Source organism: uncultured Phyllobacterium sp. (assembly GCF_902479695.1).
GTDB classification, from domain to species: Bacteria; Pseudomonadota; Alphaproteobacteria; order Rhizobiales; family Rhizobiaceae; genus Phyllobacterium; species Phyllobacterium calauticae.
Map to the genome: position 1 here is coordinate 57672 of NZ_CABSQF010000009.1, position 55797 is coordinate 113468.

The following is a 55797-nucleotide window of genomic DNA, read 5'->3' on the forward strand; positions in this document are numbered from 1 at the left end:
CCGGTCTGGCGGCGGGTCAGTTCACGCTGGAGCAGGCCTCCCTCGATGATCTCTACACGCCTGACGACCATGAACCGCTGATGGGCACAGCCAAGATCGTCGCTTCGATCAACGCAACCGGCACCTCCATCGCCGACATGATGGCGTCGGTTGCCGGTTCGGGCGTTGTTTCCGTGGATGATCTGGCCATCGATACCATCAATCCCGGCGCGCTCAAGCCCATCCTGGACGATGCCGACGGGCTGTCGGGCCCGATCACCGCTGCCAGCGTGAATGGCGTGATCGGCAAATATCTGCATGCCGGGCCGTTCAATGCGGGTGCGGCGGAGTTTGCCTTTACCATTGCCGGCGGCACGGCGCGGACATCGACATTCCAGCTGAAAAGCCCCGGTGCGTCGCTGAATGCCGATCTGCGGCTGAATTTTCCCGACATGACCATGGCCTCGCAGGGGCGCTACGCGTTCGATCCGGGCAAGCTGGTGGTTGCCGGTGCCGAGCCGGTTGTCGAGTTCAAGGGAGAGGGGCCGTGGCGCGCGCCGAAATGGACGCTGAACCGCCAGCCGCTGGAGCAGTTCCTGACGCAGCGCACGCTGGAGCGCGAGCAGCAGCGTGTCGAAACCATGCAGGCATCGCTGGTTGAAAAGCAGCGGCTGCGCCGCGAAGCCCTGCTGTTCCAGAGCAAGGCCACGGAACGCCAGAGGCTTGCCGAAGAGGCCAGGCTGAAGGCGGAACAGGAAGCGGCGGCCAAGGCCGAGGCGGAGCGGCAGGCGGCTGAAAGGGCTGCGGCCGAGAAAGCCGCTGCCGAGAAAGCCGCCGCTGAAAAGGGTGCCGCCGAGAAGCAGGCTGCGGAAGATGCGGCCCGGAAGACCCGCGAGCAGCCGTCGCCTCCCAGTGGCGGGGCGCAGGTGCCGCCCCAGCAGGGAAGCGGTACCCTCAACAAACAGTCCGTGGATGATTTTCTGAAGACGCTCGGGCCAACGGTTCAGTAGAGCTGGCAAAACTATTGTGCGTGGTTCGACAAGCTCACCATGAGGAAAGTTGCAATCTGCAGAGCGCTGGATTCCCTCATGGTGAGCTTGTCGAACCACGCATGACGGCGATGCAGAATACCGGGTGACTATAACACCACGAATCAAATCAGCTTCTTAAGAAGCGGTGTTCATCCTGTTCATCACCCAGTCGAGCACGTAGATGCGCAGGGCCGAAGACAGGTTGGAGTCGCGGTCGCGGCCCTCGTCGATCTCGGCAATCAGGCGGGCGAGCGTGATCTTGCGGTCGTCCGCGATGGACGTGATGATCGCGTAGAAGGGGTCTTCAAGGGAAAAACTGGTGCGGTGCCCGCGGATTGTCACGGACCGTTTGCGGACAAGGCTCAAGGCTTGTCCTTGCCGGCTGGTGGTACGCGACCCTCAAGCCGATTGCTGTCGAGAAACAGCTCGGTCTTGCGGCTGGCGTTCTTTTCAAACTGCTTCTCGGCCCCGGTGCGGCCAAACACAATCCGGTTCTCGGCCGCATTCTGCTCCTTCGCGTCCTTCGCCTTGCGCTTTTTGAACTGTCGCAGGTTGACGATGTCGGCCATGGGCGCGCGTTACTTCTTCTTCCGGAATGAATCCAGGGAAACGACCGATGCGGATGCCTTCTCGCCCGTTTCTTCGCGCGGAGCATCGGCTTTCTCGCCGCCTGCCTTGGCCGGCTTCTTGGCCGGTTTGGCTGCGGGTTTGGGCTTGGCGCCGGACGTTGCCGTCTTCGGCTTTTCGGCGGGCTGTACCGGCGCAATGCTGGTAACGCCCTGATCGTTGTCGCCGACGGTTTCTTCCACCTCGACGTCGAACTCCAGTTCGAAGTTGACGGAGGGGTCGTAGAAGCCGCGAATGGCGGAGAACGGCACGACCAGACGTTCCGGCACATCGCCGAAGGACAGGCCGACCTCAAACAGCGTATCCGTGACCTGCAAGTCCCAGAACTGGTGCTGCAGGACGATGGTCATCTGCTCGGGATATTTTTCGTGCAGACGCGTCGAAATGCGCACGCCCGCCGCACCGGTCAGGAACGTGACGAAAAAATGATGGTTGCCAGGAAGACCAGCCTTGGCAACTTCACCAAGGACTTTGCGGATAACGCCGCGCAGCGCTTCCTGGGCCAGTATATCGTAACGGATCATATCTTGTGGCATGCACTCTTATCCCATGGATTCGCCCCTCTCTGTCAAGCAGAGATGACAAACAGGTTTGAGCCATTATGGCGCATGGATAAAGGAATTGCGACTGGTTGTAAGCTCCAAGCTTAAATTAAGCTTGCGGTGCCCGCTGGGGGCCGTTGTCCGCACCTATTGCCGGATTGCCTGCGGGGGCGGAATAGGCCCGCAGGAAGGTGCGCACGGCGTTGCGCGCGGCATTGTCCAGCTGTTCCCCGGTCGGCGATTCGCCGAAGAGCGTAATCATCTGCAGATCGGCATTGACCAGGGCCAGGAACTGCCGGGCGGCGAGATCGAAATCATCCATCTGCAGGCCGCCGCCATGGGAGAGGCGGGCAAATAGCGCGGCGAGGGCGGTTCCGATCTTTCCGGGGCCGTGCCTGCGCCAGCCCTCGAACAGCTGCGGATAGCGCTCGCCCTCGGACTGCACCAGCTTGCGCAGGAACTTTCCGTCCTGGTTGCACAGGCAATTCTGGGCGAGCCGCACCGCAAATGCGCTCAGATCGTCTTCCAGATTGTCGGGTTTGTCAGGAAATGTCGCCAATATCGAGAAGAGGCTGGCATTGGTGCGGTTCATCACATCTTCGACCACGGCGGTGAAGAGTGTTTCCTTTTCCCGATAGTGGTTGTATATAGTCTGGCGCGAAACGCCCGCTTCCACAGCGATTTCGTCAATACTCGCTCCGGCAAAGCCTTCCCGGCAAAATACCTCGGCCGCTGCATCCAATATCGATAGACGTTTTGAACATTGACCACGTTGAGTATGGCCGGTCGCCTTGTGCGCTGCTTCTTTTGGATTTGTCATGAACCGAAGATAATGCGCATTGACGTTTTAGACAATAGTGTCTAATTTGACAGTTGTGTCTAAAAACATTGACACACTGTTTTGTGATGGAGAGAGCGTCCTCCCAAGCCGCGCCGCTCCATCGCAGGTGAAAAATTCTGAACCTCTCCTGAGAGCAATGCGGCGCAGAAGCCGATGAGCTTCGCGCTGCCGTTTTCTGAAAGATGAACACCATGACGACCTCTTTCTTTCGTACGGCCCTCATTCTTGGTCTCCTGTCGGCCATCGGACCATTTGCGATCGACATGTATCTCCCGGCGCTACCGTCCATCGGCAAGGATCTCAGCGCCGAAAACAATGTCGTGCAGATGAGCCTTCTGGCGTTCTTTATTTCCTTCGCCATCTTCCAGCTGATCTATGGGCCGCTTTCCGACATGTGGGGCCGCAAGGCGCCGCTCTATATGGGCATCGGCCTGTTTGCCGTGGCCAGCGTCGGCTGCGCGCTGTCGAATGACATCGAAACGCTGATTGCCTTCCGCTTCCTGCAGGGCATCGGCGGCGCGGCGGGCATGGTCATTCCGCGCGCCATCGTTCGCGACATGCACACGGGTGTCCAGGCGGCGCGTCTGATGTCGCTGCTGATGCTGGTCTTCAGCATTTCGCCGATCCTTGCGCCGCTCACCGGCAGTGCCGTCATCAGCTTCTATGGCTGGCGCGGCGTGTTCTGGGCGGTGACGATTGCCGCCTTCATCGGGCTGATCCTCCTGTCGACACAGCTGAAGGAAACCCGCCCCAAGGCCGCACGCGTGGAGAGCAGCCTTGGCAGCGCCATGGCCGCCTATCGCCTGCTGCTCAGCGACCGCAACTTCCTGACGCTGACCTTCATCGGCGGGCTGGGTATTTCGAGCTTTCTCGTTTACCTCGCCAACTCGCCCTTCGTGCTGATCGACCATTACGGCCTGACGCCGACACAGTACAGCATCGCCTTCTCGATCAATGCGGTGTCGTTCTTTACGGTATCGCAGCTGACCGGCTGGCTCGGCGACCGTTTCGGTCTGGTGCGTGTGATGCGCATGGCCTTGACCGCCTTCTCGTTCACCATGGCGGCCATGGTTGTCGTCATGGCGCTGGGCTTCAACCAGCTGCCGGTCTTGGCGACATTCCTGTTCATCGGTTACGGCTTCCTCGGTCTGGTCATTCCGACGACCGCGGTGCTTGCCCTTGAAGATCATGGCGAGATTGCCGGTACGGCGTCAGCCCTGATGGGAACGCTGCACTTCGTGACGGCAGCTGTCGCAATGGTAATCGCCGGTCTGTTCTTCAACGGCACGGCACTGCCGATGGCGGCGGGTATCGGCCTGTGCGCCGTGGCGGCCTTCATTCTGACGCAGCTGACAATCGCGCGCCGCCGCGTTGTCGAAGCGGAAGCCGCTGCGGAGTAACCAGCCTCGCTCATCCACTCAGGCGAAGGCCCGGAACCACAGTTCCGGGCCTTCTGCATTTCTGCAGCGCAGGACGATTGACGCAACAGGGTGCGCAAAGCCTGAAGACGGCTTGCGGCGTGGCGGATTTTCAAAAAGGGGGAAAGGTGGAGGTTTCTGTTGCCAGGTACCTCCGAACCCCGCCTAGAAGTGCGAACCCCTAGGACTTAATTTGAAGCGATCACACCGCAATTAAGCAGCGAGACGTGCTTCCGCATAGTTGTCGTTTGCAACTACTGAGTTAGCCCGATAACGGTGGTACTATGCCGGGCAAAAGAGCGATTTTTACACCCTTGTCGATCCTATTTCGCCCCCGCCACAATGCAGTCCTGCAACTGCACTCTGGTGGAGGCGCCGGGTACCGCCCCCGGGTCCAATAGGCTTATTGTATCGTCCGTTTATCACCATAGCTGGCCGAAGCCAGCAAGACCTATATAGGTGGTGTCGCGGCGAAATGAAAGAGCGGCATTGACAGGTTCCTGTAGCTGGGGAATGTTTCCTGTGTCTAACGAGTCATCGCCTTATGCAGCTGCCGGTTGTGCGGTGTCTTTTGTGTCAGGGAGGGTTTCAGTGCCTGGGCATTGAAACCAACAATCAGGGGATTTTTTCATGAGTGACTATCTAGCAGATGTACGTCATTACGATGCGGGTGCGGACGAGGCGATTGTCACAAAAATCGTCAAACATCTCGGAATTGCCCTGCGCAACCGGGATTCTTCGCTGGTTTCCTGCTCGGATCCGGAAGAATTGGCCCGTGTTCGTACCAGTTGGGTTGGCAAGAAGCTCGGCGTTACCGATGCTGCCAAGGCCGATGCTGCCATTCACGCCGTCTGCGAAAAGATGAAAGATCACCGTTCCAAGGGCCGGGTCACCTTCTATTATCTGACGGCAAAAGAGCTCGGACTGCTCGGCAGCCTCTGAGCGTTGGGTGGACCGAAATGGATCCCCGGTGATTCGCCGGGGATTTTTGCCGCCTGTGCTTGTGGATCACACAGAAGTTTTACTGCTTCGTGAAACGAATCTGCTAAAGAGAAGCCATGCGCGCTTATCTTGATCTTCTCCAGCATGTGCTCGATACCGGCGTCGACCGCGGCGACCGTACCGGGACAGGCACACGTTCCGTTTTCGGCTACCAGATGCGATTCGATCTGTCGGCGGGTTTTCCCGCCCTGACGACCAAGAAACTGCATCTCAAATCCATCATCCACGAGCTGCTATGGTTCCTGAAAGGCGAAACGAACATCGCCTATCTCAAGGAAAACGGCGTGACGATCTGGGACGAATGGGCCGACGAGAACGGCGATCTCGGGCCGGTCTATGGCTATCAGTGGCGCTCCTGGCCTGCGCCCGACGGCCGGCATATCGACCAGATTGCGAATCTTGTCAGTGCGATAAAGCAAAATCCCTATTCGCGGCGTCTGATCGTTTCCGCATGGAATCCGGCGCTGGTCGATGAAATGGCGCTGCCGCCCTGCCACTGCCTGTTCCAGTTCTATGTGGCCGACGGAAAGCTTTCCTGCCAGCTCTACCAGCGCTCCGCCGATATTTTCCTCGGCGTGCCGTTCAATATTGCATCCTATGCCCTGCTGACCCTCATGGTGGCGCAGGTCACGGGTCTGCAGCCGGGTGATTTCGTCCACACGCTGGGCGATGCGCATCTCTATGCCAACCATTTCGAGCAGGCGCGGCTGCAATTGAGCCGTACGCCGGGTCCTTTGCCGGTCATGCGCCTTAATCCCGACGTGAAAGACCTCTTTGCTTTCACATTCGACGATTTCAGTCTTGAGAACTATGTGGCCGAAGCGAGCATCAAGGCGCCGATCGCCGTCTAGGGTCAAGACCCGTTGATCTGGTCGAATTGCTCGCGCTCTTTGGTTCACGCTGTCTGCTTTCCCGGAAGGAATAGGTCCAATGATCAGTTTTGTTGTTGCCGTCGCGCAGAACGGGGTTATCGGCCGTGACAATGGCCTGCCGTGGCGCCTTTCCTCCGACCTGAAGCGGTTCAAGGCGGTCACTATGGGCAAACCCATCATCATGGGGCGCAAGACCTGGGATACGCTCGGCAAGCCGCTGCCGGGACGCACCAACATCGTCATCACCCGCGATCCCGCCTTTGCCGTGGACGGTGTCATTGCGGTCCGTTCCGTGGATGAGGCGCTGATGATTGCCGGCAGCCATGCGGCGGCGGACAAGGTGGATGAAATCTGCGTTATCGGCGGCGGCGAGATTTATCGCCAGCTCCTGGACCGGGCGCACCGTCTTCACATCACCTGGGTTCTGGCCAATATCGAGGGCGACGCGTTTTTCCCTCCCATCGATCCGAAGAACTGGAACGAAGTGTTTCAGGAAGAATTCCCGGCGGGTGAAAAAGACAATTATCCGACCCGCTACACGATTTACGAACGACGCTAGAATTTGCCGCTTATCCGGCAATCAATATGAAAATTTCGTGATAAGCGGTCATAATCGTTCGACTTTTTACCAAATTAGCATGAAAAACCGCGCTGCGCGTTGAAAGCGCGCCTTGCGATCCCTATAAACGGGATATCGGGTTAGCGGGACGTTGCCATGGGGTGGCGAATCTCGTTCCAAAACATGAGGTAGGAATGCCCTGGAGTAATCAGAACGGTGGCGGCGGCCCTTGGGGTGGCGGCGGTAACAACAATGGCGGCGGCGGCGGTCCATGGGGCCAGAAGCCGCAAGGCGGAGGTCCCGGAGGTAATCCGCCCGACCTTGAAGATATTATCCGCCGTGGCCAGGACCGTCTGCGCCAGGCACTTCCCGGCGGCACCGGCAGCAGTTCGACGATCTTCGGATTGGCGGCGCTTGCCCTGGTTGCCTTCTGGCTTTTCCAGTCGATCTACACGGTCCAGCCGGATGAACGCGCTGTCGAACTGCGCTTCGGCAAGCCGAAGGCGGATATTTCCGAGCCCGGCCTGCACTTCCATCTCTGGCCCATCGAGACCTATGAAAAGGTCCAGATCGTCGAGAAGCAGAAGAACATCGGCGGGCAGGGCGTATCGGGCGCCAAGGAAGGCCTGATGCTGACCGGCGACCAGAACATCGTGAACGTTCAGTTCTCCATTCTTTACCGCGTTTCCGACCCGGTTGCTTACCTCTTCCATGTGCAGAGTCCGGAAAACATGGTCCAGCAGGTCTCCGAGAGCGCCATGCGTGAAATCGTTGGCCGCAGCCCGGCGCAGGACATTTTCCGCGACAATCGTGCGGGCATCGCCAATGACGTGCGCGGCATCATCCAGAAGACACTGGATGATTACGGCGCCGGTGTTCAGGTCAATGCCGTCTCCATCGAGGATGCGTCGCCGCCGCGTGAAGTGGCCGATGCCTTCGATGAAGTGCAGCGTGCCGAACAGGACGAAGACCGCTTCGTCGAGGAGTCGAACCAGTATTCCAACCAGAAACTCGGTCAGGCCCGCGGTGAAGGTGCGCAGATCCGCGAAGATGCGGCCGCCTACAAGAACCGCATCGTGCAGGAAGCACAGGGTGAGGCCCAGCGCTTCACATCGGTCTATGACCAGTATGTGAAGGCGCCGGAAGTGACCCGCAAGCGTCTTTTCCTCGAAACGATGGAACGTGTGCTGAAGGACTCGAACAAGGTGATTGTCGACCAGAAGAACGGTCAGGGGGTCGTGCCCTATCTGCCGTTGTCGGAGATCACAAAGCAGCAGCGCCCGACTGAGGGGACAAAGTAATGAGCCAGAATCGTCTTCCTCTTATTGCGGGTCTCATCGCATTCATCGCCCTTTTGGTTTATTCCTCGGTTTTCGTCGTCAATGAACGTCAGCAGGCCATTGTCCTGCGCTTCGGCCAGATCGTCGATGTGAAGACCCAGCCCGGTATCTATTTCAAGCTGCCGTTCGGCTTTCTTGAAGCCGACAATGTCCAGATGATCGAAGATCGTCTGCTGAGCTTTGAACTCGACAATATCCGCGTTCAGGTTTCGGGCGGCAAGTTCTACGAAGTCGATGCCTTCCTGGTCTACCGAATCACCGATCCGCGCAAGTTCCGCCAGACCGTGTCGGGCGACGTGGAATTCGCACAGGCCCGTTTGCGCACGCGTCTCGATGCATCCTTGCGTAGCGTTTACGGTCTGCGTGGATTTGAAGCCGCGCTTTCCGACGAGCGTGCGGGCATGATGCGTGAAGTGCGCGAACAGCTGCGTCCGGATGCGGAATCGCTGGGTCTCGAGATTGCGGACGTGCGCGTTCGCCGGACCGACCTGACCCAGGAAGTGTCGCAGCAGACGTTCGAGCGCATGAAGGCCGAGCGTCTTGCCCAGGCTGAATTCCTGCGGGCCCGCGGCCGTGAAGCTGCCCAGCGCATCAAGGCGATTGCCGATCGCCAGGTGGTCGAGATCATTGCGGAAGCCCGCAAGGAATCGGAAATCGCCCGCGGTGAGGGTGAAGGCGAGCGCAGCCGGATCTTTGCCGATGCCTTCTCCAAGGATCCGGATTTCTTCGCGTTCTACCGGTCCATGGCTGCCTATGGCACGGCGCTGGATAATACGGGGACAACGATGGTGCTTTCGCCCAATTCCGAGTTCTTCCGGTATTTCCAGGATGCCAATGGTGGCGCTGTTCCGCCGGCGCCGGCCGCTGCAAAACCTGCCCCGCAATAGGGGCAGGCCAGGCATGATCGACTTTCTGGATGCCGTAGGGCTGTTCCTCGTCTTCGAGGGGCTGCTCTACGGCTGTTTCCCGCTGATCGCAAAGCGCGTCGCGCGGGATGTCAGCGGACAGCCGGATGGCTTTCTGCGCATGGCCGGTGTCGCGTCGGTTGCCATCGGCGTGGTTATCGTCTGGCTCGCACGGGGGTAAGGGCGGGCCCCGCCATTACCTAACTTGATCAGACTTGCAGTCTGACGGCCATATTTTCGTCTACTCTCGCGGCTCTGTTGTAATTCATCGCTATTTATTTTTTAATCCGAGTACACTGACAAAGGCCCGAACGCATGGTTTTCACTCCTGGTCGCCCGATTTTCCGTTCTGCCACTGCGGCAATCGCGCTGATTGCCCTGTCCGCCACGAGCGTGACGCCCGCCTTTGTGACCATCGCGGCAGCACAATCGGCGCAGCCGAAAGCCCAGGGCCCGGCATCCGTCGCCGATCTCGCCGAGGGTCTGCTGGATGCGGTGGTCAATATTTCGACGTCGCAGACCGTCAAGGGGCAGGATGGCGATTCCGGACCGGTTCCCATGCCGAAAGTCCCCGAGGGATCGCCGTTCCAGGAGTTCTTCGACGAGTATTTCGGCAAGCAGAAGCCGGGTGAGAACAATCCGTCCCGCAAGGTTCAGTCATTGGGCTCCGGCTTTGTCATCGATGCGGAGCAGGGCATCGTCGTGACCAACAATCATGTGATCGCCGATGCGGATGATATCGAGGTGAATTTCACCGATGGGTCGAAGCTGAAGGCGGAACTGGTCGGCAAGGACACCAAGACCGATCTGGCGGTGCTCAAGGTCGACCCGAAAAGGCACAAGCTGGTCGCGGTCAAGTTCGGCGATTCCTCTAAGGCCCGTATCGGCGATTGGGTCATGGCCATCGGCAACCCATTCGGTCTTGGCGGCACCGTGACGGTGGGTATCGTTTCCGCCCGCAACCGCGACATCAATTCCGGCCCCTATGACAATTTCATCCAGACGGATGCGGCGATCAACCGGGGCAATTCCGGCGGCCCGCTGTTCGACATGTACGGACAGGTGATCGGGATCAACACGGCGATCATTTCGCCGACCGGCGGATCGATCGGCATCGGCTTTGCCATTCCGGCGGACCTCGCATCCGGTGTGATCCAGCAATTGCGCGACCATGGCGAAGTGCAGCGCGGCTGGCTTGGCGTGCGCATCCAGCCGGTCACCGACGATATCGCCGAAAGCCTGGGGATGACCTCAAGCAAGGGTGCGCTGGTTGCCGGTATCATTGATGGCGGTCCCGTGGCCAACGGCTCCATCCTGCCCGGTGATGTCATCACCAGGTTCGACGGCAAGCCGGTGAACAATGTAAAGGACCTGCCGCGCGCCGTGGCGGAAAGCCCTGTCGGCAAGGAAGTCGATGTCGTCGTGGTGCGCAAGGGCAAGGAACAGACGGTCAAGGTCACGCTCGGCCGGCTGGAAGATACAACCGACGCCAAGACCAAGGAGAAATCCCAGTCGCAGACCGATCAGGATGAAGACGCCGCGCAGGATGTGGATGTCCTCGGCATGACGCTCGGCGTGCTCGACGATGACAGCAGAAAGACATTCGGCATTGCCAAGGAGGTCGAGGGCGTTCTGATCACCGAAGTGCAGGCCCAATCGATTGCCGCGAACAAGCGGATCGAAGCGGGCGACGTGATCGTCGATATTGCCCAGGAAGCCGTCAAGACGCCGGAAGACGTGGCTGCCCGCATCGAGAAGCTGCGCGATGAAGGCCGCAAGAATGCCCTTTTGATGCTGGCATCCAAGACGGGCGAATTGCGCTTCGTGACTTTGCAGATGAACTGACGTCTCAACGACCTCAGCAAAAAGGCGGCCAATGGCCGCCTTTTTTGTTTCCGGCGCTGTCAGATGACAAAGTCGGTCTTGCGATAGCCCTGGATGTAGAGCAGCGCGGTGAGATCGCCATGATCCACCCGGACCTTTGCCTGTGCCGCGACCGACGGCTTGGCGTGGAGTGCGACACCTGTGCCGGCAAGCTGCAGCATGCCGAGGTCATTGGCGCCGTCGCCGACGGCAAGAGCCTCGTCCGGTGACAGGTTGAAGCGTTCGCAGATGGCGTTGAGTGCGGCGACCTTGGCCTCGCGGCCGAGGATGGGTTCGGTGACTTCGCCGGTGAGCGTTTCACCATTGTCGATGAGCGTATTGGCGCTGTTCTCGTGAAAGCCGATCATGGCGGCGATGCGCTGGGTGAAGACGGTAAAGCCGCCCGAAACGAGCGCCGTATAGGCCCCATGTTTGCGCATGGTGCGAACAAGCTCGGGTCCGCCGGGCATGAGGGTGATACGGCTGGCGATGACCTTGTCGATGACGGAATAGGGCAGGCCCTTGAGCAGTGCCACCCGTTCACGCAGGGCGGGCTCGAAGGCGATCTCGCCGTTCATGGCGCGGGCGGTGATGGCCGCCACCTTGTCGCGCAGGCCGGCCTCTTCGGCCAGTTCGTCGATGCATTCCTGCTGGATCATGGTGGAATCCATGTCGGCGATCAGGATTTTCTTGCGCCGTGTATCCTGTTCCTGCACGACGATATCGATGGGCTCGCCATCGACGATCCGCGCCAGTTCCGCATGGGCCTCCACCGGGTCAGAGCCTGTGCGCAGGGCGAGATCGCAGGCAATTCCGTCGGCCAGCCAGTAAAGTCCTGTTGCATTGAGTGCCGCTGAGGCTTTAATCCCGAGCGATGCGCTGAGACGGGGTGAAGCCGGATTGGCGATAAGCGTGGCCATCAAGGGCATGAGCATTTCCCGATTGGACGATTGGTGTGACAAGAAGACAGACAATCCTGATAGCCGGACCGACGGCAAGCGGCAAGTCGGCATTGGCGCTGCGCTATGCCGAGGAAACCGGCGGCTGGATCGTCAATACCGATTCCATGCAGGTCTACGGCGTGCTCGATGTGCTCACCGCACGGCCGGGGCCGGATGATCTTCGGCAAGCGCCGCATTGCCTCTATGGCCATGTCCCGCCGTCCGAAGCCTATTCCACCGGCCGCTGGTTCGCCGATGTCGAACACCTGCTGAAAACCGAAGCTGCGGGTGACCGCCCGCTGATCTTTGTCGGCGGCACCGGGCTTTATTTCCGGGCGCTGCTCGGCGGCCTCTCGGCCATGCCGGACATACCCGATGATGTGCGGGCCTATTGGCGCGCGCAGGACGCGCAGGTCGGTGCGCAGCAGCTGCACGCCATTTTGAGCGAAAAAGACCCGCAGGCCGCGGCGGCGCTGCGCCCGACCGACAGCCAGCGCGTCGTGCGGGCGCTGGAAGTGATCGACGCATCGGGACGGTCGATCATCGATTGGCAGAAGCAAACCGGCACGCCTTTGATCGATGCGGCCTCGGCCCGCAAGATCGTCATCGACCCGGACCGGGCCTGGCTTGGCGAACGGATCGCGCTGCGGTTTGCAACCATGCTGGAGAAGGGAGCGGCCGGGGAGGTCAAAGCCCTGCTTGCGCTCGGATTGTCATCCGATCTGCCCGCCATGCGAGCCATCGGGGTCGGTGAAATCGCCAGGATGCTGGCAGGCACGATCACGCCTGCACAGGCAGCCGAGCTGTCGACAATTGCGACGCGGCAATATGCCAAGCGGCAAATGACCTGGTTCCGCAACCAGCTCGGCGACGACTGGGAGCGGATCGCCTATCCCGGCCCTTAAGTCTTGTCGGTGCGGAAGCTGCGGATGAGGTCGCTGGCGCGAAACCCTTCGGTCTCGGATCGCGCCGGTTTGCGCGGCTCTTCGATGATCGGGGCGGATTCGGCCGCGCGCCACTGGCTCCGGACCGGTTCCGGCGGGAGGGGTACCGCGGGGCGCTGGACCATCGCCGGCTTTTCCGGGGCCAGAAAACCGGCCGATGCATGTTCGGTCGTGGTGCTGTCGGCAGCATTCAGCTGGCGCATCCGGACGAGGATCATGTCGAGCGACACGTGGCTGTCGCCGCTGCGCATGGCTTCCTGCTGCTGCGTCATATGCGCGGCGGGCAGATGTTCCGGCGCGATGGTTTCGAACATCATGCGCATCGGTGTCGGCACGGCCTCACCGAAGGCGATCGCCTCGCGGTTGGCGATCGACGACAGGAAGCCCACGGCGCTTTGCGACGCGCCGCTGATGGCGCCGCGGACGATTTCCTGGTCGCGCTCATTGCCGAGCCGCATGGCGAAAACCGTGCTGCACTGGGAGAGGATCGTCGGGTCGAGCTCGCCGGGACGCTGGGTGATGACGGAGAGATAGACGCCGTATTTGCGGCCTTCCTTGGCGATGCGTGCAATGGCCTGGCGCGTCGGCCAGAACCCGGCACTGGTATCGGCGGGGATATAACGGTGTGCTTCCTCGCACACGACAAGCGTCTGCACATTGCCATCGCTGGAAACAGCGAGGTCAAAAGCCATCCGGCAGAGAACCGAGGCGACGGAGTTCACCACTTCCGACGGCAATCCCGCCAGCTGGAACACGCAGATGGGCCGGTCGTTTTTCGGCACGCGGAAAATGTGGCCGACGGTCTGGCGCATCGTATCGAGTGTTGCCGGGGCCGAGAACATGAAGCGGTAGCGCGGATCGGCGACCAATGCCTGCAGGCGGTAGCGCAGCGCCTTCATGGTCGGCCGGTCCGTCTTGCCGTCGAGCTGGCCGATGCGCTCCTCCAGCAGCTTGATCAGATCCGCCATCCGGTAGGGCGTTGGCGTATCGGCGGTCATCGAGGCAAAGTCACGTTCTTTCCTTAGGAGGGACGATGTGGCGGCCGCTTCAACATTGGCGAAACGTTCTTTGGCGAGCGGAATGAGATCGCGCAGAATATCGATTTCAGCCGCGATTTGCGGGCGTCCGCGGAACACGGCTTCGCCGAATTCCTCCAGCTTGAACATCCAGTACGGCAAATCGAAGGTGCTGTAGTCGATGGAAATGGCGAGATCGGGAAACGCGCTGGCAAATTCGTTGTGCGGATCAAGAATGAGGACGCGCAGATCGGGACGCTGCGAAATGATTTTGCGCAAAAGCAGGGTCACGGCGCTGGATTTGCCGACGCCCGTGCTGCCAAGCACGGCGAAATGGCGGGAGATCAGGCTGTCGACCGAGATCAGCGCCGGAATGTCGGCATTCTGCGAGAGGTGGCCGATGGAAACCGTGTTCTTCAGCGATGTGGTGTAGATGGTGGCCAGATCGGCGGCGCGGATGCGATGGGCGATGGCGCCCATGTGCGGATAGGTGGTGATGCCCGAGGAGAAGCGCAATTTGCCGTCGATATGCGCATCGACCTGGCCGACGAGTTCCACATGGATATGGATGCTTTGATCGACATCCTGCTGCCATTCGGCATTGGGCAGCTCAACCTTGTAGACAAGACCAACCACACGGCTGTCGGCAACCTGAATGGAGATAAGCTGGCCGACAGACCAGTAATCGTCCGATGCCGTGATCGACGGGCCGGTCTTGGCGTGGATGATGGCCTTGTCGCCGTTGCATTCGATGACATGCCCATCGGTCCGGTTGCGGACCATCGGTCTTGATTGTGCAGAGGGCAGGGCTTCAGCGCTCATGGGTCGTGGTCAATCCTGGGACTTGGCAACGGAATTGAACTCTAGGCGCAAGGCATTGAGAATATCTTAGCGATGCATTTCACATTTGAAGGATGTTGCGCCAAAGCATTGCTTTGTTTGCGAACATTTCAATTTCCTGAATTTTGCCGTTGACGGATAGAGTTTGCTTAATTATCGTCCGCGACCATGAAAACAGTTCTTATCGTCGTGGGACCGCGCATGGGCAGGGTGTTGTAAGCACCCGGCGGAAGCTCCCATGCGCGAAACACAGGCTCCTTCGGGGGCCTTTTTTATTTCCAAACCTTACGCTAAACGAAAACACCTTCTGGAAGGCCGAGAGCCGCAGAATACACGGGAAGAGATCGATGACCGCAGACAAGCAGGATAGTGACAACCACACATCGCAACGACGGGAGATGACCGGTGCCGAAATGGTCATTCAGGCACTCATCGATCAGGGCGTGACGGACATTTTCGGATATCCGGGTGGTGCGGTCCTTCCCATTTATGACGAGCTGCATCAGCAGGACAAGATCAATCACGTGCTGGTTCGCCATGAGCAGGGCGCCGGTCACGCGGCGGAGGGCTATGCCCGTTCCACCGGCAAGGTCGGCGTGATGCTGGTCACATCCGGCCCCGGTGCGACCAATGCGGTGACGCCGCTGCAGGATGCCTTGATGGACTCCATCCCGCTGGTCTGCATCAGCGGCCAGGTTCCGACCACGCTCATCGGCTCGGATGCGTTTCAGGAATGCGATACGATCGGTATCACGCGTCCATGCACCAAGCACAACTGGCTGGTGAAGGACGTCAACGATCTCGCGCGCATCCTGCACGAAGCCTTCCACGTGGCGCGCACCGGCCGTCCGGGGCCGGTTCTCGTTGACGTGCCGAAAGACGTCCAGTTTGCCACCGGCTTCTATACGCCGCCGGAAACATCGCCGCGCACCAGCTATCGTCCCAAGGTCGAGGGCGATATCGAGGCGATCAAGCAGGCCGTTGCCCTGATGGCGACAGCCAAGCGCCCGGTCATCTATTCCGGCGGCGGTGTCATCAATTCCGGCCCGCAGGCCAGCCATCTGCTGCGCGAACTGGTGGAGCTGACCAATTTCCCGATCACCTCGACGCTGATGGGCCTCGGCGCCTATCCGGCATCAGGCAAGAACTGGCTGGGCATGCTGGGCATGCACGGCACCTACGAGGCCAACATGACGATGCATGATTGCGACGTCATGGTCTGCATCGGCGCGCGCTTCGACGACCGCATCACCGGGCGCCTCAATGGCTTCTCGCCCAACTCGAAGAAAATCCACATCGATATCGACCCGTCCTCGATCAACAAGGCGGTTCGCGTCGACATTCCCGTGGTTGGCGATGTTGGCCGGGTTCTGGAAGACATGGTCCGGCTGTGGCGCGCTTCGTCCGAAAAGCCTGAAAAGAAGGCGATAGGCGAATGGTGGGCGCAGATCGACAAATGGCGGTCGCGCAAGTCCCTGTCCTATACACGCAACAAGGACGTGATCATGCCGCAATATGCCCTGGAGCGGCTCTATGCGCTGACCAAGGATCGCGACACCTTCATCACGACGGAAGTCGGGCAGCACCAGATGTGGGCGGCACAGTTCTATGGTTTTGAAAAGCCCAACCGCTGGATGACCTCCGGCGGCCTCGGCACCATGGGGTATGGCCTGCCGGCGGCGTTGGGCGTGCAGATTGCCCATCCCAATTCGCTGGTCATCGACATTGCCGGCGATGCCTCGGTGCAGATGACCATGCAGGAAATGAGCGCGGCGGTGCAGTACGAAGCGCCGATCAAGATCTTCATCCTGAACAACCAGTATATGGGCATGGTGCGCCAATGGCAGCAATTGCTGCATGGCAACCGCCTGTCCCACTCCTATACGGAAGCCTTGCCCGATTTCGTCAAGCTGGCGGAAGCCTATGGTGGCCATGGCATCCGCTGCGAAAAGCCGGGCGATCTCGACGATGCCATTCAGGAAATGATCGACGTGAAGAAACCGGTTCTGTTCGATTGCCGCGTGGCCAATCTGGCAAACTGCTTCCCGATGATTCCGTCCGGCAAGGCGCATAATGAGATGCTTCTGCCTGACGAAGCGACGGATGAAGCCGTTGCCAATGCCATCGATGCCAAGGGACGGCAGCTCGTTTAACAAACCGGAGAGGAAACACCAAATGAACGCTCAAAATCTAGCCTCCGGCTCGGCATATTTTATTGCCAAGGAGACAGAGCTACCGATCACCACGGTGCTATCGGTTCTCGTTGACAACGAACCCGGCGTCCTTGCGCGGGTGATCGGCCTGTTTTCCGGCCGTGGCTACAACATTGAAAGCCTGACCGTCTCGGAAACCGAGCACGAACAGCATCTGTCGCGCATCACCATCGTGACGCGCGGCACCCCGCATGTGCTCGACCAGATCCGCCACCAGCTCGAACGCATCGTTCCGGTACACCGGGTGGTTGATCTTTCCGTCCGGGCTGACGAACTCGGCAATGACAAGCCGATCCAGCGCGAGCTGGCGCTGGTCAAGGTGGCGGGTCTTGGCGAGAACCGCAATGAGGCACTGCGTCTTGCCGATGCATTCCACGCCAAGGTGGCGGATGCCACGACAGAGCATTTCATCTTCGAAATCACCGGCAAGGGGTCGAAGCTCGATCAGTTCATCGCCATCATGAAGCCGCTCGGCCTCGTCGAGATCTGCCGGACCGGTGTCGCCGCCATGAACCGCGGCCCGCAGGGCATGTAGGCTTCAGCGGCAATCAGACTCAGGGATACGCAATTGTATCCCTGACAAGATTGCGATTGAGCGACATGAACCCGAAGCTTAAATCTTCCCCACGCATCAGATCCGGTTTGTCATGTCGCTCGAAATCTTTTTCACGCTCCTCGTTTTTGCCTTCGTCACGTCGATCACGCCGGGACCCAACAATCTGATGCTGCTCGCGTCCGGGGTGAATTTCGGCTTCCGGCGCACCATTCCGCATATGCTGGGCATCGGCAGCGGCTTCTTTTCGCTGCTGATCGGCGTCGGTCTTGGCCTGGGCGCCCTGATCCAGACCATTCCGCTGGTCTACACGATCCTCAAATTCGCCGGCGGCGCCTATCTGGTCTATCTCGCCTACAAGATCGCGACGTCGCGCTCGCTCGGCACGGTTGATAGCAATGCCCGCCCCATGACATTCCTAGAGGCGGCAGCCTTCCAGTGGGTCAACCCCAAGGCCTGGGTAATGGCGGTGACGGCGATGGCGACCTATACCGCGCCGCAGGCCTATCTCGCCACAGTGCTGATTGTCGGCATCGCCTTCGCCCTGGTCAACGTGCCCTCGGTGTCGAGCTGGGCGGCCTTCGGCCAGTTCATGCGCGGCTGGCTGTCGGACCCGGCGCGGCTGAAATGGTTCAATATCAGCATGGCGGCCTTGCTTGTCGCCAGTCTCTGGCCGATGCTGCGCTGATCTTGCACGAAATGCGGGAGGCGCATAAGTTTCCACCATGTCCCATGATCACGATCACCACCACGACAATGAACTCGATCCCATGGCCGCGCGGGTGCGGGCACTCGAAACCATCCTGACTGAAAAAGGTCTTGTCGATCCCGAGGCGATCCATGCCATTGTCGAGACCTATGAGACCAAAGTCGGGCCGCGCAACGGTGCGAAGGTTGTGGCCAAGGCGTGGGTCGATCCGGAATTCAATGCCTGGTTGAGACGCGATGCGACCGCAGCCATTGCGTCGCTGAGCTATACCGGCCGCCAGGGCGAGCACATGCAGGCGGTGTTCAACACGCCGGAAACCCACAATCTCGTCGTGTGCACGCTGTGTTCCTGCTACCCATGGTCGGTGCTCGGCTTGCCGCCCGTCTGGTACAAGTCGCCGCCTTACCGCTCGCGCGCCGTCATCGATCCGCGCGGTGTGCTGGCGGAGTTTGATCTGGTTCTGCCCGATACCACCAGCATCCGCGTGTGGGATTCGACCGCCGAGCTGCGCTACCTCATCATCCCGCTGCGCCCGGAAGGCACCGATGGCTGGAGCGAGGAACGGCTTGCCACGCTGGTGACGCGCGATTCGATGATCGGCACGGGGCTCGCCCGTGTGCCGGAGGTGGCATGAACGGGCCGCAGGATCTTGGCGGGCAGATGGGCTTCGGTCCGGTCAATCCGGAGAAGGATGAGCCCCATTTCCATGCGGCGTGGGAAAAGCGGGCGCTGGGTCTGACCCTGGCCGCCGGAGCCATGGGGCATTGGAACATCGACGAAAGCCGCCATGCCCGCGAAAGCCTGCATCCCGCCGACTATTATGCCTCCAGCTATTACGAGATCTGGACCAAGGCGCTGGAAGCGCTGCTGAAGCGCCATGGATTCGTCACCGATGCGGAGTTGGCGCAGGGACATTCGCTCGGCAAGGGAACAGAGCCCAAGCGCGTCCTGCAAGCGGAGAATGTTGCCGCCGTTCTGGCGAAGGGCGGTCCCTGCGACCGTCCGGTCGGACAGGCGCCGCGTTTCCAGGCGGGGAACCGCGTCAGAACCCGCAATTTCAACCCGCACACACATACGCGGCTGCCGCGCTACGCCCGTGGGAAAACCGGCATGGTAGAAGCTGTGCGCGAGGGCTTCGTCTTCCCGGACACCAATGCGCATGGGCAAGGCGAGAACCCGCAATATGTCTACACCGTCGTGTTCACGGCGGCGGAGATCTGGGGCGAGGGCGCCGATCCGACCCTGACCGTCAGCATCGACGCCTGGGAGAGCTATCTTGAGCCTGCGTGAGCTGATCGCGCATTCGCAAGGTTTGGGCGAAGGGATCGATGCGCCGGTTTTTGCCGAGCCATGGCAGGCGGAAGCCTTCGCCATGGTGCTGGCCCTGCACAGCCGGGGACTGTTCGGCTGGGATGAGTGGGCACAGGCGCTCTCCACCGAACTGAAACGGCCCGGTGCGCTGGAGGATGGCAGTGATTACTACCATCGCTGGGTCGCGGCACTGGAATCCCTCGTTGCGGCCAAGAACGTGGCAAAGTCGACGGATGTTGATGATCTCGCCGCTTCATGGCAACGTGCGGCCCACGCAACACCGCATGGTCAGCCGATCAGGCTGGAAAATGATCCGGAAAGGTCTTGAGATGCATGGAGCTTTGACGGTCCGCCGCGCAGCGATTGCATGGATGCTTGTGGCAGTGGCCAGTTTTTCCGCACCTGTCCGGGCGCAGGACGCGCCCTGGCCCGCAACCACCGAACAGGACCTGCGCAAGCTGCTGACCGGCGCGACCATCACCGGCGAAGTCAAGGCGCAGCCGCCGTTCAATTTCACCGAGTTTCTCGGAGTCGACGGTAAATCGCGCGGCAAGCTGATCGAATGCTGCAAGCCGGACAAGGTGCTGACCAACGGCATGGCCTATGCGGGCGAGTGGACGCTGGAGCATGACACGCTCTGCCTGCTCTATGAGGGTGAGGAGCAGAAGGTCTGCTGGCGCCTGCAGGTGAAGGGCGACGAATTCCGCATGACCGACACGGAAACCGGCTATTCCGGCGCGGGTAAAATCCGGCCCGGGAACCCGGATAATCTATAGTATAAGGTGTTATTCACCCATTTTCCTTGCCCTTTGCGGGCGAATCCTGTCAGTCAGGGCCATGCAATTATCACCACAACAGGATGAGGCGCTTGGCGCCGTTTCCAAATGGCTGAAAGACGGGCGCAGCCCGCTTTTTCGGCTTTTCGGCTATGCCGGTACCGGCAAGACGACGCTGGCCCGCTATTTCGCCGAGCATATTGACGGCGATGTGCAGTTCGCCGCTTTCACCGGCAAGGCCGCGCAGGTTCTGCGTTCGAAGGGCGCTGCCAATGCGCGGACGCTGCATTCGCTGATCTATCGTCCGCGCGGCGAAGAGGCGGTCGAGGACGAGACGACCGGCAAGACCAGCATCGCCCCGACCTTCTCGCTCAACCGGCAAAGCCCGGTCTCCAAGGCGAAGCTGATTGTCGTTGATGAATGCTCGATGGTGGACGAACAGCTCGGCCGCGATCTCATGAGTTTTGGCACGCCCATTCTGGTACTGGGCGACCCCGGCCAGCTGCCGCCCATATCCGGCGGCGGGTTCTTCACCGAACACGAGCCGGATTTCCTGCTCAGCGAAATCCACCGGCAGGCGCGCGACAATCCCATTCTCCGGCTTGCGCTCGATGTGCGCGAGGGGCGTGAGTTCGGCTACGGGGATTTCGGTGCGGCCAAGGTCATCTCCAAGAATGAGGTGACGCAGGATCTGGTGCTCGGCGCCGATCAGGTGCTGGTGGGTACGAACCGCACCCGCCGCCGCTACAATCAGCGCCTGCGCGAGCTCAAAGGTTTTTCCGCTTCCTTTCCGCAGGCGGGCGACAAGCTGGTGTGCCTGCGCAATGACCCGGCCAAGGGGCTGCTCAACGGCTCGCTATGGAAGGTCATGACCTCGTCGCGGGAGACCGTCAAACCGGGCATCAACCTGCTGGTGGCGCCGGAGGATGAAGAGCCGGGCAGGGGCGTGGCCAAGATCAAGCTGCTCAAGGCGCAGTTCGAGGATCCCGATACGGAAATTCCGTGGCAGACCAAGAAGCGCTACGACGATTTCGACTATGGCTACGCGCTGACGACCCACAAGGCGCAGGGCTCGCAGTGGAACGAAGTCGTGTTGTTCGATGAGAGCTTTGCTTTCCGCGATACGCGCGACCGCTGGCTCTACACGGCCATCACCCGCGCAGCCGAACGGCTGACGGTGGTGCGCTGAAAACTCTGAGCTGAACGGATCCGGTCTATTCAGCAAGCGCCGGGCCGAGCAGCCCCATCGACCAGAATCCAGCCTCCAGCCGTGTCGCCACGCGGAAACGGCGGTTGAGCGTCGTCCAGCGCCCGGACGTTTGCGGTGACGGGCCGAGCCGGGCATGCACACTGCTTTCGATGAGCCGTCCGACCGCGTGACAGGCCTCCTGATAGTCCTTGCCCGCATAGGCATCGATCCACGGTTGATAGGGATTGCCTGCCGATGCGGTGGCTGCAAGACGCGCGCCGATTTCGCCATAACCCATGACGCAGGGTGCAAGAGCCGCAATGAGATCAAGGAAGTCACCTGACAATCCGGCATCGATGACGTAGCGGGTATAGGAGAGGTTCTCCGGTTCCTCGTCGGTCTGCAGCAGCCTCTCGCGCGAAATCCCGGCCTTCGCGCATATCTCGATATGCAGCGGCATTTCATGGTTGACCAGTGCGTGGACCGTTGCCGATGCCAGCTCCAGTTCCTCATGGCTTTCCGCCTTCAGGACAGCCATGCCCCAGGCCCGCGAGAAGTGGAACAGGAAGATGTAATCCTGGACGAGATAGTGCAGAAAAGCTGTTTCGGGCAGGGAACCGTCGCCGAGGCCGCGCACAAAGGCGTGGTCGACATAGGCAGACCAGTCGGACGCGGCATGCGCGCGCCATTGGGCAAAAACCGGCGAGGAAAAATCGGATGGGCTCATCAAACCGTACTCTTTGCGGGCAAGAACTTGCGAGGCGAGGGGCCGGCCTGCCAACATCTTTCGGGTCGGACCAGATTCCAATGTTTAATGTTCGTTTTCTGCTGTAAAGATCAGGACAAGAAAAAACATTGGACTTCAGCATGACAGCTTCCCTTTCCGTGAACCTCAATGCAATCGCCATGTTGCGCAATCGCCGCGACCTGCCCTGGCCCAGTGTGATCGGGCTTGGCCGCGTGGCCTTGGCCGGCGGTGCTGCGGGCCTGACCGTGCATCCGCGTCCGGACGAGCGGCATATCCGCTTCGCCGACCTGCCGGAGATCCGCGCCCTGATCGATGACGAGTTTCCGCAGGCCGAATTCAACATCGAAGGGTATCCGACGGCGCAGTTTCTCGATCTCGTCGCCAAGAACGAGCCCGAGCAGGTCACGCTGGTGCCGGACGATCCGGCGCAGGCCACCTCCGATCATGGCTGGGACCTGACGAAGGACGGCGATTTCTTGGCGCCGATCATTCAGCAGTTGAAACACCAGTCGGCGCGGGTATCCCTGTTCATTGATGCCGATCCGGCTGCACCGGCGCTCGCCAAGGCGCTCGGGGCGGATCGTGTCGAACTTTATACCGGCCCCTATGGCGGCGCGCATGACGATCCGCGCCGCGAGGCACTGGAGCTGGACAGGCTGGCGAAGACCGCGGAAGCGGCGGCGAAGGCGGGTGTTGCCGTCAATGCCGGGCATGATCTGACGGTCGCCAATCTGCCTGCTCTGGTCAAAAGAGTGCCAAATCTGGTGGAGGTTTCCATTGGTCACGGGCTGACAGCCGATGCTTTGACGCACGGTATGTCGCGGGCTGTGGAAAGATTCATGAATGCGCTTCAAGTCTAGTGCGTTGATTCGCGTGCAGGATTTGCGTTGCCATGCGTTTTTGCATAACGTGGGATGACAGCTATGTTAAAATGGCGATTGATATTGCGGTGCAACACGACTAACTCGTCCGCCCACGCTGTCGGAGCGAGGGAAAACCTGTATGAGTGACCAGCAAGTTGGCGACGAGAACTGTTTAAACGGTACCGCCGCCTATGAACCGGAACCGCATCACAAAGAAGCATTTCCGGTTCTTGTGCTAGGCGCCCTCGGCGTTGTCTATGGCGACATCGGGACAAGCCCGATCTACGCCTTTCGCGAAGCGCTTCATGCCGCATCGCTCGACGGATTCCTGAGCAGGACCGATATTCTCGGTGTTGTCTCCATGATCTTCTGGGCGCTGACCCTGATCGTCACCATCAAATATGTTTTTTTCGTGCTGCGCGCCGACAATGACGGCGAGGGCGGTATCCTGTCGCTGATGGCGCTGGCACGGTCGAGTTTCAAATCCCGGCCGCAGCTCATTCTCGGTCTCGGCATTGTCGGTGCGTCGCTGTTTTACGGCGATGCGGTGATCACTCCGGCCATTTCGGTGCTCTCGGCCGTCGAAGGTCTGGAGATCGTCACTCCGTCGCTGGAACCCTTCGTGGTGCCCATCACGCTGGTCATCCTGCTGACGCTGTTTTCCGTCCAGCGTTTCGGTACGGCGCGCGTTGCCACGATTTTCGGCCCGATCACCCTGTTGTGGTTTCTGGCCATCGGCTTTTTCGGCGCGTGGCACCTGTTCGACGATATCAGCATTTTTGCCGCCGCCAACCCGTATTACGCGGTGGATTACATCCTCGAGAACCCGGCAACGGCGTTCCCGACCATCGGCACGGTGTTCCTGGCGGTGACCGGTGCGGAAGCGCTCTATGCGGATCTCGGCCATTTCGGCCGCAAGCCGATTGCCACGGCCTGGGTCTGGGTCGTCTTCCCCTGTCTGCTCCTGAACTATTTCGGTCAGGGCGCCTTCATTCTGGCGCATGGCGAGTCGGCCAAAAACCCGTTCTTCGAGATGTTCCCGCATTGGGCATTGCTGCCGATGGTGCTTCTGGCCACGGCCGCCACCGTCATCGCCAGTCAGGCGGTTATCTCGGGCGCCTATTCGTTGTCGCGCCAGGCGGTGCAGCTCAATCTCCTGCCGCGCCTCAACATCGAGCACACCTCCGAGAAGCAGTCCGGCCAGGTCTACCTGCCGCGGGTCAACATGCTGCTCGGCCTTGTGGTTGTCCTGCTCGTCCTTGGCTTCGAGCGCTCGACCAACCTGGCCTCGGCCTACGGCATTGCCGTGACCGGCAACATGCTGGTGACGACGATCCTGCTGTTCATCGTCATGAGCCGCATCTGGAAGTGGCGCCTCTGGGTGGCCGTCAGCCTGACCGTCGGCTTCATCATCGTTGACCTGACATTCGTCAGCGCCAACCTGATCAAGGTTGTCGATGGCGGCTGGGCTTCCCTCGTGGTGGCATTCCTCATCATCCTGGTGATGTTCACCTGGGTCCGCGGCAGCCGTCAGCTGTTCGAAAAGACCCGCAAGGGCGAGGTGCCGCTCGATCTGATCTCGAAGAAGATGGCGCAGAACCCGCCACCGCTGGTGCCGGGAACCGCCGTGTTCCTGACGGGCGATCCCAAGAGCACCCCGACAGCCCTGATGCACAGCCTGAAACATTACAAGGTGCTGCATCAGAACAATGTGATCCTGACGGTCATCACCGCGCCGTCGCCGCTGGTCAAGAAGAGCGAGCGGGTCAAGATCGAGCCGATCAACGATCTGTTCATGCGCGTCACGCTGACCTTCGGCTACATGGAGCGCCCGAACATTCCGCGTACATTGGCGATCTGCCGCAAGCAGGGCTGGAAGTTCGACATCATGACCACGTCCTTCTTCCTGTCGCGCCGCTCGCTGAAGGCATCGGCCCGTTCGGAAATGCCGCATTGGCAGGACCGCCTGTTCATCGCGCTGGCGCGCACCGCCAGCGATGCCACGGAGTATTTCCAGATTCCGACCGGCCGCGTCGTCGAAATCGGCACCCAGGTAAACATCTAGCAGTGAGACGCGATATCGGGTTGAAAGACCCGCATCGCGTCTGTATGCCCGTAGCAGCAAACGGGTAGGGTCAGATTGAAAAAACAGCGGATTGCCATTGTGGGTGCGGGCCCGGCGGGGCTTGCCGCCGCGCTCTATCTTCATCGCGCCGGGCATGATGTCAAACTGCTCGAACGGTTTGCCGCCCCTTCGCCGCTCGGCTCCGGCCTCATCCTGCAACCCACCGGCCTGACGGTGCTCAGCGATCTCGGGCTGTTCGATCGTATCGCATCCCTCGGCAACCGGATCGACCGGCTCTACGGTGCCGATGCCCTGTCCGGACGGGCGGTGCTGGATGTCCGGTATGCCGCACTGAAAAGCGGACGCTACGGCATTGCCGTGCATCGCGCCGCCCTGTTCGATGTGCTGTATCAGGCGGTGCTGCAGGCGGGTATCGATATCAAGACCAATGTCGACGTCGTCACGATGGACACGGGCAACGGCCGGGCGTGGCTGATGACCAGTACCGGCCGCAGCATCGGCACCTTCGATCTGGTCGTCGATGCCAGTGGCTCGCGCTCGCGGCTCAAGCAGTTTGCCATCCATCCCTGCGAACCGGAGCCCCTGACGTACGGCGCCTTCTGGACATCGCTGAAATGGCACGGGGAGGGGTTTGACACGCGCTCGCTGCTGCAGCGCTACCGCAAGGCCGGCGTGATGATCGGCGTTCTGCCGATTGGCAGGACCGAGGTGGGCGGCGATGACATGGCGGCATTCTTCTGGAGCACAAAGCCGGATGAAGCGGAGGCCCTGCGCGCTGCGGGGATCGAGAGCTGGAAGGACCGGGTGCTGTCGCTCTGGCCGGAATGCTCGGCCTATACCGATCAGATCGGCGGTTTCGACGATATGACACTGGCGCGTTATGGCCACCACACGCTGGCCATGCCTGCCGGGCGTCACCTCGCCGTCATCGGCGATGCGGCCCATTCCACCAGCCCGCAGCTGGGGCAGGGCGCCAACATGGCGCTGCTGGATGCACGGGCGCTCGCCCATGCGCTGACGACGTCCACGGAGCTGGATGCGGCGCTGTCCGCCTATGCCGCCTCCCGCCGGACGCATGTGCGCGGCTTCCAGGCCCTGTCGCGGGCATTCACCCCGTTCTACCAGTCGGATTCGACCCTGCTGCCCTTTGCACGCGATTGGGTGGTTCCAACCGTGGCGCGCATTCCGCCAGCGCCGCAGCTTCTGGCATCGATGGTATCGGGTACCCTGATCGACCCGTTCCGGCCAATCGGTTTGCGGGAAAAAGCCTGGTTCTAGAAATCTTTTTCATCCCCACTTGCCAAACGATTTTCATGGCTCTAGAACCGAACCGTAACGTACGGTACGGCAAATGAAGCCGTGAAAGCGAATGGAAGAAGCCTCGTGCAATCTGCTGCGGAAGCCAATGACAGCCCATTGACAGAGCGTCAGCGCGACGTTCTCGATGCGGCGCTTGGCCTGCTGGTGGAGGCGGGCGATGCCTTGACGATGACCAGTGTGGCGCGCCGCGCCAGCTGTTCGAAGGAAACCCTCTACAAATGGTTCGGCGACCGGGACGGGCTCTTGACCGCGACGGTCCAGTGGCAGGCGTCGAAGGTGCGCGGCGTCACGGTCAGGCGCGACGGACTTGATCTTGCATCGCTGACAAGCGGGCTGGAACGCTTTGCGTCGGACTGGCTGCGCGTTCTCTCCGGCAAGATTTCCGTGGCGCTCAATCGCGTGGCCGTCAGCCATGCGGGCAGCGACAAGCGCGATCTCGGCGCCATCGTCCTGGAGAACGGGCCGTTTGCCATGGCGCGCCGCCTGATGCCGCTGCTCGAGGTCGGGCGTGAAGCCGGGCTGCTGGCATTCGACGATACGGAAGAAGCATTTCGCACCTTTTTCGGACTGGTCGTCCGGGATGTGCAAATCCGGTTGCTGCTTGGCGACCGGTTCGAGTTGACTGATGTGGCAATCGACGGCGAGGCCCGGCGCGCGACACAGCAGTTTTTCGCTCTGTATGGAGCTCATACCAACGGGGCCGCTTAAGGCCGCTGTACGCAACGCTGAAGGGAAGAAATCAATGCGCGTATATTATGACCGCGATGCAGACATCAACCTGATCAAGTCGAAGAAGGTTGCCATTATCGGATACGGTTCGCAGGGCCGCGCCCATGCGCTGAACCTGAAGGACTCCGGTGCCAAGGACGTGCGCATTGCCCTGCGTCCAGGCTCTGCCACCGCCAAGAAGGCCGAAGCAGACGGCTTCCAGGTCGTCAGCGTTGCCGAAGCGGCAAAATGGGCCGACCTGATGATGATGGCGACGCCGGACGAACTGCAGGCCGACATCTACAGGGATCACATCGCCGACAACATCCGCGACGGTGCTGCCATCGCTTTCGCCCACGGCCTCAACGTGCATTTCGGCCTTATCGAGCCGAAGAAGACCGTTGACGTTGTCATGATCGCGCCGAAGGGCCCGGGCCACACGGTTCGCGGCGAATACCAGAAGGGCGGCGGCGTTCCCTGCCTCATCGCCATCCATCAGGATGCCTCGGGCAATGCGCATGACCTCGCGCTGTCCTATGCCTGCGGCGTCGGCGGCGGCCGTTCGGGCGTCATCGAAACCAATTTCCGCGAAGAGTGCGAAACCGATCTGTTCGGTGAGCAGGTTGTTCTGTGCGGCGGCCTCGTTGAACTGATCCGCGCCGGTTTCGAAACGCTGGTTGAAGGCGGCTATGCGCCTGAAATGGCCTATTTCGAATGCCTGCACGAAGTGAAGCTGATCGTCGACCTGATCTATGAAGGCGGCATCGCCAACATGAACTACTCGATCTCCAACACGGCCGAATGGGGCGAATATGTCTCCGGTCCGCGCATCATCACTGCCGAAACAAAGGCCGAGATGAAGCGCGTCCTGACCGACATCCAGACCGGCAAGTTCACCTCCGACTGGATGCAGGAATACAAGGCCGGCGCATCGCGCTTCAAGGCCATCCGCCGCAACAACGACAAGCACCAGATCGAAGAAGTCGGTGAAAAGCTGCGCGGCATGATGCCATGGATCGGCAGCAACAAGCTGGTCGACAAAGCCAAGAACTAAGGTCTTCGAGCTTTCCGAGAATCAGGCCGATAGAGCGATCTATCGGCCTTTTTTCATTGCAGCGTGCAGGTGCGGCGCGGCCCGCTCAGGGGCTGGTAGGTATTGTCGAAGGCACGGTAGGATTGATAGCGGTCCTGGCAGATCTGCGCCTGGGTGCGGGTCGTCGGCGAGATGATGGGCCGGCGGGTGCGGAAATCGTTGCACCGCGCCGAGCCCGTGCAGTTGGGCCCGGCAAGGTTGGCCGGACTGTCGGTGCCGAGAATCAGCGGCTGCAGTGGAACCGGATCATTGCCGCGCGGGGCCGGACGATAGGGCTGGACCTGTGCAGACGCGGTGCCAAGACCGAGGGTCAGGGCAAGGCCAAACGCGGCGAGGGCTGTGATCAGGGTCTTCATCATCGTCGTTTCCATGCTGTTTTCCCTAATATAGGCCTTTGCGCACCCCGCCGCCACCGCCAAGCGGAAATCCCTGCGGTAACGGTTTCGGCACTGGTTGTAATCTGCCAATCAGGCTAGGCTCGCACCAACGTCCTGCTTCGACGGCCGGTTTCATAATTCAGGGTATGTGAATGTCTGTACGCATCGCCACGTTCAACGTCGAAAATCTGATGAACAGGTTCGATTTCTCCGGCTTCAAGAACAATCTGAACAAGGACCGGACACTGCAGCTGTTCCAGATCAATGACGAGGAACAGTACCGGCAGCTGGAACAGGCACGGGCCATCGCCCATGCGGACGACACGCGCCAGCTGACGGCGCTTGCCATCGCCGAAACCCATGCGGATATCCTTTGCCTGCAGGAAGTCGACAATATCGGTGCGCTGAATGCCTTCGAGTTCGGCTATCTCTTCAAGATGGTCGGCGAGGGCTACCGGCACAAATACATGCTGGAAGGCAATGACAGCCGCGGCATCGACGTGGCGGTGCTGATGCGCGACCAGACCCGGCACGGCGAGCCGATCGAATTCATCGAAATGACCAGCCATGCCCACGTGACCTATAATGATTTCGGTCTGTACAACGCCGAGATTGCGGCGCTCGGGCTTGAGCCGCATGAGCGCATTTTCAAGCGCGACTGCCTGGAGATCGACGTGCGGATCGGCGGGCGGCCGCTGACGCTGTTTGTCAGCCATTTCAAATCCATGGGGCCGCCGCGCAACGGGCTGGACGGGCGCACAGCCTCCATGCCGGTGCGCGTGGCCGAAGCAAAAGCGGTGCGGCGGATCATCGAGGACCGGTTTGCCGATAGCGGCGGTTCGGCCAGCAAGCATTGGGTGATCTGCGGCGATTTCAACGATTATCGCGAACGCATTGTCATTGGCGGCGATTCGCTGGCCGGATACACATTCGATCCGGTGCGCGAGGCGACGAGCAGCGTCGACGTGCTGCTGGACGGCGGGTTCTGCGAAAATCTGGTGGAACGCCGTCCGGTGATGGATCGCTGGACGCTGTACCATACGCGCGGCCCGGAGGAGCGGCACCTGTGCCAGCTCGATTACATCCTCGCGTCGCCCGCATTGGCCAGGACCAACAGCAAGGCTGTGCCCGACATCATCCGGCGCGGCCAGCCCTACCGCACGATTTTCCCGCCGGACCAGAAGGTCGAGATGTTTCCACGGATCGGCTGGGACCGCCCCAAGGCAAGCGATCACTGCCCCGTTGCCGTCACATTCAACGTCATCTGACCTATGCACACCATTCCCGAAGCAGCCGTCATCGCGATCCGTCAGGCCATTGTGCGCGTGGAGGAGGGGCCACTCGCCTACGATGTTCAGCATCGCGCTGACATAGCCGCAAACTGGACACGCGAATTGGCGGCCAATCCCACGCTGTTCGACGGCTCGTTCTTCCTGGCTGAACAGGCCGGGATCGATGCCGGTATTTTCAGCGCGGCTTACAGGCGCACCACCTTTGCCACGATGATGCACTGGAAGCGCAACCGCACGGCTGCAAAGCCATGGCACATCTTCAGCGTCGGGGTCATGGTATCGGCCGACAACAGGCTGATTGCCGGGCAGATGGGCGCCACGACATCGGCGGCGGGACGGGTGTATTTCCCGGCTGGATCGTTCGATGCGGGCGATCTCGTGGGCAATCAGGTGGATTTCGACGGCAATGCCCAGCGCGAGGTGGCCGAGGAAACCGGCATCGATCTTGGCACCGCATCGCACCGGGACGACATGGCCTATCTCGTCAGGGCGGGGCGGAGCATTGCCGTGTTCCGGCGTTATTATTTCCGGCAGACCGGAGATGAACTGCTCGCATCCATTCGCGCCACCATTGCCGCCCAGGCCGATCCGGAACTGGACGGGGTCTGTGCCATTTCGGCGGCCGGCGAGATGGGGGAGGCGACGCCGCGTACCTTCGCCACTTTTGGGGATTGGCACTTCAGGCCATGAACCACGCATCGCATGGCCTGCAGGCTGGAATGTCACCGTTACAAGGTTTATCTTGAACAGCTCTCTCCAGTGTCTACTTTCGCCGAGGGTTTGACGAGGAGTATGCAAATGAGCGGCCGGCACTATCAAGTCTATGATGTTTTCACCGACAAGGTCCTGACGGGCAATCCCCTTGCGGTTGTGCACGATGCAGCCGGGCTGGACGATGCCGCCATGCAGCGGATTGCCGGGCAATTCAATCTTTCCGAGACGGTGTTCGTCCTGCCGGCGCACAATCCTGCCCATACGGCGCAGATCAGGATTTTCACACCCGATTACGAAATGCCTTTCGCCGGTCATCCGACCGTCGGGACCGCCATTGCCCTGGCGCAAACCCGCTTTCCCGATGTGGCGAGCGATCAGGAAACGCTGATCATCCTGGAAGAGAAGATCGGCCCCGTCCGCTGCGGTGTGAAGCTCAGCAAGGCGGGAGCGTTTGCCGAATTCGATCTTCCCAAGCTGCCGGAACAGGTGCCGTATAATTCCGACAGGATCGCGCTGGCCAATGCCCTGCGTCTCGAACCCAAGGAGATCGGCTTCGAGAATCACGTTCCGACCGTCTGGGATGCGGGCGTGCCTTACCTGCTGATCCCGATTCACGGGCTGGCGGCTGCCGGGCGGATTCGAATCAATCAGGACGCCATGAAAAGGGCAGCGCCTGTGATCGACGGGCGCCAGCTGCCCGTCTATGTCTATTGCCGCGAAACGACGCTGCACGACAGCAGTTTTCATGCGCGGATGTTTGTCAGCGACGAGGGCACCTACGAGGACCCGGCAACGGGTTCCGCCACGGCGGCCTTTGCCGGCGCCATCCAGCATTTTGACCAGCCGCTCGACGGATTGTTGCGGCTGTGGCTGGAGCAGGGCCAGGAAATGGGCCGTCCATCGCGATTGCGGCTGGAACTGGATATCGCCGACCAGAAGCTTGCCGGCGGGCGTATCGGCGGTTCGGCGGTCAAGACGGCGGAGGGACAGCTTTTTGTTTAAACAACTTATTGTTCAAAGCTGACATAAAGTTTTCAAGAAGGGCTGGACAGGCCGGTTTTGCCCCGTTATAGAGCCCCCACCTTCGGTCGTCAAAGCGGCTGACGGGCACATAGCTCAGTTGGTAGAGCAGCTGACTCTTAATCAGCGGGTCGTAGGTTCGATCCCTACTGTGCCCACCAATCAGAACCCCAGGTCATATCAATGGCTTGGGGTTTTTCTTTTGCTGCGGTTCTGAAACAGTCACCGTTTTGGCTTTGCCAGCAGGTGAGGGTTGGGCAGGCCGATGAGATAATTCATGTCGATCTCATGCGCCTCGCGCCATTCAGGCTCCTCATCGATCGCAAAGAGATACCCGTCTGCCGGCAGTGCTTCCATGATGGCAAAGCAATGGGCGCGCGCGTCGACCTGCATCATGTTGTGAATTTCGATGTCGAGAAACGGCAGCTGCTGCAACACGCTGCGGGCGCCCTTCAGTGCCGCGACCTCGTGCCCTTCAACGTCGATCTTGAGGAAGTCGACATTGCCCAGATCCGCATCGTCCAGCGCGATGACGTCGACAATCAGGTCACCATCGGGAGCATGAACATTGCTGTCGTTGAGGATGACGTTGCTGTGCGGCGCCAAAACCTTGTGGGTGCCCGACTTCTGCCCGACGGCCTTGCCATGGGCCACGACGTTTGTCAGTCCGTTCAGTTCGGCATTCCGCTGCACGACACCCGCATTGAATGGCAGTGCGTCAAAGGCGGTCACCCTGCCGGTGGGGCCGGCCTTCTGGCTGAACAGCACGGTCATCAATCCATGATGGGAGCCGCAATCTACAACATGCGAGCCCGGTTTGATAAAGTAAAGGCAACGCTCTCGAAACCCAGTATAATTGTTTCCTGCTGCAACATACCAATGATATCCAATCTCATCGGCGATGCAGAATGGTATAGATCGTTCGCCATATCTTATGTTTTCAACGAATGGATATATCAATTACTTATCGCTCCCGTCGAATTATGTGTCATGCTATCATAGATAACCTTAATATTGCCCCGATGTGCAAGTATAAAATCAAATTCTTAGGGTTCGCGGTTGATCCGCCCGACGCTTCCGCCATCAAAAGCGCCGCCGCCATGGAATGGTCGAGTATGCAGCGGCGCCTTGAGGCCGCAAGACACATCGCGACAGAAGCAGCCGGTTTCCGCAGCATCACTTGTCTCCGCGTTCCCATGGTTAACAGCGGCGCAGCCGACGGAGGATAAAGCCCTTGCGGCCGCTCGCTTCAGGGGGCGGGGCAAACGAAAACCATGGGCGGAAACGATGATTTCTGTTGCTTTCCGGCGGGCCCCAACTATAACGCCTTGAACAGGGCCGAATGGCCCTTTTTTCTTGCACGCATATCGATCTACCCAAACTGCTAGAGGAGCTTTCCATGAGCATTCGTCGTATTGAAGTCGGTCCACGCATGAGCCAGGCCGTTATCCATGGCAACACGGTTTATCTCGCAGGGCAGGTAGGCACACCGGGCAAGAGCGTCACCGAGCAGACCAAGGATGTCCTGGCTTCGGTCGAGCGCCTGTTGAAGGAAGCCGGTTCCGACAAGTCCAAGATCCTGCAGGCGATCATCTGGATGGCCGACATGAAGGACTTTGCCGAAATGAATGCGGTTTGGGATGCCTGGGTCGATCCGGCCAACACGCCTGCGCGCGCCACCGGCGAAGCCAAGCTGGCGACCCCGGACTATCTCGTCGAAATCATCATCACCGCTGCCATCTGATTCCCTGCCGAAATCCGTCCCATACGGCGGATTGGGCAAAGCGACAGGTTCATCCCGGCGGAAATATTGAATTTGCCGGGATGAAATGAAGTGGATGTCAGTAAAACTGCTCCCGTGCACTGGATTTTTAGCGCGGGAATGAATAAAGTCCGCGCTTCTCGGGATTGCCGTTGTGGTAATTCATCAAACGCTTGTCTGATTGTGACGCTTATGCCCGCAAGACGAGACAAGCATGGGTAAGGAAAACGATTGCAAGTTCTCGTCCGTGACAACAATGTTGAACAGGCCCTCCGGGTCCTGAAAAAGAAGATGCAGCGCGAAGGTCTCTTTCGCGAAATGAAGGCGCGCCAGGCTTTTGAAAAGCCGTCCGAGCGCCGTGTCCGTGAAAAGGCTGAAGCCGTCAGCCGCGCCCGCAAGGCAGCGCGCAAGCAGGCACAGCGTGAAGGTCTGCTTCCTGGTCCGAAGAAGAAAGAACGCGTTGCCCGTCCAGGTGCCGCTTCCAGCGATTTCAGCAACAACCGATAATCAATGACCGGAGTTTCCGGTCCTTGCAAAACGCGACAGAACCCGCACAGCGAGCCATGCTGGAGCGGGTTTCGTTTTATGAAGACTCCGCCATAACTATCGTCTTCACATCGATATTACCCGGTTTCAAAAAAGTGCCTTCTTGTGCGCTGCATCACGCCGCGCCTATGCATGCTCCATGATATTCAAGCCTTATGGAGACCTTTCAATGGCACCCAAGCTCAACATCGTCCACGTCAGCACCCGTCCGGGCCGCGCCGGTCAGCCGGTTGCTAAGTGGTTCCATGATTTTGCCAGCCAGGACGGCCAGTTCGAGCCGGTTCTGATTGATCTGGCCGATCTCAACCTGCCGGTTTTCGACGAACCCAACCACCCGCGTGCCCGGAAGTATGAGCACGCGCACACGAAAAAGTGGAGCGCGCTGATCGAAGCGGGCGATGCGATCGTGTTCGTGACGCCGGAATATGACTATTTCGCTCCGCCGTCCCTGACCAATGCGATCATCTATCTGTGGCAGGAATGGAACTACAAGCCGGTCGGTTTCGTCAGCTATGGCGGCGTGTCGGGCGGCCTGCGCTCGGTCGAATCGGTCAAGGGTCTCATCGCAGGCCTGCGGATGGTTCCCATTCCCGAAGGCGTTCCCGTTCCGGCGTACCAGCAGTTCATCAACGATGAAGGCGTCTTCCAGGCCAATGAACTGGTGACCGCCAGCGCCAACACCATGATTGGCGAATTGCTCAAGTGGAGCAATGCGTTGAAGCCGCTGCGCGCGTCCTGATCCGGTCAAGGCGCCCGGAATCGACGGGGCGCCGCACACACGATTTTACCGATTCGCTTGACAAATGGCGGATCGGGCGTTCAATTCAAGACATTCACCAGGGGGGTCCCGACAAGGGGCTGAGATTCTGCTGGCTTTTGCAGCGCAGTGACCCGTTGAACCTGATCCAGTTCATACTGGCGTAGGGACGGTGCGAAAGTCATGCGAGTCAGCCTCGGCACATCCGTATCCGGATTCGCAATCTCTTTTCATCCTTCCGGCACAGAACTGGGTTTCCACGCTTGATTGCTTAGGAGCCTGATGATGACCGCAATTACCCCAACCGTTTCGGCAGGACCGCTGCCGGCCTCGATCAAAATATACAAACCCGGCCATATCCATCCGGATATCCGCGTGCCGTTGCGCCAGATATCGGTGCATCCGACAGCGGGCGAGCCGCCGGTGACGGTGTACGACTCGTCCGGGCCGTATACGGATGCCAACGCTGCCATTGACATCGCCAAGGGCCTGCCGCGCATCCGCGCAAGCTGGCTTGCCGACCATGCCGACCTTGCCGCCTATGACGGCCGCCATGTCAAGCTGGAGGACAATGGCTTCGTCACCGGCGAGCGGCTGACGCCGGAGTTCCCGGTGCGCAACCGGCCATTGCGGGCGAAGGGCGATAAAGCCGTAACGCAGCTCGCCTATGCCCGGGCGGGGATCATCACGCCTGAGATGGAATATGTGGCGATCCGCGAAAACCTTGGCCGCGACGCGGCGCGGGCGCAGCTGGAGCGCGACGGCAATTCCTTCGGCGCGTCGGTGCCGGATTATGTCACACCGGAATTCGTCCGCGAGGAGATTGCCCGGGGCAGGGCGATCATTCCGGCCAATGTCAACCATCCCGAACTCGAGCCGATGATCATCGGCCGCAACTTCCTGGTCAAGATCAACGCCAATATCGGCAACTCCGCAGTGACCTCCTCCATGGCGGAAGAGGTGGAGAAGATGGTGTGGGCCATCCGCTGGGGCGGCGACACGGTGATGGACCTGTCGACCGGCCGCAACATCCACAATATCCGCGAATGGATCATCCGCAACGCCCCCGTGCCGATCGGCACCGTGCCGCTCTATCAGGCGCTGGAAAAGGTCGGCGGCATCGCCGAGGACCTGACATGGGAGGTCTATCGCGACACGCTGATCGAGCAGGCGGAGCAGGGTGTCGATTATTTTACCATCCATGCGGGTGTTCGGTTGCATTACATCCCGCTGACCGTCGACCGTGTCACCGGCATTGTGTCGCGTGGCGGCTCGATCATGGCCAAATGGTGCCTGCATCATCACCGGGAAAGTTTCCTCTACGAGCATTTCGAGGAAATCTGCGATATCTGCCGTGCCTATGATGTCAGCTTCTCGCTGGGTGACGGGCTGCGGCCGGGTTCCATCGCCGATGCGAACGATGCGGCGCAGTTTGCCGAGCTGGAGACGCTGGGGGAACTGACGCAGATTGCCTGGGCCAAGGGCTGCCAGGTGATGATCGAGGGCCCCGGCCACGTGCCGATGCACAAGATCAAGGCGAACATGGACAAGCAGCTTGCCGTCTGCGGCGAGGCGCCGTTCTACACGCTGGGACCGCTCACCACCGATATCGCGCCCGGTTATGATCACATCACGTCGGGGATCGGTGCGGCGATGATCGGCTGGTTCGGCACCGCCATGCTTTGCTATGTCACGCCGAAGGAGCATCTGGGCCTGCCCAACCGCGACGATGTGAAGATCGGGGTGATCACCTACAAGATCGCCGCCCATGCGGCGGACCTTGCCAAGGGCCATCCGGCGGCGCAGGTGCGGGACGATGCCCTGTCGCGGGCGCGTTTCGAGTTCCGCTGGGAAGACCAGTTCAACCTGTCGCTCGATCCCGAAACCGCCCGGCTGTTCCACGACGAGACATTGCCGAAGGAGGCGCACAAGGTCGCGCATTTCTGCTCGATGTGCGGGCCGAAATTCTGTTCGATGCGGATTTCCCACAATATCCGCGCCGAAGCGCAGAAAGAGGGCATGTCAGCCATGGCGGAAAAATTCCGGCAGGGCGGTGATCTCTACATGCCGCTGAAATCAGCAGCTGTACCCATTCCGGTCGGGGGTGACGAGTTCTGATGCGCATCCTTGTCAAAGGCGCTGGCGTGGCCGGGCTCACCGCCGCACATGAACTGATGGCGCGGGGCGCGGACGTAACCGTCTTCGACCCGCGCCGCGACACGTCATCGACCGCCTCCTGGTATGCGGGCGGCATGCTTGCGCCCTATTGCGAGCGGGAAAGCGCCGATGAACAGGTGCTGGAACTCGGATTGAAGGCTGCCTCCTGGTGGGAGGCAGCCCTGCCGGGGCGCGTCGTGCGCAACGGCACACTGGTGCTGGCGCCAGCGCGTGATGCCGGGGAATTGGATCGCTTCGCCTCGCGCACCTCGGGTTTTGCCGGCGTGGGCGCACAGGAACTGGGCAGTCTCGAACCCGACCTTGCGGGGCGGTTCCGCCGGGGGCTGTTTTTCCGGGACGAAGCGCATCTCGATCCGCGCCGCGCCCTGACGGCCCTGGCGGCGAAGCTTGCCGCATCCGGCGTTCGCTTTGAGAACGAGCGGGACGAGGGCAAATTCGACCGCATTGTCGATTGCACCGGTTATTCCACGGCCAAGCCGGATCTGCGCGGGGTGCGCGGTGAAATGCTCATCCTGCAAACCCGCGACATCGCGTTGGCCCGGCCGGTCCGGCTGATCCATCCGCGCTTTCCCGTCTACATCGTCCCGCGCGCCGATCACCTCTTCATGGTCGGCGCGACGATGATCGAAAGCGATGCGACGGGGCCGGTCACCGCCCGGTCGATGATGGAACTGCTCAATGCCGCCTACAGCCTGCATCCGGCGTTTGGCGAGGCAGCGATCATCGAGACCGGTGTCGGCGTGCGCCCGGCCTATGCGGACAATTTTCCGCGCGTCGAGCGGGATGGCCGGGTGATCAGCATCAACGGATTGTACCGGCACGGATTTTTGCTGGCGCCTGCCATGGCGATGCAGGCGGCGGCGATGGCTTTTGACTCGGAGAAGGTAGCTTGATCATGAGACTGATCGTCAATGGAGAGCCGCACGAGGTTGCGGCCAAAACACTGGCCGATTTGCTCGGCGAACTTGAGTATGAGGGCGAATGGCTGGCGACCGCGCTCAACGGCGAGCTGGTGCGGGCGACCGCGCGCGCTTCCGTGGCGCTGAATGAAGGCGACCGGGTGGAAATCCTCACCCCCCGGCAGGGAGGCTGAGCCATGCTGACCCTTTATGGCACCGAACTGTCCTCGCGCCTCCTGCTTGGCACCGCGCAATATCCGTCACCGGCGATCCTGATGGATGCGGTGAAGGCATCGGAAACCAAGATCGTCACGGTCTCCCTGCGGCGCGAAATGGCGGGCGGCAAATCCGGCGACAGGTTCTGGTCGCTGATCCAGTCGCTCGGCGTGCATGTGCTGCCCAACACGGCGGGCTGCCACACGGTCAAGGAAGCGGTGCTGACCGCCCAGATGGCGCGGGATATTTTTGCCACCGACTGGGTCAAGCTTGAAGTCATCGGCAATCACGACACACTGCAGCCGGATGTGTTTGCGCTGGTGGAAGCGGCGCGGATCCTGACTGCGGACGGCTTCAAGGTGTTTCCCTATACGACAGACGATCTGGTCGTGGCGGAGCGCCTGCTCGAGGCGGGGTGCGAGGTGCTGATGCCGTGGTGTGCTCCGATTGGCTCGGCGCTCGGCCCGCTCAACCTGCATGCCCTGCGTGCCCTGCGCGGGCATTTCCCCGAGGTGCCGCTCATCGTCGATGCCGGTCTCGGCCGGCCGTCCCATGCCGCCACGGTGATGGAACTCGGTTTTGATGCGATCCTGCTCAACACAGCAGTTGCCAAGGCTGCCGACCCTGTCGCCATGGCGGCCGCCTTCGCCAAGGCGGCGGATGCCGGGCACATGGCGTTTCACGCGGGGATGCTGGAGCCGCGCGATGTGGCGGTTCCGTCAACGCCGGTTATCGGAAAAGCTGTCTTTACCTGATCAGGGCTGCTTGGTGGCGATGACGTGCAGCCATTGCGTCGGCTCACGGTCATAGCCGCTGCCCATCAGCGCAGCGATATCGATATCGTGCCAGCGATCTTCACCATAGGCCTGGCGCAGCCATTCCGGCGAGGGGTAGTTGAAGTAGCGGCCGAAGCGGTCGCGGCCTTCGGCCGTACCGGCCTTGAAACTGGCAAAGAACCGTCCGCCGGGTTTGAGGGCGCGGTTGATATGGCTGATGATAGCGGGCAGGCCGGCGCGCGGCACGTGCAGCAGGCAGGCACTGGCCCAGACGCCGTCATAGGTATTCTCATCCGCAATGTCCTGAAACTGCAGGACATTCACCGGGATGCCCAGGCGCTTCTGCGCTTCGGCTGTGATTTCGGGCGAGCCATCCGTCGGCACCACGGCAAAGCCATGGGCAAGCATATGGGCCGTGTCGTCACCGCCGCCGCAGCCAAGCTCAAGGATTCTGGCGCCGGGAGACAGCAGGGCGAGGTAGGCGTCGAGATGGTCAAACGCGCGCGCCTGCGACTGGTTGGCGTAACGCACGGCTTCATCGGCGTAAAAGGCCAGTGTTTCCGGATCGTTGGCGGTCATGGTGTTTCCCGAGGGGTTAGCTGTCGAGCACGGCTGCCAGCTTGCCGCCATCGCCATAGGCGAGGCAATCGGCAATCGTGGTCTTATCGAGCACGCCGCGCGTGACATTGGCGACTTCGCTGAAGACATGGCGGATTTCGCACTTGTCCTCGCTGTCGCAGTCTTCGCAGCGCCGGTAGGCAATCTTGCTGAGGCACGGCAGGGGCGCAATCGGCCCGTCGATCAGCCTGAGGACCTCGCCGAAGGTGATGTCTTGCGCCTGCTTGAGCAGGAGATAGCCGCCCATCTTGCCGCGGCGGCTCATGACGATGCCCTGATGTTTCAGGTCGAGCAGGATCTGTTCCAGGAACTTCTTCGGAATGTTCTGTTCTTCCGCGATGTCCGAAATGAAAAGGGCCTTTTCGGCATCGGCTCTGGCGAGAACGACAAGCGCCCGGAGCGCATATTTGGCTTTCTGCGAAATCATGATTGTTGCCTGACCACCCTGTGAGATGCAGTCATAGTCCCTCGCGTCACTTTTTCTAGTGCTAAAGTGTTAAAAAATGGAGTTTTTTCATGGCGGCCGAATGTCTTAAAAATGGCTGTTAAGGCTCTGAAAAATAATCATTCATTAAGAATTAAGCGCCCGGAAAGTTGCGAAAGCGTTAAAATCGATACACGATTAAACCGGTAGTGATTGTTGACAAATTTTTACAACCGGTCATCATCGGGTATCGGTTGTCTCCTGGAGGCAGCTGCACTCTGCAACCCAATTGTTCCCTGGAGGTCGCAATGTACAGTGAAGTATCAGGCATCTTTAATCGGGCAGAACGCCTGTGGCGTGAGGTATTCGCCTCGGAAACACTCGATACCGATACACGGGATGCGAAGAAGCGGGACAGCGACGAGGCCTCGGCCAAGCGTCATCGCAACTGGACCGAGGAGGATTTCCTCTGGTGCTGGCAGCATCGCGGCTTCTGGTAAACCGCGCTTTCGATCACGACGCTGCCTCGCGGCATCGCGGGGTGGAAGCGGATTGCGGAACCGGCCCGGATAGACCGGGCGAATATTTCATTTTAGTCATTTCTTGGAATAAAGTTTTAAGAAGCAAGGTATTGTTGGAATTCCAATTCTTCCGCTCCCGGAGTTTTGGCGGCATTCTCAGAAAAAATATCCGTTCTCCTATGACATCGCTGGGTTGGATGGGGCTGGGTTCATTTCGACAGCACGATCCGTGCTGGCTGCTTGGGAGAATGCAATGAAAAAACTGTTCGTCTACGCCACGGTTGCTCTGGCGCTCGGCCTCGGACCGGTGAAAGCCGCGGAGCCGACCGGAATCCTCAACGTGTCCTACGATGTTTCGCGCGAGCTCTACGAGCAGGTCAACAAGGCCTTTACGGCGGCCTACAAGAAAGAGGCCGGCAAGGACATCACCGTCAGCCAGTCGCATGCGGGGTCGTCAAAACAGGCCCGCTCGATCCTGGAAGGGCTTGAAGCCGATGTCGTGACGTTCAATCAGGTCACCGATGTGCAGGTGCTGCATGACAAGGGCAATTTCATTCCCGCCGACTGGCAGTCGCGCCTGCCGAACAATTCCTCGCCCTATTATTCCCTGCCGGCCTTTCTGGTGCGCGCCGGCAATCCGAAGCACATCAAGAACTGGGATGATCTCGTCCGCGACGATGTGAAGGTGATCTTCCCGAATCCGAAAACCTCCGGCAATGCGCGCTACACCTATCTGGCCGCCTATGCCTATGCGCTTGAGGCCAACAACAAGGATCAGGCCAAGGCGCAGGATTTCGTCAAGAAACTCTTCGCCAACGTGCCGGTGTTCGACACGGGCGGCCGTGCCGCAACCACGACCTTTGCCGAGCGCGGCATCGGCGATGTGCTGATCACGTTTGAAGCGGAAGTGCTGGGTACGCGCAAGCAGCTGGGCGAAGACAAGTATGAGGCGGTGGTGCCGCCGGTCAGCCTGCTGGCGGAGTTTCCCGTCACTGTTGTCGACAAGGTCGTCGACAAGCGCGGATCGCGGGCAATTGCCGAAAACTATCTGAAATTCCTCTATACGCCGGAAGGGCAGGACATTCTCGCCCAGAACTTCAACCGCGTGCATGACGAGACCATCAAGGCGAAATATGCCGCGCAGTTCCCCGAGACGCGTCTGGTGACCGTCGAGGACGTTTTCGGCGGCTGGGACAAGCTCTCCAAGGAGCATTTCGCCGAGGGCGGCATCCTCGACAAGGTTTTCACCAAGCGCTGACCGGCGGCTGATGAACCCGAAGGCGGCATGGCGTTGGCTGTGCCGCCGCATTCTTTGCAACCACTCGCTTGCTTTCACGCGAACAGGCTTTAGAACCCGAGCATGCCGTTGTTTTCAAAATCCAGCCAGCGCGGACTGTTGCCGGGGTTCAGCCTGACCCTCGGCGTGACGCTGCTGTACTTCGCCGTCATCGTGGCGCTGCCCTTGCTGGCGATGCTGTACAAATCGGTCAATCTCGGCTGGTCGGATTTCTGGACCATCATTTCGTCCGAGCGGGCGGTCGCAACCTATAAGATAACTGTCGGGGCGGCGCTGCTTGCCACGCTGTTCAATGCGCTGTTCGGCCTGCTGCTCGCGTGGGTGCTGGTGCGCTACGAATTTCCGGGGCGGCGGCTGCTGGATGCGGTGGTCGACCTGCCGTTCGCGCTGCCGACCGCCGTTGCCGGTCTTGCGCTCGTCACCGTCTTTTCCGCCAATGGCTGGTTCGGCCGCTATCTCGAACCGCTGGGGGTGAAGATCGCCTATGCGCCGCTCGGCATCGCCATCGCCATGATGTTCACCAGCATTCCCTTTGTCATCCGCACGGTGCAGCCGGTGCTGGAGGATGTGGCTGTGGATGTCGAGGAAGCGGCGCGGTCGCTGGGAGCGACGAACTGGCAGATTTTCGCGCGGGTGATCTGGCCCGCGATTTTCCCGGCCTTCATTGCCGGATGCAGCCTGTCCTTTGCCCGCAGCCTCGGCGAATTCGGCGCCATCGTCTTCATCTCAGGCAATCTGCCGTTCGAGACCGAGGTGATGTCGCTGCTCGTGTTCATCCGCCTCGATGAATATGACTATCCCGCCGCGGCGGCCATTGCCACCGTGATGCTGGTGCTGGCGTTCCTGATGCTCTTTGTCACCAATTCCATTCAAGCCTGGCAGCTCCGTTATGCAGACCGCAGCTGATCTCGCCGCCCCGGCCAAAATGCAGTCGTCCCGGCGGCATGGCCAGCGCCCGGCACGCACGGCGCACTGGCTGCTGATCCTCGCCGCCATGGCCCTGTCGGCGCTGTTCATCGGCGTGCCGATCGCGGTGATTTTTACCTATGCGCTGCGCGAGGGCATCTCCGTCTATATCGCACAGATCACCCAGCCCGCGACATTGCATGCGATCTGGCTGACCGTGCTGACGGCCATCGTCGTGGTGCCGATCAACATGGTCTTCGGCATCTGCGTCGCCTGGCTGGTCACGCGTTTCCGCTTTCCCGGCCGCCGGCTGCTGATCACCTTCATCGAGATTCCGTTCTCCGTCTCGCCGATTGTCGCGGGTGTGACCTATCTCTTCCTCTACGGCAGCCAGGGCCTGCTCGGTCCGCTGCTGGAGAGCCACGACATCAAGATCATGTTCACGGTACCGGCGATCTTTCTGGTCAGCCTGTTTGTCACCAGCCCGTTCGTGGCACGCGAACTCATTCCGCTCATGCAGGCGCAGGGCAGCGAGGACGAGGAAGCGGCCATCACCCTCGGGGCAACGGGGCTGCAGACATTCTTCTATGTCACACTGCCGAATATCCGCTGGGCGCTGCTCTATGGCGCGGTGCTGTGCAATGCGCGCGTCATGGGCGAGTTCGGCGCCGTGTCGGTGGTATCAGGTGCCATTCGCGGCCAGACCAACACGCTGCCGCTGCAGATCGAACTGCTGTTCAACGACTACAACGTCACCGGGGCCTTTGCCGCCTCGTCGACCCTGGCGCTGATAGCGGTGGTCACGCTCATCCTCAAATATGTTCTGGAACGCAAGCAGGCGGGCTAGGCCGCCCGCCTGGTGCGAAGGGCATCGTCCGGCCGCCGCATCGACTGCGCCAGGATATAGCCTTCCGGCCATGCGCCAAAACCGCTGGCAACGTTGATGTGGCCGGCATGGCGCATGTCGACAAAACCCGAGCCCCAGATATCCGCCAGTGCCTGTGCCTTGTTGAACGACATGTAGGGATCGTCGCGGCTGGCGGCGACGATGGAGGGAAAGCCGAAATCGTGACGCGGCAGCGGGGCAAAGCTGCGGAATTTCGGGTCCTGCACCGCCATGCGCTCGGCATCGGCGGGTGCCACCAGCACGGCGCCTGCCACATGGGCGGCGGAGGGGCGGCTGGCCAGATGGGCGACAAGCACGCAGCCCAGACTGTGGGCAACGAGAATGGCGCCGGGTGTTTCCGAGATCGCCGCCTCGAGCACGTGCAGCCACTGTGACAGAACCGGGTTTTCCCAGTCATCCTGTTCGACAAGGCGGGCGGTATCGTCATCGGCCAGCCACTGCCGTTGCCAATGGCCTTTCTCGGAGCCGAGATATCCGGGAATGATCAATGTTGTCATCAGGCACCCATCCTTCCAGCTTGGGGAGGAAATGTTGAAATCACAGCCTGAAAATAGGTGCCAGCCCCCATTCTTTGAAGGAATGGGGGTCTAAAGTCGGGGTGTATTGGAAAAAAATTCCAATGCGAAAATCCGGAATCGTGAAATCGGTCCGGCGTTGACGGCTCAGGTCTCGCTGTCCTTCTTGTACCAGCGCAGGAGCAACTGCGAACGCTCGAAGAACAGGACGACAAGCAGCGACAGGGCAAAGGGGATCAGCAGGTAGAACAGGCGGAAGATGATCAGTGCGGCCAGCACATCGGCCTGGTTCATGTCGGGAAGCCCGGTCAGGAAGACCAGTTCCAGTACGCCGAGACCGCCCGGTGCATGGGAAATGAGGGCGGCGGAAAACGAGATGAGGAAAATCCCGAGCACGATGAGAAAGCCGGGATTGCCCGCTTCGGGCAGGGTGAAATAGATGATGGCGGCGGCGCCGATCAGTTCCAGCGGCCCGACAATCAGCTGCTGGGCGACAACGGTCAGACGCGGATATTCGAGCGTGAACTTGCGGATGCGCAGCGGGCGCAGCTGCAGCCAGCTGCCGAAGACATAGAGCAGCACGAAGGCGAGGGCGCCGAAGCCGAGGAGATAGCTGAGGGAAAGCGGCAGCTCATTGTTGAAGCGCTGCAATATTTCCGGTTCGATCAGAAGCACGAATGCGCTCAGGGTGATCGTGCCGAGCATGAAGGTGAAGGAGCAGAAGGCAATGAGCAGGGCGATTTCCGCCGTGCTCATCCCTTGCGAGGAATAGGCGCGATAGCGCACCACTGCACCCGAGATCACCGACGCGCCGATATTGTGCGAGAGCGCATAGGTGGTGAAGGAGCACAGGGTGATGAACAGCCAGGAAATCTTGCGGCGCAGATGCAGGAGGGCAATCCGGTCATAGCCCGCAAGGGCGGCATAGGCGAGCAGGGAGGCAAGGGCGGCCAGAATCCAGCGGTGGGTCGGAATCGCATAGAGACTGTGGATCACATCCTCAAGAGATATGCTCCGCAACTCCCGGTAGAGGAGCCACGCGGAGACAGCAACAGCGGCCAAGCCGATCACCGGCCATATATAGTCCTTTAACTTCATACCCATTCCCGTCCAATCATTCTCACCTGGCTTGCGCCGCGAACCCCGTTTTTTCTTTGGTTATGCCGATAAGGGCTCCTCCGGCTTCGGTTTGTCGAGATCGAGAATATGCGCGACAATCCCCCGGGCAATTTCCCGCTCGCCCATGATCACTGCGTCGGCACCCAGATCCTGCAAATGCTGGACCTCGGCGTCCGAATGCGCGCGCGCCAGGATGCTGATGGCCGGGTTGGCGGCACGCGCCTTGACGACGATCTGCCCGGCTTCGAAGGCATTCGGAATGGCGATGATCAGCTGCCGGGCTTCGGCAAGGTTGGCCGCGGCCAGCACATCGCCATTGGCGGCATTGCCGACGATGGTTTCCACATCGTCATCGCGCAGCTTTGCCACGGTCTTGTCGGCATCTTCGATCACCAGAAACGGCTTGCCGACTTCCTTCAGCGCATCGCCCACCAGACTGCCGACACGGCCGTAACCGATCAGCACCGCGTGGTTGGTGAGGGTGGTCGGCTGCAGTTCTTCCACGTCGGGTTCTTCGACGACCGTCGTCTCGGGGCTGGCTTCCGTTGCCGAGGCGGAGCGTTTTTCCAGCCACGGTTTCAGATATCCCACCCCGGCAAAGACAACCGGATTGAGCAGGATCGACAGGATGGCGCCGCCGAGAATGAGATCGCGCCCTTCCTGCGGCAGCATGCCGAGCCCGACACCCAGCTCCGCCAGAATGAACGAGAATTCGCCGATCTGCGCCAGACTGGCCGAAATGATCAGGGCGGTCCCGGTGGGATAACCGAACGCCAGCACGATGAAGAAGGCTGCCAGCGACTTGCCCACCACGATGATCGCAAGCGTTGCCAGAAGCGGCAGCGGATCGTTGATGATGGTCATCGGGTCGAACAGCATGCCGACTGAGACGAAGAACAGCACGGCGAAAGCATCGCGCAGCGGCAGGGATTCCTCTGCCGCCCGGTGGCTGAGCTCGGATTCGCTCATGATCATGCCGGCGAAGAAGGCGCCGAGCGCCAGCGATACGCCGAACAGTTTCGACGCGCCGAAAGCCACACCAAGCGCAATGGCCAGCACGGCGAGCCGGAACAGTTCGCGCGAACCGGTATGGGCAATGGCATGCAGTGTCCACGGGATGACACGGCGGCCGACGATCAGCATCACGGCGACGAAGGCGGCAACCTTGCCGAGCGTCAGCCCGATGATGCCGCCGATGCCGAGATTGAAATAGGCGACGATGGGGTCGCTGGCGATATGGGCAGCGGCCTCGACCGCCGGGTTCTTGCCGTTGACGGCATCGGCAATGGCCGGCAGCAGCACCAGTGCCAGAACCATGGCCAGGTCTTCGACGATCAGCCAGCCGACGGCGATGCGCCCGCGTTCCGTCTCGATCAGGCGGCGCTCCTGCATGGCGCGCAAAAGCACGACGGTACTGGCAACGGACAAAGCGAGACCGAAGACAAATCCCGCCTGCATGCTCCAGCCGAGAATCCAGGCAAGTCCGGCGCCGAGCAGGGTTGCCACGACGATCTGCACGATTGCACCGGGAATGGCGATGGCCCGGACCGACAGCAGATCCTTCAGGGAGAAATGCAGCCCGACGCCGAACATCAGCAGAATGACGCCGATCTCGGCGAGTTCAGCCGCCAGTTCCTGGTCGGCAACAAAACCGGGTGTATGGGAGCCGGCAAGGACACCGGCAAGCAGGTAACCGACAAGGGGAGGAACGCGCAGACGGTTGGCAATCGCACCGAAGATGAAGGCCACCACAAGGCCCACAACGATTGTCGCAATCAGCGGCGTTTCATGAGGCATATGTCGGTGTCTCCCCCTGGGTCGTGATGAAAAATAATAGAGTCAATCTGTCTGCAGCCAATGACTGCCTCAGTATTGCGTACACATGATGTCTTGCAAACAACTTTTGTCGTTCTGCGGCGCATGAAATGCAATTTTTTTCATACGCCGCAGATATTTAGCTTGGAGAGCTCAGATCAGGCTCCGCTCAGCTCTTCACGGCCGGTGTCTCGCTCGATCCGATGCGGTGCTGGTGGTTCTTTTCCCTCCATGTTCCCAGGAGCAGCAGGATCGGGGCCGCGATGAAGATCGACGGACTCGTGGCGATCACGACACCGAAAAGCATCGGCAGCGCGAAGTTTTCCACGGCCTTGCCACCCCAGATTGCCATGGGCAGCATGGCAAGGAAGATGGTGACGGAGGTGTAGATACAACGGGCCAGCGTCTGGTTGATACTCATGTCGATGATCTGGCGCAGCGGCATCTTCTTGTGAATGCGCAGGTTCTCGCGCATGCGGTCATAGACCACCACCTTGTCGTTGACGGAGTAGCCGATCATCGTCAGAAGCGCGGCGATGGCCGTGAGGTTGAAGTCCAGCCCCATCAGGGCGAAGAAGCCGACCGTCTTCGTCGTGTCGAGAATGAGCGTCGCAATCGCGCCGAGGGCAAAGTGCCACTCGAACCGCCACCAGATATAGAGCAGCATGGCGATACTGGCGAGGATGACCGCCAGGACACCCGAGCGCGCCAGTTCCTGGCTGACCTTCGGTCCGACGACTTCCGAGCTTTCGATCTTCACGCCGGCATCGAGCTGTTCGACCGCGGCCTTGACCTTGGTCACGGCAGCCGTCTGGGCCTCTTCGCCGCCATCCTGGCGCTGGACGCGGATCAGGACCTGATTGTCGCCGCCGGCCTGCTGCAGCACGACCTCTCCGAGGCCGAGTGCTTCCAGCGAGCTGCGCATGGTGGCGAGATCGGCGGGTTTCGACGTGGTGACGGCAACCTGGATGCCGCCCTTGAAGTCGATGCCGTAGTTGAGGCCGGGATGGATGAACAGGATCACCGAGGCGATCGACAGGAAGATCGAGACGCCGATACCGAAGAAGCGGGCGTTCATGAAGGAGATTTTGGTGGTCTCCGGAACCAGCTTGACCACGTGCTCGATGTGGATGGTCTTCATCTTGCGGCGGCGGACGATGGCCGTCATGACGATGCGCACGACGGTCACGGCGGTGAACATGGAAATCAGCGTGCCGATGACCATGGTGACCGCGAAGCCGCGGATCGGGCCGGTGCCGAACAGGAACAGCAAGAGCGTGGAAATCAGGTGCGTGACGTTCGCATCGACGATGGTGGCGTAGGCGTGCTTGAAGCCGCGGTCGACGGCGGCCATGGCGCCGATGCCTTTGCGGGCTTCTTCACGGATACGCTCGTTGATGAGAATGTTCGCATCCACCGCAAAGCCGATGCCAAGGATGATGGCTGCGATGCCGGGCAGGGTGAGCGTGGCGCCGATAAGGCTGAGGACACCGAATGTCAGGATGACGTTGAGCGCCAGCGCCAGATTGGCAATGAAGCCCCACGTGCCATAGAGCACGAAGATGAAGCCGACGACGAGGGCGAAGCCGACAAGACCGGTCAGGATGCCCATCTTGATGACGTCGCCGCCGAGATCAGGACCGACCGTGCGTTCTTCGATGACCGTCAATGGCGCGGGCAGGGCACCGGCGCGCAGCAGGGCGGCGGTTGTTACCGTATCCTGCACCGTGAAATTGCCGGTGATCTGGCCGGAACCGCCGGTGATCGGCACCTGAATGACGGGCGCGGTCAGCACCTTGCCGTCGAGAACGATGGCAAAGGGACGGCCGACATTCTGGCTGGTGATTTCGGCAAACTGACGCGCACCGACATTGTCGAAGCGGAACGAGATGATCGGCTGGTTGGTCTGCGGGTCAAAGGCGGCGCGGGCGTCGGTCAGGCGTTCGCCGCTGAGCGCAACGCGGTCCTCGACGGGATAGGTCTGGCCGGGATTCTTGGCATCCGGCAGGATGGAAATGCCGGGCGGCGGCGTATCGCCGAAATTGCGGTCGGCGACCATGTGGAACGTCATCTTGGCCGTGCTGCCGAGCAGCGCGCGCAGCTGGGACGGGTCCTGCAGGCCGGGAAGCTGGACGACGATACGGTCGGAACCGACGCGCTGGATCGAGGGTTCGGCCACGCCGACCTGATCGACGCGGCGGCGGACGATTTCAAGGCTCTGCTGCAGGGCGTTGTCGAGCCTGTCCTTCATGCCGGCATCCGTCAGGGTGAGACGGATCGTGTTGTCGGCCGAGGTGATGTCGATATCGCTGACCGGGGCGGCGAAGCCGACCTGCGCAACCTGGGCGGTCAGTTCCTTCAGAACCGTCACGGCGCGGTCGCGCTGTGCCTGGTCGGCAATGGTCACGATGACGGAATCACCGGCGATGCGGACCGACTGCGCCTGGATGCGTTCGGTGCGCAGCTTGTTGCGCGCATCGTCCAGCATGGCGCGGACGCGGTCCTTCTTCAGGGCTGCGGCGTCCACTTCGAGAACGAGATAGGAACCGCCGCGAAGATCGAGACCAAGCGAAATCTGCTTTTTGGGCAGCCAGTTGGGCAAGGCATCGAGCTGTGCTTTGGTGAAAATATTGGGCAGTGCGAGGATGATGCCCGCAATAATGATGAAAATATAGGTTCCAAGAACCCATTTCGAAGTGCGCATATCAGTGTTCCGTCATGAATTACGGCGAGGCTGCCGGGAAATGGTCGCGTCTGTTCCGGGCGGCTGCCGATGGTGTTGCGTTGGAACCGTTGCCGAGCAACGGATTGCCTCAGGCAAGCGCGGCGGGGGGAGCCCGGGCGCTGAAAACGCTGATGCGGTCAAGCGCCAGGCTTGAACCGGTTTCGGAGGGTGTGGCTGGCTGCGCGCCGGCCAGAATCAGGGAAATCCCGTCCGGAACGATGCCGTCATGGGAATTCGTATCCGCGCGCACGCCGCTCTTGATTTTCAGGTGCAGGGCTTCGAGCGCAGCGATACGCATGGAATTCTGCACGGGGGCGGAGCGATTGTCGCTCTCATGGGCGAGGCGGGCATCGTCGCGCACCGGTGCGCTGGCACGGTTGTTGCGCAGGTCCGTTTCGGGAGCGACGATATAGACGACCCCCAGGGTGGCAATGAGCCAGAAGATAGAAATCAGCAGCGGAGCGGATCCACGCCTTTCTGATTTGCCATTTCTGTTCAAGCCCATATGCGTTTCCAACAGTTCCCGTTCGCGGTCTGTCAGACCCCGTTGCGACTCTATTTATGAAGTCCGGCAAGCCGAGTCACTCAAAATCGTCGTGTGCGCGGCCTCATGGACAAAAAAACTGTCGTTTTTGTGAAGCGCAGGCCCTTTCATCGTGCGTTGTGCAGGAAACGGGTGGTTGATCGGCTCTCATTGCGGTCTCCTGTGCAGGAATTTCTGCGTGAGTAAGGATGCTGCAATGCCAGACATGAGCCCGATCGATTGGACCGCCGCACAAACGGAGATGGAGGCTTTCGGCTGCACCATTCTGCGCAATGTCCTGTCGCGCGCCGAATGCACGGCGCTGGCGGATAGCTATGCCGACGATACGATTTTCCGCAAGCGCATCGTCATGGCCCGGCACGGCTTCGGGCAGGGGGAGTACAAGTATTTCTCCTATCCGCTCCCCGAAATTGTCCATGGGTTGCGTGAAGCGCTCTATCCGCCGCTGGCCCGCATCGCCAACCGCTGGAACGAGCAGATGGGCATCGATATCCGCTATCCCGATGCGCATCAGGCATTCATCGCGCGTTGCCACGGTGCCGGGCAGGACCGGTCGACGCCGCTGCTGCTGGAATATGGCGCGGGCGACTACAACTGCCTGCATCAGGATATCTATGGCATTCACGTGTTCCCGCTGCAGGTGGCGTTTCTGCTGAAAGAGCCCGGAGTGGATTTTACCGGCGGCGAATTTGTGCTGACCGAACAGCGTCCGCGTATGCAGTCGCGGGCGGAGGTGGTGCCGCTGCGACAGGGCGACGGCGTGGTCTTTCCGGTCAGCCAGCGCCCCGTCAAGGGATCGCGCGGCTATTACCGGGTCAACATGCGCCATGGTGTGAGCCGCGTGCGCAGCGGCCAGCGCCATACACTCGGGATTATCTTTCACGATTCCAAGTAGTTCATCACCTTGCATCGGGCCGCGAACACACGCATTGTGATGCTTTGCATGAGGCCCCGATGGATTACCTTATTTTCTGGGAATGGCTCAGCTTTGCCGCCCGCTGGTTGCATGTGATCACTGCAATCGCCTGGATCGGCTCATCCTTCTATTTCATCGCGCTCGATCTGGGGCTGCGCCGCCATCAGGGCCTGCCGCAGGGGGTGAACGGCGAGGAATGGCAGGTGCATGGCGGCGGCTTCTATCACATCCAGAAATACATGGTCGCGCCGCCGCACATGCCGGAACATCTGATCTGGTTCAAATGGGAGTCCTATGCCACATGGCTCTCCGGCTTCGCGCTTCTGTGCATCGTCTATTATGCCGGTGCGGACCTTTATCTCATCGACCGCAACATTCTTGACGTCTCGACGCCGGTCGCCATCCTGATCTCGCTCGCGTCCATCGGCCTTGGCTGGCTGATCTACGATCTCCTGTGCAAGTCGCCGCTGGCGAACAATGACACGGCGCTGATGCTCATTCTCTATGCGGTCATCGTCGTCATGGCGTGGGGCTATACGCATCTGTTCACCGGGCGCGCCGCCTTCCTGCATCTTGGCGCATTCACCGCCACGATCATGTCCGGCAACGTGTTCCTTCTGATCATTCCGAACCAGAAGAAGGTCGTTGCCGATCTGATCGCCGGCAAGACGCCCGATCCGAAGCTCGGCAAGCAGGCCAAGCAGCGCTCGACCCACAACAACTACCTGACGCTGCCCGTCATTTTCCTGATGCTGTCCAACCATTATCCGCTGGCAAGCTCGACGGAATTCAACTGGGTCATCGCCGCGCTGATTTTCATCATCGGCGTGCTCATCCGCCACTATTTCAACTCGAAACACGCCGGAACCGGCAATCCGCACTGGACGTGGCTGGCCTCGGTCGTGCTGTTCATCGTCATCATCTGGCTGTCGACGGTGCCGAAGGTGCTGCAGGGACCGGAAAAAGTCTCAAGCGCCGCCGCGCCCTTTCTCGCCGCGCAGAACTTTCAGGAGGTGCGCGACACTGTCATGGGACGCTGTTCCATGTGCCATGCGGCGGAGCCGTCCTTTGAGGGGATCATGCACGCGCCCAAGGGAATTCGGCTCGATACCGACGAACTGATTGCGGCTCATGCCAGCCAGGTCTATCTGTTCGCCGGTGCCAGCCACGCCATGCCACCGGGAAACCTGACGCAGATGACAGATGCCGAGCGGTCCCGGATCGTGGCGTGGTATCGTTCTGCGGTATCGGGAAAATCCACGCAATGACCGAACTTCTGTTACGCGGACGTCTGCTGACGTTTCACGACGAGCCGCTGGCGGGCGATGCCAGCCCGGACGCATTCACCTATATCGAGGATGGCGGACTGCTGATCCGCGACGGCAAGATCTGGGCCATCGACGATTATGCCCGCCTGCGCGCCGGGGACGGCCGGAATGTCGAAGTCATCGACCATCGCCCGTATTTGATCATGCCGGGCTTCATCGATACCCACATCCATTACCCGCAGATGCAGGTTGTCGCCTCCTATGCGGGCGAACTGATGGAATGGCTGAACAAATACACTTTTGTCGAGGAGCAGAAATTCTCCAATCAGGGCCATCCCGAGCGCATCGCCTCGGCCTTCTTCGATGAACTGATCCGCCACGGCACCACCACGGCCGCCGCCTATTGCACCGTGCACAAGGCGTCGGTCGAGGCATTTTTCACCGAGGCGGACCGGCGCAACATGCGCATGATCGCGGGCAAGGTGATGATGGACCGCAACGCGCCGCCCGGTCTTCTCGACACGGCCCAGTCGGGCTATGACGACAGCAAGGAACTGATCGGCAAATGGCACGGAACCGGGCGCCAGCTCTATGCCATCACGCCGCGTTTTGCACCGACATCGACGCCGGAGCAGCTGGAGATGAGCGGGGCGCTGGCCCGCGAGTACCCCGATCTGCACGTGCAGACGCATCTGTGCGAAAACACCGCCGAAATTGCCTTCGTGGCTGAGCTGTTTCCATGGAGCCGGGACTACACGCAGGTTTATGAGCATTACGGCCTGCTTGGCCCCAAGACGCTGCTTGGCCATTGCATCCACCTGACCGATGCGGAAATTGCTGCCATCGCCAACAGCGGGTCTGTTGCAGTCTTCTGCCCGACCTCGAACCTGTTCATCGGCAGCGGCCTGTTCAATCTGGCGCGCCTCGAGGCGTCCCGTCCGCCGGTGCGCCATGCCATCGCCACCGATATTGGCGGCGGCACATCCTATTCCATGCTGCGCACGCTGGATGAGGGCTACAAGATCCTGAACATTCAGGGCCAGCGCTATCACCCGCTGCGCTCGTATTATCAGGCGACACTGGGTAATGCCCGCGCGCTGTCGCTGCAGGGCATCATCGGCTCGTTTGCGCCGGGCGCGGAAGCGGACTGCATTGTGCTCAATGCCCGCTCCACCCCGGCCATGCGCCTGCGCATGGAAACGGTGGAAACGCTCGTCGAAGAGCTGTTCCTGATGCAGACCATGGGCGACGACCGCACCATTGCGGAAGTCTATATCGCGGGAAAACCGGCGAAGAGCCTGCTCGCATCATAACGGGCGGCAAGCCGGAAACTGCTCATTCGACGCGGTAGCCGACTTCCGCCGCCGCATGACCCAGCGTCTGCCAGAACGAACGGGCAAAGGTGCGGAACACGTAGAGGTCGAAGGTCTCCGCGTCGATCCGCTGGATATTGGCATGGATATCGTGATGCAGCGTGGCGCGGCCGAAGCCGACGGGAAAGCCATGCTCGGAAAAGTCGATGGCAAACAGCTTCGACAGCACCCATTCCGACCACGGGCCCTTGACGCGGATGGCGCTGCGGCCATGGGTCAGATCGACGATCGTACCGGTTTCCAGCGGTATGGCCTTGCGCAGGCGGTCTTCCAGATCAGCGGACGGGCTCACGACGAAATAACGTCCGGGCGCGAAACCGAAGACGGATTTTTCGCCCGCACTGCGCCCGGCACCCGGTTTGTCCGCGACATTCAATCCGGTCACATTACCGATGGCGGTCAGGATGGCGGGAATGGTCCCGCGCCATGCGGTCACCTGCACGATGGAAACGTCGCTGCGCTCGGTCAGGACAAGGCCGATGCCGCCAGCGGAGTTGCCATGGTCACCCGGAACAAATACGTAGCCGAGGGGAGATTGTGGTTCAGCCATGCATCCGGCTCCCCTCTGGATCAAACATGTGGTGACTGACGATCTCGACGGCACCGTGCTTGCCGCGCAGAAGGTCCGTCGCATAGGCGCGGTTGCCGATCATCGACGTGCCGTGCTTGACCAGCGCCAGCGCGATGTATTTGCCCAGCGCCGGGGAATAGCAGGCGGCGGTGACGTGGCCAAAGCTGTCGGCAGGTTCGCGCGGCGCTGCATCGCTGACGATATGGCTACCGCCATTGATCGACTGGTTGTCGAGCGAGATCAGCCCGACAAGCGACAGGCGGTTTTCATCGTTCAATCCCGCGCGGTCCTTCATGCCGGAGCCGATATAGGGCTTCTTTTTCGACAGCATCCAGTCGAGATGCAGGTCGTGCGCGGTGGTGCGGCCATCGATTTCGGCGCCGGTGACGTGGCCCTTTTCGATACGCAACGTGCCAAGCGCTTCCAGCCCGTAGGGCATGATGTCAAAGGGCTTGCCCGCTTCGAGCAGCGCTTCCCAGACCTGCGTGCCATAGCCTGCGCCGCAATAGACTTCATAGGCCAGCTCGCCCGAGAAGGAGAGGCGGCAGATCATGACCGGCACATCGCCGATAAAGCCGTGCACGATGCCCATGAACGGCAGGGTTGTATTGTCGACGCCGGTTCCCGTGACGCAGGCTTCCAGAACAGCCCGGGCTTTCGGGCCCGACACGGCCGTCCCGGCCCAGACATCGGTCACCGAGGTCAGGTGCACGCGCAGGTCCGGCCAGACGCAATCCAGATAGAATTCCAGATGCTGCATGACGTTTCCGGCATTGGCCGTTGTGGTCGTCATCAGGAACTGTGTTTCACTGAGGCGCCACGTGGTGCCATCGTCATAGACAATGCCGTCCTCGCGCAGCATCAGGCCGTAGCGCGCCTTGCCGACCGGCAGGGTGGAAAACATGTTGGTGTAGACACGGTCGAGAAATTCGCCCGCGTCGGGACCCTGAATGTCGATCTTGCCGAGGGTCGAAACATCGACAATCCCGACGCTCTGGCGCACCGCGCGCGCTTCACGCACATAGGCCTGTTCGACCGTTTCGCCATGGCTGCCATAGATCATCGGGCGGTGCCACAGGCCGGCTTCATAGGTCCTGGCGCTGTTGGCGAGATGCCAGTCATGCATCGGGGTCAGCCGGTGCGGCCGCAGGTCGCCATAGCGTTCGCCGGCGATAGCACCGAAGGATACCGGCGTGAAGGGCGGGCGGAAGCGGGTGGTGCCCGCCTCCGGAATGGTAATGCCGCGCACATCGGCCATGATGGCAAGGCCGGGAATATTCGATGTCTTGCCCTGATCCGTCGCCATGCCGAGCGTGGTGTAGCGCTTCAGGTGCTCGACCGAATGGAAGCCCTCGCGGTAGGCGAGGCGGATATCGTCGGCGGTGACATCGTGCTGGAAATCGACGAATGCCTTTTGCGATTTGGCCGCGGGCTCGATTTCAAACACGGGGG

Annotated in this window: 59 protein-coding genes, 1 tRNA gene, 1 other RNA gene and 1 riboswitch (2 of these 62 running past the window's edge); of the genes, 42 read left to right on the plus strand and 19 right to left on the minus strand. The window is 60.6% G+C overall.

The window, feature by feature from the left end; translation table 11 throughout:
* Window positions 1-989 carry the 3' portion of an AsmA family protein gene (locus RDL77_RS07700; RefSeq protein ID WP_288192423.1) on the plus strand. 2854 nt of this gene lie to the left of the window's left edge, so the window shows 989 of its 3843 coding nt (coding positions 2855-3843); the start codon falls outside the window, past its left edge; it ends in the stop codon at window positions 987-989.
* A gap of 156 nt (window positions 990-1145) precedes the next feature.
* On the opposite strand, the gene RDL77_RS07705 is transcribed toward RDL77_RS07700, so the two are convergent.
* The 4 genes from RDL77_RS07705 to RDL77_RS07720 all read right to left on the minus strand — a co-directional run bounded on the left by RDL77_RS07705 (window position 1146) and on the right by RDL77_RS07720 (window position 2999).
* Window positions 1146-1376, minus strand: coding sequence for a ribbon-helix-helix domain-containing protein (locus tag RDL77_RS07705; protein ID WP_223612761.1), 231 nt, complete (start codon window positions 1374-1376; stop codon window positions 1146-1148).
* A complete protein-coding gene (locus RDL77_RS07710) occupies window positions 1373-1579 on the minus strand; it encodes a DUF4169 family protein (protein WP_288192424.1) in 207 nt (68 codons plus the stop codon). The genes RDL77_RS07705 and RDL77_RS07710 overlap by 4 nt, the downstream gene beginning before the upstream one ends.
* Before the next feature lie 9 nt (window positions 1580-1588).
* Window positions 1589-2173, minus strand: a complete 585-nt coding sequence (locus tag RDL77_RS07715) for an SspB family protein (protein WP_223612763.1) — start codon at window positions 2171-2173, stop codon at window positions 1589-1591.
* A gap of 115 nt (window positions 2174-2288) precedes the next feature.
* On the minus strand, window positions 2289-2999 hold the full coding sequence (locus RDL77_RS07720; protein WP_288192425.1) for a TetR/AcrR family transcriptional regulator: 711 nt from the start codon (window positions 2997-2999) through the stop codon (window positions 2289-2291).
* A 212-nt stretch (window positions 3000-3211) separates the two neighbouring features.
* Between RDL77_RS07720 and RDL77_RS07725 the strand changes: the two genes are divergently transcribed.
* On the plus strand, window positions 3212-4420 hold the full coding sequence (locus tag RDL77_RS07725) for a multidrug effflux MFS transporter (protein WP_223612765.1): 1209 nt from the start codon (window positions 3212-3214) through the stop codon (window positions 4418-4420).
* Between the two features lie 145 nt (window positions 4421-4565).
* Here RDL77_RS07725 and ssrA read toward each other — a convergent pair.
* Window positions 4566-4923: a transfer-messenger RNA gene (gene ssrA, locus RDL77_RS07730) on the minus strand.
* A 145-nt stretch (window positions 4924-5068) separates the two neighbouring features.
* Here ssrA and RDL77_RS07735 point away from each other — a divergent pair.
* The 7 genes from RDL77_RS07735 to RDL77_RS07765 all read left to right on the plus strand — a co-directional run bounded on the left by RDL77_RS07735 (window position 5069) and on the right by RDL77_RS07765 (window position 10961).
* Window positions 5069-5380 carry a DUF2853 family protein gene (locus RDL77_RS07735; RefSeq protein WP_223612766.1) on the plus strand — a complete coding sequence of 104 codons (312 nt, stop codon included), beginning with the start codon at window positions 5069-5071 and terminating at the stop codon, window positions 5378-5380.
* Between the two features lie 116 nt (window positions 5381-5496).
* Window positions 5497-6291, plus strand: a complete 795-nt coding sequence (locus RDL77_RS07740) for a thymidylate synthase (RefSeq protein WP_223612767.1) — start codon at window positions 5497-5499, stop codon at window positions 6289-6291.
* Between the two features lie 79 nt (window positions 6292-6370).
* Window positions 6371-6871, plus strand: a complete 501-nt coding sequence (locus RDL77_RS07745) for a dihydrofolate reductase (RefSeq protein ID WP_223612768.1) — start codon at window positions 6371-6373, stop codon at window positions 6869-6871.
* Window positions 6872-7065: 194 nt separating this feature from the next.
* On the plus strand, window positions 7066-8172 hold the full coding sequence (hflK, locus tag RDL77_RS07750; protein ID WP_105732232.1) for an FtsH protease activity modulator HflK: 1107 nt from the start codon (window positions 7066-7068) through the stop codon (window positions 8170-8172).
* Entirely contained in the window at window positions 8172-9098 is a 927-nt protein-coding gene (gene hflC / locus RDL77_RS07755) for a protease modulator HflC (RefSeq protein WP_223612769.1), read from the plus strand. The genes hflK and hflC overlap by 1 nt, the downstream gene beginning before the upstream one ends.
* A 13-nt stretch (window positions 9099-9111) precedes the next feature.
* A complete protein-coding gene (locus RDL77_RS07760) occupies window positions 9112-9297 on the plus strand; it encodes a DUF2065 family protein (RefSeq protein WP_288192426.1) in 186 nt (61 codons plus the stop codon).
* Window positions 9298-9431: 134 nt separating this feature from the next.
* Window positions 9432-10961 carry a DegQ family serine endoprotease gene (locus tag RDL77_RS07765; protein ID WP_288192427.1) on the plus strand — a complete coding sequence of 510 codons (1530 nt, stop codon included), beginning with the start codon at window positions 9432-9434 and terminating at the stop codon, window positions 10959-10961.
* 59 nt (window positions 10962-11020) lie between these two features.
* Here the strand turns inward: RDL77_RS07765 and serB are convergent, their stop codons facing one another.
* Window positions 11021-11908: a phosphoserine phosphatase SerB gene (gene serB / locus RDL77_RS07770; RefSeq protein ID WP_288192428.1), complete on the minus strand. Its 888-nt coding sequence runs from the start codon at window positions 11906-11908 to the stop codon at window positions 11021-11023.
* Between the two features lie 20 nt (window positions 11909-11928).
* Between serB and miaA the strand changes: the two genes are divergently transcribed.
* Window positions 11929-12825 (plus strand): tRNA (adenosine(37)-N6)-dimethylallyltransferase MiaA, encoded by an 897-nt coding sequence (gene miaA / locus RDL77_RS07775; protein WP_374042688.1) that lies wholly within the window; start codon window positions 11929-11931, stop codon window positions 12823-12825.
* Here miaA and RDL77_RS07780 read toward each other — a convergent pair.
* Window positions 12822-14702: an ATP-binding protein gene (locus RDL77_RS07780; protein WP_288192430.1), complete on the minus strand. Its 1881-nt coding sequence runs from the start codon at window positions 14700-14702 to the stop codon at window positions 12822-12824. The genes miaA and RDL77_RS07780 overlap by 4 nt on opposite strands.
* 365 nt (window positions 14703-15067) lie before the next feature.
* Here RDL77_RS07780 and RDL77_RS07785 point away from each other — a divergent pair, with 365 nt between their 5' ends.
* From RDL77_RS07785 to RDL77_RS07820, 8 genes are all read left to right on the plus strand, one after another.
* Window positions 15068-16873: an acetolactate synthase 3 large subunit gene (locus RDL77_RS07785; protein WP_288192431.1), complete on the plus strand. Its 1806-nt coding sequence runs from the start codon at window positions 15068-15070 to the stop codon at window positions 16871-16873.
* A 22-nt stretch (window positions 16874-16895) separates the two neighbouring features.
* The gene (gene ilvN, locus RDL77_RS07790) at window positions 16896-17468 is read left to right on the plus strand and encodes an acetolactate synthase small subunit (RefSeq protein WP_091877790.1); all 573 of its coding nucleotides are present in this window, start codon (window positions 16896-16898) and stop codon (window positions 17466-17468) included.
* 112 nt (window positions 17469-17580) lie between these two features.
* Window positions 17581-18174 carry a LysE family translocator gene (locus RDL77_RS07795; RefSeq protein ID WP_288192432.1) on the plus strand — a complete coding sequence of 198 codons (594 nt, stop codon included), beginning with the start codon at window positions 17581-17583 and terminating at the stop codon, window positions 18172-18174.
* Window positions 18175-18211: 37 nt separating this feature from the next.
* A complete protein-coding gene (gene nthA / locus RDL77_RS07800; RefSeq protein ID WP_223612777.1) occupies window positions 18212-18829 on the plus strand; it encodes a nitrile hydratase subunit alpha in 618 nt (205 codons plus the stop codon).
* Window positions 18826-19485, plus strand: a complete 660-nt coding sequence (gene nthB / locus RDL77_RS07805; RefSeq protein WP_288192433.1) for a nitrile hydratase subunit beta — start codon at window positions 18826-18828, stop codon at window positions 19483-19485. Before nthA ends, nthB begins: the two co-directional genes overlap by 4 nt.
* On the plus strand, window positions 19472-19834 hold the full coding sequence (locus RDL77_RS07810; RefSeq protein WP_288192434.1) for a nitrile hydratase accessory protein: 363 nt from the start codon (window positions 19472-19474) through the stop codon (window positions 19832-19834). Before nthB ends, RDL77_RS07810 begins: the two co-directional genes overlap by 14 nt.
* The gene (locus RDL77_RS07815) at window positions 19815-20282 is read left to right on the plus strand and encodes a hypothetical protein (protein WP_288192435.1); all 468 of its coding nucleotides are present in this window, start codon (window positions 19815-19817) and stop codon (window positions 20280-20282) included. Before RDL77_RS07810 ends, RDL77_RS07815 begins: the two co-directional genes overlap by 20 nt.
* A gap of 61 nt (window positions 20283-20343) precedes the next feature.
* Complete coding sequence (locus tag RDL77_RS07820) at window positions 20344-21471, plus strand: ATP-dependent RecD-like DNA helicase (protein ID WP_288192436.1); 1128 nt, start codon at window positions 20344-20346, stop codon at window positions 21469-21471.
* Between the two features lie 25 nt (window positions 21472-21496).
* Here the strand turns inward: RDL77_RS07820 and RDL77_RS07825 are convergent, their stop codons facing one another.
* Window positions 21497-22198, minus strand: a complete 702-nt coding sequence (locus RDL77_RS07825) for a TenA family protein (protein WP_288192437.1) — start codon at window positions 22196-22198, stop codon at window positions 21497-21499.
* 140 nt (window positions 22199-22338) lie between these two features.
* Here RDL77_RS07825 and RDL77_RS07830 point away from each other — a divergent pair, with 140 nt between their 5' ends.
* The 5 genes from RDL77_RS07830 (at window position 22339) to ilvC (ending at window position 28250) form a co-directional block, all read left to right on the plus strand.
* Window positions 22339-23079, plus strand: coding sequence for a pyridoxine 5'-phosphate synthase (locus RDL77_RS07830; protein ID WP_288192438.1), 741 nt, complete (start codon window positions 22339-22341; stop codon window positions 23077-23079).
* A gap of 142 nt (window positions 23080-23221) precedes the next feature.
* Window positions 23222-25147 (plus strand): potassium transporter Kup, encoded by a 1926-nt coding sequence (locus RDL77_RS07835; RefSeq protein WP_223612784.1) that lies wholly within the window; start codon window positions 23222-23224, stop codon window positions 25145-25147.
* 75 nt (window positions 25148-25222) lie between these two features.
* Entirely contained in the window at window positions 25223-26446 is a 1224-nt protein-coding gene (locus RDL77_RS07840; RefSeq protein WP_288192439.1) for an NAD(P)/FAD-dependent oxidoreductase, read from the plus strand.
* A gap of 105 nt (window positions 26447-26551) precedes the next feature.
* Entirely contained in the window at window positions 26552-27196 is a 645-nt protein-coding gene (locus RDL77_RS07845) for a TetR/AcrR family transcriptional regulator (protein ID WP_223612786.1), read from the plus strand.
* A 34-nt stretch (window positions 27197-27230) separates the two neighbouring features.
* On the plus strand, window positions 27231-28250 hold the full coding sequence (ilvC, locus tag RDL77_RS07850; protein ID WP_188343638.1) for a ketol-acid reductoisomerase: 1020 nt from the start codon (window positions 27231-27233) through the stop codon (window positions 28248-28250).
* 53 nt (window positions 28251-28303) lie between these two features.
* Here ilvC and RDL77_RS07855 read toward each other — a convergent pair whose 3' ends face one another.
* The gene (locus RDL77_RS07855; protein WP_223612787.1) at window positions 28304-28660 is read right to left on the minus strand and encodes a BA14K family protein; all 357 of its coding nucleotides are present in this window, start codon (window positions 28658-28660) and stop codon (window positions 28304-28306) included.
* Between the two features lie 158 nt (window positions 28661-28818).
* Here RDL77_RS07855 and RDL77_RS07860 point away from each other — a divergent pair, with 158 nt between their 5' ends.
* The 4 genes from RDL77_RS07860 (at window position 28819) to RDL77_RS07875 (ending at window position 31853) form a co-directional block, all read left to right on the plus strand.
* Window positions 28819-29934, plus strand: a complete 1116-nt coding sequence (locus RDL77_RS07860) for an endonuclease/exonuclease/phosphatase family protein (RefSeq protein ID WP_223612788.1) — start codon at window positions 28819-28821, stop codon at window positions 29932-29934.
* A gap of 3 nt (window positions 29935-29937) precedes the next feature.
* A complete protein-coding gene (locus RDL77_RS07865) occupies window positions 29938-30648 on the plus strand; it encodes an NUDIX hydrolase (protein ID WP_288192440.1) in 711 nt (236 codons plus the stop codon).
* Window positions 30649-30756: 108 nt separating this feature from the next.
* Window positions 30757-31674 (plus strand): PhzF family phenazine biosynthesis protein, encoded by a 918-nt coding sequence (locus RDL77_RS07870; protein WP_288192441.1) that lies wholly within the window; start codon window positions 30757-30759, stop codon window positions 31672-31674.
* A gap of 103 nt (window positions 31675-31777) precedes the next feature.
* A tRNA-Lys gene (locus RDL77_RS07875) sits at window positions 31778-31853 on the plus strand.
* A 61-nt stretch (window positions 31854-31914) separates the two neighbouring features.
* On the opposite strand, the gene RDL77_RS07880 is transcribed toward RDL77_RS07875, so the two are convergent.
* Window positions 31915-32652 (minus strand): FkbM family methyltransferase, encoded by a 738-nt coding sequence (locus RDL77_RS07880; RefSeq protein WP_288192442.1) that lies wholly within the window; start codon window positions 32650-32652, stop codon window positions 31915-31917.
* A 439-nt stretch (window positions 32653-33091) separates the two neighbouring features.
* Between RDL77_RS07880 and RDL77_RS07885 the strand changes: the two genes are divergently transcribed.
* The 7 genes from RDL77_RS07885 (at window position 33092) to RDL77_RS07915 (ending at window position 38805) form a co-directional block, all read left to right on the plus strand.
* Window positions 33092-33436 (plus strand): RidA family protein, encoded by a 345-nt coding sequence (locus RDL77_RS07885; RefSeq protein ID WP_105732256.1) that lies wholly within the window; start codon window positions 33092-33094, stop codon window positions 33434-33436.
* 249 nt (window positions 33437-33685) lie between these two features.
* Window positions 33686-33961: a 30S ribosomal protein S21 gene (rpsU, locus tag RDL77_RS07890; protein ID WP_223612792.1), complete on the plus strand. Its 276-nt coding sequence runs from the start codon at window positions 33686-33688 to the stop codon at window positions 33959-33961.
* Between the two features lie 208 nt (window positions 33962-34169).
* Entirely contained in the window at window positions 34170-34739 is a 570-nt protein-coding gene (locus RDL77_RS07895; RefSeq protein ID WP_223612793.1) for an NADPH-dependent FMN reductase, read from the plus strand.
* 89 nt (window positions 34740-34828) lie between these two features.
* Window positions 34829-34945, plus strand: a riboswitch (TPP riboswitch).
* 97 nt (window positions 34946-35042) lie between these two features.
* Window positions 35043-36875 (plus strand): phosphomethylpyrimidine synthase ThiC, encoded by a 1833-nt coding sequence (gene thiC, locus RDL77_RS07900; protein ID WP_288192443.1) that lies wholly within the window; start codon window positions 35043-35045, stop codon window positions 36873-36875.
* Window positions 36875-37828 carry a glycine oxidase ThiO gene (thiO, locus tag RDL77_RS07905; RefSeq protein ID WP_288192444.1) on the plus strand — a complete coding sequence of 318 codons (954 nt, stop codon included), beginning with the start codon at window positions 36875-36877 and terminating at the stop codon, window positions 37826-37828. Before thiC ends, thiO begins: the two co-directional genes overlap by 1 nt.
* Before the next feature lie 2 nt (window positions 37829-37830).
* On the plus strand, window positions 37831-38028 hold the full coding sequence (gene thiS, locus RDL77_RS07910; protein WP_223613463.1) for a sulfur carrier protein ThiS: 198 nt from the start codon (window positions 37831-37833) through the stop codon (window positions 38026-38028).
* 3 nt (window positions 38029-38031) lie between these two features.
* Window positions 38032-38805, plus strand: a complete 774-nt coding sequence (locus RDL77_RS07915) for a thiazole synthase (protein WP_288192445.1) — start codon at window positions 38032-38034, stop codon at window positions 38803-38805.
* Here the strand turns inward: RDL77_RS07915 and RDL77_RS07920 are convergent, their stop codons facing one another.
* The gene (locus tag RDL77_RS07920) at window positions 38806-39405 is read right to left on the minus strand and encodes a bifunctional 2-polyprenyl-6-hydroxyphenol methylase/3-demethylubiquinol 3-O-methyltransferase UbiG (RefSeq protein WP_223612797.1); all 600 of its coding nucleotides are present in this window, start codon (window positions 39403-39405) and stop codon (window positions 38806-38808) included.
* A 16-nt stretch (window positions 39406-39421) separates the two neighbouring features.
* The gene (locus tag RDL77_RS07925; RefSeq protein WP_223612798.1) at window positions 39422-39871 is read right to left on the minus strand and encodes an Rrf2 family transcriptional regulator; all 450 of its coding nucleotides are present in this window, start codon (window positions 39869-39871) and stop codon (window positions 39422-39424) included.
* A gap of 305 nt (window positions 39872-40176) precedes the next feature.
* Here RDL77_RS07925 and RDL77_RS07930 point away from each other — a divergent pair, with 305 nt between their 5' ends.
* From RDL77_RS07930 to cysW, 5 genes are all read left to right on the plus strand, one after another.
* Complete coding sequence (locus RDL77_RS07930; protein WP_223612799.1) at window positions 40177-40368, plus strand: hypothetical protein; 192 nt, start codon at window positions 40177-40179, stop codon at window positions 40366-40368.
* Window positions 40341-40646, plus strand: coding sequence for a hypothetical protein (locus RDL77_RS07935; protein ID WP_288192446.1), 306 nt, complete (start codon window positions 40341-40343; stop codon window positions 40644-40646). The genes RDL77_RS07930 and RDL77_RS07935 overlap by 28 nt, the downstream gene beginning before the upstream one ends.
* Window positions 40643-41647, plus strand: coding sequence for a sulfate ABC transporter substrate-binding protein (locus tag RDL77_RS07940; RefSeq protein ID WP_288192447.1), 1005 nt, complete (start codon window positions 40643-40645; stop codon window positions 41645-41647). The genes RDL77_RS07935 and RDL77_RS07940 overlap by 4 nt, the downstream gene beginning before the upstream one ends.
* A 102-nt stretch (window positions 41648-41749) precedes the next feature.
* Window positions 41750-42592 carry a sulfate ABC transporter permease subunit CysT gene (gene cysT, locus RDL77_RS07945; protein ID WP_288192448.1) on the plus strand — a complete coding sequence of 281 codons (843 nt, stop codon included), beginning with the start codon at window positions 41750-41752 and terminating at the stop codon, window positions 42590-42592.
* Window positions 42593-42611: 19 nt separating this feature from the next.
* Window positions 42612-43439 carry a sulfate ABC transporter permease subunit CysW gene (gene cysW, locus RDL77_RS07950; RefSeq protein WP_374042689.1) on the plus strand — a complete coding sequence of 276 codons (828 nt, stop codon included), beginning with the start codon at window positions 42612-42614 and terminating at the stop codon, window positions 43437-43439.
* Here the strand turns inward: cysW and RDL77_RS07955 are convergent.
* The 5 genes from RDL77_RS07955 to RDL77_RS07975 all read right to left on the minus strand — a co-directional run bounded on the left by RDL77_RS07955 (window position 43436) and on the right by RDL77_RS07975 (window position 50178).
* On the minus strand, window positions 43436-43996 hold the full coding sequence (locus RDL77_RS07955; RefSeq protein WP_223612803.1) for an alpha/beta hydrolase: 561 nt from the start codon (window positions 43994-43996) through the stop codon (window positions 43436-43438). The two genes, cysW and RDL77_RS07955, sit on opposite strands and share 4 nt — an antisense overlap.
* 165 nt (window positions 43997-44161) lie before the next feature.
* On the minus strand, window positions 44162-45112 hold the full coding sequence (locus tag RDL77_RS07960; RefSeq protein WP_288192474.1) for a lysylphosphatidylglycerol synthase domain-containing protein: 951 nt from the start codon (window positions 45110-45112) through the stop codon (window positions 44162-44164).
* 60 nt (window positions 45113-45172) lie between these two features.
* Complete coding sequence (gene ybaL, locus RDL77_RS07965; RefSeq protein ID WP_223612804.1) at window positions 45173-46930, minus strand: YbaL family putative K(+) efflux transporter; 1758 nt, start codon at window positions 46928-46930, stop codon at window positions 45173-45175.
* A 187-nt stretch (window positions 46931-47117) separates the two neighbouring features.
* Window positions 47118-49652: a protein translocase subunit SecD gene (secD, locus tag RDL77_RS07970; protein ID WP_288192449.1), complete on the minus strand. Its 2535-nt coding sequence runs from the start codon at window positions 49650-49652 to the stop codon at window positions 47118-47120.
* A gap of 109 nt (window positions 49653-49761) precedes the next feature.
* Entirely contained in the window at window positions 49762-50178 is a 417-nt protein-coding gene (locus tag RDL77_RS07975) for a hypothetical protein (protein WP_288192450.1), read from the minus strand.
* A 280-nt stretch (window positions 50179-50458) separates the two neighbouring features.
* On the opposite strand from RDL77_RS07975, the gene RDL77_RS07980 reads away from it, so the two are divergent.
* Genes RDL77_RS07980 through guaD form a run of 3 tightly spaced genes read left to right on the plus strand, consistent with a single transcriptional unit; the run spans window position 50459 to window position 53714 of the window.
* Window positions 50459-51112, plus strand: coding sequence for a 2OG-Fe(II) oxygenase (locus RDL77_RS07980; protein ID WP_374042690.1), 654 nt, complete (start codon window positions 50459-50461; stop codon window positions 51110-51112).
* A gap of 59 nt (window positions 51113-51171) precedes the next feature.
* Window positions 51172-52401 carry a urate hydroxylase PuuD gene (locus tag RDL77_RS07985; RefSeq protein ID WP_288192452.1) on the plus strand — a complete coding sequence of 410 codons (1230 nt, stop codon included), beginning with the start codon at window positions 51172-51174 and terminating at the stop codon, window positions 52399-52401.
* A complete protein-coding gene (gene guaD / locus RDL77_RS07990; RefSeq protein WP_288192453.1) occupies window positions 52398-53714 on the plus strand; it encodes a guanine deaminase in 1317 nt (438 codons plus the stop codon). Before RDL77_RS07985 ends, guaD begins: the two co-directional genes overlap by 4 nt.
* A gap of 22 nt (window positions 53715-53736) precedes the next feature.
* Here the strand turns inward: guaD and RDL77_RS07995 are convergent, their stop codons facing one another.
* Together RDL77_RS07995 and RDL77_RS08000 are read right to left on the minus strand one after the other, a co-directional pair.
* Entirely contained in the window at window positions 53737-54324 is a 588-nt protein-coding gene (locus RDL77_RS07995; RefSeq protein ID WP_288192454.1) for a sarcosine oxidase subunit gamma family protein, read from the minus strand.
* Window positions 54317-55797 carry the 3' portion of a sarcosine oxidase subunit alpha family protein gene (locus RDL77_RS08000; RefSeq protein WP_288192455.1) on the minus strand. Its footprint extends 1510 nt past the window's final position, so 1481 of the gene's 2991 nt are visible here — the last part of the coding sequence; its start codon lies off the right edge, out of view — the gene reads right to left on this strand; it ends in the stop codon at window positions 54317-54319. Before RDL77_RS08000 ends, RDL77_RS07995 begins: the two co-directional genes overlap by 8 nt.

Coding starts and splice junctions, on each gene's coding strand:
- RDL77_RS07710 (WP_288192424.1), bottom strand. CDS start 1,579: ATGGCCGACATCGTCAACCTGCGACAGTTCAAAAAGCGCAAGGCGAAG.
- RDL77_RS07715 (WP_223612763.1), bottom strand. CDS start 2,173: ATGCCACAAGATATGATCCGTTACGATATACTGGCCCAGGAAGCGCTG.
- RDL77_RS07720 (WP_288192425.1), bottom strand. CDS start 2,999: ATGACAAATCCAAAAGAAGCAGCGCACAAGGCGACCGGCCATACTCAA.
- RDL77_RS07725 (WP_223612765.1), top strand. CDS start 3,212: ATGACGACCTCTTTCTTTCGTACGGCCCTCATTCTTGGTCTCCTGTCG.
- RDL77_RS07735 (WP_223612766.1), top strand. CDS start 5,069: ATGAGTGACTATCTAGCAGATGTACGTCATTACGATGCGGGTGCGGAC.
- RDL77_RS07740 (WP_223612767.1), top strand. CDS start 5,497: ATGCGCGCTTATCTTGATCTTCTCCAGCATGTGCTCGATACCGGCGTC.
- RDL77_RS07745 (WP_223612768.1), top strand. CDS start 6,371: ATGATCAGTTTTGTTGTTGCCGTCGCGCAGAACGGGGTTATCGGCCGT.
- hflK (WP_105732232.1), top strand. CDS start 7,066: ATGCCCTGGAGTAATCAGAACGGTGGCGGCGGCCCTTGGGGTGGCGGC.
- hflC (WP_223612769.1), top strand. CDS start 8,172: ATGAGCCAGAATCGTCTTCCTCTTATTGCGGGTCTCATCGCATTCATC.
- RDL77_RS07760 (WP_288192426.1), top strand. CDS start 9,112: ATGATCGACTTTCTGGATGCCGTAGGGCTGTTCCTCGTCTTCGAGGGG.
- RDL77_RS07765 (WP_288192427.1), top strand. CDS start 9,432: ATGGTTTTCACTCCTGGTCGCCCGATTTTCCGTTCTGCCACTGCGGCA.
- serB (WP_288192428.1), bottom strand. CDS start 11,908: ATGCCCTTGATGGCCACGCTTATCGCCAATCCGGCTTCACCCCGTCTC.
- RDL77_RS07780 (WP_288192430.1), bottom strand. CDS start 14,702: ATGAGCGCTGAAGCCCTGCCCTCTGCACAATCAAGACCGATGGTCCGC.
- RDL77_RS07785 (WP_288192431.1), top strand. CDS start 15,068: ATGACCGCAGACAAGCAGGATAGTGACAACCACACATCGCAACGACGG.
- ilvN (WP_091877790.1), top strand. CDS start 16,896: ATGAACGCTCAAAATCTAGCCTCCGGCTCGGCATATTTTATTGCCAAG.
- RDL77_RS07795 (WP_288192432.1), top strand. CDS start 17,581: ATGTCGCTCGAAATCTTTTTCACGCTCCTCGTTTTTGCCTTCGTCACG.
- nthA (WP_223612777.1), top strand. CDS start 18,212: ATGTCCCATGATCACGATCACCACCACGACAATGAACTCGATCCCATG.
- nthB (WP_288192433.1), top strand. CDS start 18,826: ATGAACGGGCCGCAGGATCTTGGCGGGCAGATGGGCTTCGGTCCGGTC.
- RDL77_RS07815 (WP_288192435.1), top strand. CDS start 19,815: ATGATCCGGAAAGGTCTTGAGATGCATGGAGCTTTGACGGTCCGCCGC.
- RDL77_RS07820 (WP_288192436.1), top strand. CDS start 20,344: ATGCAATTATCACCACAACAGGATGAGGCGCTTGGCGCCGTTTCCAAA.
- RDL77_RS07825 (WP_288192437.1), bottom strand. CDS start 22,198: ATGAGCCCATCCGATTTTTCCTCGCCGGTTTTTGCCCAATGGCGCGCG.
- RDL77_RS07830 (WP_288192438.1), top strand. CDS start 22,339: ATGACAGCTTCCCTTTCCGTGAACCTCAATGCAATCGCCATGTTGCGC.
- RDL77_RS07835 (WP_223612784.1), top strand. CDS start 23,222: ATGAGTGACCAGCAAGTTGGCGACGAGAACTGTTTAAACGGTACCGCC.
- ilvC (WP_188343638.1), top strand. CDS start 27,231: ATGCGCGTATATTATGACCGCGATGCAGACATCAACCTGATCAAGTCG.
- RDL77_RS07855 (WP_223612787.1), bottom strand. CDS start 28,660: ATGGAAACGACGATGATGAAGACCCTGATCACAGCCCTCGCCGCGTTT.
- RDL77_RS07860 (WP_223612788.1), top strand. CDS start 28,819: ATGTCTGTACGCATCGCCACGTTCAACGTCGAAAATCTGATGAACAGG.
- RDL77_RS07865 (WP_288192440.1), top strand. CDS start 29,938: ATGCACACCATTCCCGAAGCAGCCGTCATCGCGATCCGTCAGGCCATT.
- RDL77_RS07870 (WP_288192441.1), top strand. CDS start 30,757: ATGAGCGGCCGGCACTATCAAGTCTATGATGTTTTCACCGACAAGGTC.
- RDL77_RS07885 (WP_105732256.1), top strand. CDS start 33,092: ATGAGCATTCGTCGTATTGAAGTCGGTCCACGCATGAGCCAGGCCGTT.
- RDL77_RS07895 (WP_223612793.1), top strand. CDS start 34,170: ATGGCACCCAAGCTCAACATCGTCCACGTCAGCACCCGTCCGGGCCGC.
- thiC (WP_288192443.1), top strand. CDS start 35,043: ATGACCGCAATTACCCCAACCGTTTCGGCAGGACCGCTGCCGGCCTCG.
- thiO (WP_288192444.1), top strand. CDS start 36,875: ATGCGCATCCTTGTCAAAGGCGCTGGCGTGGCCGGGCTCACCGCCGCA.
- thiS (WP_223613463.1), top strand. CDS start 37,831: ATGAGACTGATCGTCAATGGAGAGCCGCACGAGGTTGCGGCCAAAACA.
- RDL77_RS07915 (WP_288192445.1), top strand. CDS start 38,032: ATGCTGACCCTTTATGGCACCGAACTGTCCTCGCGCCTCCTGCTTGGC.
- RDL77_RS07920 (WP_223612797.1), bottom strand. CDS start 39,405: ATGACCGCCAACGATCCGGAAACACTGGCCTTTTACGCCGATGAAGCC.
- RDL77_RS07925 (WP_223612798.1), bottom strand. CDS start 39,871: ATGATTTCGCAGAAAGCCAAATATGCGCTCCGGGCGCTTGTCGTTCTC.
- RDL77_RS07930 (WP_223612799.1), top strand. CDS start 40,177: ATGTACAGTGAAGTATCAGGCATCTTTAATCGGGCAGAACGCCTGTGG.
- RDL77_RS07940 (WP_288192447.1), top strand. CDS start 40,643: ATGAAAAAACTGTTCGTCTACGCCACGGTTGCTCTGGCGCTCGGCCTC.
- cysT (WP_288192448.1), top strand. CDS start 41,750: ATGCCGTTGTTTTCAAAATCCAGCCAGCGCGGACTGTTGCCGGGGTTC.
- cysW (WP_374042689.1), top strand. CDS start 42,612: ATGCAGTCGTCCCGGCGGCATGGCCAGCGCCCGGCACGCACGGCGCAC.
- RDL77_RS07955 (WP_223612803.1), bottom strand. CDS start 43,996: ATGACAACATTGATCATTCCCGGATATCTCGGCTCCGAGAAAGGCCAT.
- RDL77_RS07960 (WP_288192474.1), bottom strand. CDS start 45,112: ATGAAGTTAAAGGACTATATATGGCCGGTGATCGGCTTGGCCGCTGTT.
- ybaL (WP_223612804.1), bottom strand. CDS start 46,930: ATGCCTCATGAAACGCCGCTGATTGCGACAATCGTTGTGGGCCTTGTG.
- secD (WP_288192449.1), bottom strand. CDS start 49,652: ATGCGCACTTCGAAATGGGTTCTTGGAACCTATATTTTCATCATTATT.
- RDL77_RS07975 (WP_288192450.1), bottom strand. CDS start 50,178: ATGGGCTTGAACAGAAATGGCAAATCAGAAAGGCGTGGATCCGCTCCG.
- RDL77_RS07980 (WP_374042690.1), top strand. CDS start 50,459: ATGGAGGCTTTCGGCTGCACCATTCTGCGCAATGTCCTGTCGCGCGCC.
- RDL77_RS07985 (WP_288192452.1), top strand. CDS start 51,172: ATGGATTACCTTATTTTCTGGGAATGGCTCAGCTTTGCCGCCCGCTGG.
- guaD (WP_288192453.1), top strand. CDS start 52,398: ATGACCGAACTTCTGTTACGCGGACGTCTGCTGACGTTTCACGACGAG.
- RDL77_RS07995 (WP_288192454.1), bottom strand. CDS start 54,324: ATGGCTGAACCACAATCTCCCCTCGGCTACGTATTTGTTCCGGGTGAC.